This window comes from Pseudomonas sp. GM48 (assembly GCF_000282335.1).
Taxonomy (GTDB): domain Bacteria; phylum Pseudomonadota; class Gammaproteobacteria; order Pseudomonadales; family Pseudomonadaceae; genus Aquipseudomonas.
Map to the genome: position 1 here is coordinate 1 of NZ_AKJM01000041.1, position 57671 is coordinate 57671.

General features: G+C 60.1%; 41 protein-coding genes and 1 pseudogene (1 of these 42 running past the window's edge). 10 read left to right on the top strand and 32 right to left on the bottom strand.

From position 1 onward, the window contains the following. The coding region (locus tag PMI28_RS22100) for a bifunctional diguanylate cyclase/phosphodiesterase (protein ID WP_007983852.1) at positions 1-1807 on the top strand (1807 nt) is incomplete at its 5' end. Positions 1808-2011: 204 nt separating this feature from the next. Next, positions 2012-2758, top strand: a complete 747-nt coding sequence (locus PMI28_RS22095) for an SDR family oxidoreductase (protein ID WP_007983854.1) — start codon at positions 2012-2014, stop codon at positions 2756-2758. 149 nt (positions 2759-2907) lie between these two features. Here PMI28_RS22095 and mapR read toward each other — a convergent pair whose 3' ends face one another. Both mapR and ccoG read right to left on the bottom strand, forming a co-directional pair. Next, complete coding sequence (gene mapR, locus PMI28_RS22090; protein WP_007983856.1) at positions 2908-4317, bottom strand: GntR family transcriptional regulator MpaR; 1410 nt, start codon at positions 4315-4317, stop codon at positions 2908-2910. A gap of 200 nt (positions 4318-4517) precedes the next feature. Further along, a complete protein-coding gene (gene ccoG, locus PMI28_RS22085; protein WP_007983858.1) occupies positions 4518-5930 on the bottom strand; it encodes a cytochrome c oxidase accessory protein CcoG in 1413 nt (470 codons plus the stop codon). A 476-nt stretch (positions 5931-6406) separates the two neighbouring features. On the opposite strand from ccoG, the gene PMI28_RS22080 reads away from it, so the two are divergent. The 3 genes from PMI28_RS22080 to glgB all read left to right on the top strand — a co-directional run bounded on the left by PMI28_RS22080 (position 6407) and on the right by glgB (position 14162). Beyond that, entirely contained in the window at positions 6407-8404 is a 1998-nt protein-coding gene (locus tag PMI28_RS22080) for an alpha-1,4-glucan--maltose-1-phosphate maltosyltransferase (RefSeq protein ID WP_007983860.1), read from the top strand. Between the two features lie 182 nt (positions 8405-8586). Continuing rightward, positions 8587-11928, top strand: coding sequence for a maltose alpha-D-glucosyltransferase (treS, locus tag PMI28_RS22075; protein WP_007983862.1), 3342 nt, complete (start codon positions 8587-8589; stop codon positions 11926-11928). A 2-nt stretch (positions 11929-11930) separates the two neighbouring features. Then, positions 11931-14162 (top strand): 1,4-alpha-glucan branching protein GlgB, encoded by a 2232-nt coding sequence (glgB, locus tag PMI28_RS22070; protein WP_007983863.1) that lies wholly within the window; start codon positions 11931-11933, stop codon positions 14160-14162. A gap of 108 nt (positions 14163-14270) precedes the next feature. Here the strand turns inward: glgB and PMI28_RS0128350 are convergent, their stop codons facing one another. The 10 genes from PMI28_RS0128350 to glgA all read right to left on the bottom strand — a co-directional run bounded on the left by PMI28_RS0128350 (position 14271) and on the right by glgA (position 31809). Then, positions 14271-17120 (bottom strand): RHS repeat domain-containing protein, encoded by a 2850-nt coding sequence (locus PMI28_RS0128350; RefSeq protein ID WP_007983865.1) that lies wholly within the window; start codon positions 17118-17120, stop codon positions 14271-14273. An 81-nt stretch (positions 17121-17201) separates the two neighbouring features. After that, on the bottom strand, positions 17202-18269 hold the full coding sequence (locus PMI28_RS22065; protein WP_007983867.1) for an autotransporter domain-containing protein: 1068 nt from the start codon (positions 18267-18269) through the stop codon (positions 17202-17204). 553 nt (positions 18270-18822) lie between these two features. Next, positions 18823-19587, bottom strand: a complete 765-nt coding sequence (locus PMI28_RS22060; protein ID WP_050548684.1) for an endonuclease/exonuclease/phosphatase family protein — start codon at positions 19585-19587, stop codon at positions 18823-18825. 296 nt (positions 19588-19883) lie between these two features. After that, positions 19884-20642 carry a PIG-L deacetylase family protein gene (locus PMI28_RS22055; RefSeq protein ID WP_007983871.1) on the bottom strand — a complete coding sequence of 253 codons (759 nt, stop codon included), beginning with the start codon at positions 20640-20642 and terminating at the stop codon, positions 19884-19886. A gap of 214 nt (positions 20643-20856) precedes the next feature. Then, a complete protein-coding gene (gene glgX, locus PMI28_RS22050; RefSeq protein WP_007983873.1) occupies positions 20857-23019 on the bottom strand; it encodes a glycogen debranching protein GlgX in 2163 nt (720 codons plus the stop codon). A 173-nt stretch (positions 23020-23192) separates the two neighbouring features. Next, complete coding sequence (locus tag PMI28_RS22045; protein WP_007983875.1) at positions 23193-23528, bottom strand: DUF2934 domain-containing protein; 336 nt, start codon at positions 23526-23528, stop codon at positions 23193-23195. A gap of 21 nt (positions 23529-23549) precedes the next feature. Further along, positions 23550-26345, bottom strand: coding sequence for a malto-oligosyltrehalose synthase (locus PMI28_RS22040; RefSeq protein WP_007983876.1), 2796 nt, complete (start codon positions 26343-26345; stop codon positions 23550-23552). Then, positions 26342-28420 carry a 4-alpha-glucanotransferase gene (gene malQ / locus PMI28_RS22035; protein ID WP_007983877.1) on the bottom strand — a complete coding sequence of 693 codons (2079 nt, stop codon included), beginning with the start codon at positions 28418-28420 and terminating at the stop codon, positions 26342-26344. Before malQ ends, PMI28_RS22040 begins: the two co-directional genes overlap by 4 nt. After that, the gene (treZ, locus tag PMI28_RS22030) at positions 28417-30213 is read right to left on the bottom strand and encodes a malto-oligosyltrehalose trehalohydrolase (protein WP_007983878.1); all 1797 of its coding nucleotides are present in this window, start codon (positions 30211-30213) and stop codon (positions 28417-28419) included. The genes malQ and treZ overlap by 4 nt, the downstream gene beginning before the upstream one ends. Before the next feature lie 12 nt (positions 30214-30225). After that, entirely contained in the window at positions 30226-31809 is a 1584-nt protein-coding gene (glgA, locus tag PMI28_RS22025; protein ID WP_007983879.1) for a glycogen synthase GlgA, read from the bottom strand. Between the two features lie 560 nt (positions 31810-32369). On the opposite strand from glgA, the gene PMI28_RS22020 reads away from it, so the two are divergent. Together PMI28_RS22020 and nudC are read left to right on the top strand one after the other, a co-directional pair. Then, a complete protein-coding gene (locus PMI28_RS22020; RefSeq protein WP_007983880.1) occupies positions 32370-33182 on the top strand; it encodes a crotonase/enoyl-CoA hydratase family protein in 813 nt (270 codons plus the stop codon). Positions 33183-33188: 6 nt separating this feature from the next. Beyond that, a complete protein-coding gene (gene nudC / locus PMI28_RS22015) occupies positions 33189-34019 on the top strand; it encodes an NAD(+) diphosphatase (RefSeq protein ID WP_007983881.1) in 831 nt (276 codons plus the stop codon). Here nudC and PMI28_RS22010 read toward each other — a convergent pair. The 3 genes from PMI28_RS22010 to PMI28_RS22000 all read right to left on the bottom strand — a co-directional run bounded on the left by PMI28_RS22010 (position 33987) and on the right by PMI28_RS22000 (position 36047). Next, positions 33987-34766 carry a TSUP family transporter gene (locus PMI28_RS22010; protein ID WP_007983883.1) on the bottom strand — a complete coding sequence of 260 codons (780 nt, stop codon included), beginning with the start codon at positions 34764-34766 and terminating at the stop codon, positions 33987-33989. The genes nudC and PMI28_RS22010 overlap by 33 nt on opposite strands. Positions 34767-34950: 184 nt before the next feature. Continuing rightward, complete coding sequence (locus PMI28_RS22005) at positions 34951-35427, bottom strand: nuclear transport factor 2 family protein (RefSeq protein ID WP_007983885.1); 477 nt, start codon at positions 35425-35427, stop codon at positions 34951-34953. 56 nt (positions 35428-35483) lie between these two features. Further along, the gene (locus PMI28_RS22000) at positions 35484-36047 is read right to left on the bottom strand and encodes a TetR/AcrR family transcriptional regulator (protein ID WP_033063146.1); all 564 of its coding nucleotides are present in this window, start codon (positions 36045-36047) and stop codon (positions 35484-35486) included. Positions 36048-36264: 217 nt separating this feature from the next. On the opposite strand from PMI28_RS22000, the gene pssA reads away from it, so the two are divergent. Then, positions 36265-37608, top strand: coding sequence for a CDP-diacylglycerol--serine O-phosphatidyltransferase (gene pssA, locus PMI28_RS21995; RefSeq protein WP_007983889.1), 1344 nt, complete (start codon positions 36265-36267; stop codon positions 37606-37608). Between the two features lie 259 nt (positions 37609-37867). Next, the gene (locus PMI28_RS21990) at positions 37868-38884 is read left to right on the top strand and encodes an AraC family transcriptional regulator (RefSeq protein WP_007983890.1); all 1017 of its coding nucleotides are present in this window, start codon (positions 37868-37870) and stop codon (positions 38882-38884) included. Positions 38885-38886: 2 nt separating this feature from the next. On the opposite strand, the gene PMI28_RS21985 is transcribed toward PMI28_RS21990, so the two are convergent. The 16 genes and pseudogenes from PMI28_RS21985 to arnB form a co-directional block, all read right to left on the bottom strand. Next, positions 38887-39432, bottom strand: coding sequence for a GNAT family N-acetyltransferase (locus PMI28_RS21985; protein ID WP_007983892.1), 546 nt, complete (start codon positions 39430-39432; stop codon positions 38887-38889). A gap of 27 nt (positions 39433-39459) precedes the next feature. Next, positions 39460-39930: an LEA type 2 family protein gene (locus tag PMI28_RS21980; RefSeq protein ID WP_007983894.1), complete on the bottom strand. Its 471-nt coding sequence runs from the start codon at positions 39928-39930 to the stop codon at positions 39460-39462. A gap of 58 nt (positions 39931-39988) precedes the next feature. Continuing rightward, entirely contained in the window at positions 39989-41461 is a 1473-nt protein-coding gene (locus PMI28_RS21975) for a nucleobase:cation symporter-2 family protein (protein WP_007983896.1), read from the bottom strand. A gap of 97 nt (positions 41462-41558) precedes the next feature. Beyond that, positions 41559-42266 carry an HPP family protein gene (locus PMI28_RS21970; protein ID WP_007983899.1) on the bottom strand — a complete coding sequence of 236 codons (708 nt, stop codon included), beginning with the start codon at positions 42264-42266 and terminating at the stop codon, positions 41559-41561. A gap of 160 nt (positions 42267-42426) precedes the next feature. Further along, positions 42427-43605: an MFS transporter gene (locus PMI28_RS21965; protein ID WP_007983901.1), complete on the bottom strand. Its 1179-nt coding sequence runs from the start codon at positions 43603-43605 to the stop codon at positions 42427-42429. 381 nt (positions 43606-43986) lie between these two features. Continuing rightward, positions 43987-44709 (bottom strand): DUF4225 domain-containing protein, encoded by a 723-nt coding sequence (locus tag PMI28_RS21960; protein WP_007983902.1) that lies wholly within the window; start codon positions 44707-44709, stop codon positions 43987-43989. Next, positions 44706-44870 (bottom strand): annotated as a pseudogene (locus tag PMI28_RS21955) (type VI secretion system tube protein Hcp); the annotation flags it as partial. The gene PMI28_RS21960 and the pseudogene PMI28_RS21955, both read right to left, overlap by 4 nt. A 150-nt stretch (positions 44871-45020) precedes the next feature. After that, a complete protein-coding gene (locus PMI28_RS21950) occupies positions 45021-46607 on the bottom strand; it encodes an ArnT family glycosyltransferase (RefSeq protein WP_007983904.1) in 1587 nt (528 codons plus the stop codon). Between the two features lie 5 nt (positions 46608-46612). After that, positions 46613-47992 carry a UDP-glucose dehydrogenase family protein gene (locus PMI28_RS21945; RefSeq protein ID WP_007983905.1) on the bottom strand — a complete coding sequence of 460 codons (1380 nt, stop codon included), beginning with the start codon at positions 47990-47992 and terminating at the stop codon, positions 46613-46615. Beyond that, entirely contained in the window at positions 47989-48390 is a 402-nt protein-coding gene (gene arnF / locus PMI28_RS21940; RefSeq protein ID WP_007983906.1) for a 4-amino-4-deoxy-L-arabinose-phosphoundecaprenol flippase subunit ArnF, read from the bottom strand. The genes PMI28_RS21945 and arnF overlap by 4 nt, the downstream gene beginning before the upstream one ends. Continuing rightward, positions 48387-48731, bottom strand: coding sequence for a 4-amino-4-deoxy-L-arabinose-phosphoundecaprenol flippase subunit ArnE (arnE, locus tag PMI28_RS21935; RefSeq protein ID WP_007983907.1), 345 nt, complete (start codon positions 48729-48731; stop codon positions 48387-48389). The genes arnF and arnE overlap by 4 nt, the downstream gene beginning before the upstream one ends. Next, positions 48728-50377: a lipid IV(A) 4-amino-4-deoxy-L-arabinosyltransferase gene (gene arnT / locus PMI28_RS21930; protein ID WP_007983908.1), complete on the bottom strand. Its 1650-nt coding sequence runs from the start codon at positions 50375-50377 to the stop codon at positions 48728-48730. The genes arnE and arnT overlap by 4 nt, the downstream gene beginning before the upstream one ends. Then, the gene (gene arnD, locus PMI28_RS21925; protein ID WP_007983909.1) at positions 50374-51258 is read right to left on the bottom strand and encodes a 4-deoxy-4-formamido-L-arabinose-phosphoundecaprenol deformylase; all 885 of its coding nucleotides are present in this window, start codon (positions 51256-51258) and stop codon (positions 50374-50376) included. Before arnD ends, arnT begins: the two co-directional genes overlap by 4 nt. Beyond that, on the bottom strand, positions 51258-53249 hold the full coding sequence (arnA, locus tag PMI28_RS21920; protein ID WP_007983910.1) for a bifunctional UDP-4-amino-4-deoxy-L-arabinose formyltransferase/UDP-glucuronic acid oxidase ArnA: 1992 nt from the start codon (positions 53247-53249) through the stop codon (positions 51258-51260). The genes arnD and arnA overlap by 1 nt, the downstream gene beginning before the upstream one ends. Continuing rightward, positions 53246-54265, bottom strand: coding sequence for an undecaprenyl-phosphate 4-deoxy-4-formamido-L-arabinose transferase (gene arnC / locus PMI28_RS21915; protein ID WP_007983911.1), 1020 nt, complete (start codon positions 54263-54265; stop codon positions 53246-53248). The genes arnA and arnC overlap by 4 nt, the downstream gene beginning before the upstream one ends. Continuing rightward, positions 54262-55410: a UDP-4-amino-4-deoxy-L-arabinose aminotransferase gene (arnB, locus tag PMI28_RS21910; protein WP_007983913.1), complete on the bottom strand. Its 1149-nt coding sequence runs from the start codon at positions 55408-55410 to the stop codon at positions 54262-54264. Before arnB ends, arnC begins: the two co-directional genes overlap by 4 nt. 389 nt (positions 55411-55799) lie before the next feature. On the opposite strand from arnB, the gene PMI28_RS21905 reads away from it, so the two are divergent. After that, entirely contained in the window at positions 55800-56738 is a 939-nt protein-coding gene (locus PMI28_RS21905; RefSeq protein ID WP_007983915.1) for a site-specific integrase, read from the top strand. A gap of 4 nt (positions 56739-56742) precedes the next feature. Here the strand turns inward: PMI28_RS21905 and PMI28_RS21900 are convergent, their stop codons facing one another. Next, positions 56743-57671, bottom strand: partial view of an ABC transporter ATP-binding protein gene (locus PMI28_RS21900; RefSeq protein WP_007983916.1) — the 3' portion only. Its footprint extends 142 nt past the window's final position; only the last 929 of its 1071 coding nucleotides appear in the window; its start codon lies off the right edge, out of view — the gene reads right to left on this strand; it ends in the stop codon at positions 56743-56745.

The following is a 57671-nucleotide window of genomic DNA, read 5'->3' on the forward strand; positions in this document are numbered from 1 at the left end:
CGCGCTGTGGCTGGTCAGCCAGCCGCAATTGCCGGCCTGGCAGCTGGCCTTTGGCGCGCTGGTCATGGGCGCCGGCATCAGCGCGATGCACTACACCGGTATGGCTGCCATGCGCATGCAACCGGGTATCGACTACGACCCGACGCTGTTCGGTACTTCGCTGGTCATTGCTGTCGGTGCTTCGGGCGCGGCATTGTGGATCGCTTTCCGTTTGCGCCAACACACACCTTATGTCCGCCTGATCCGTGGCGGTGCCGCTGTGATCATGGGCATCGCCATCGTCGGCATGCACTACACCGCAATGGCCGCCGCACGCTTTGCCGATGGCAGCTTTTGCGGCGCAGCGGTCGATGGGTTGAGCGGCAAGGGCCTGGACAACCTGGTGCTGATTACCACGTTGGCGGTGCTGAGCATCGCCTTGCTGACCTCGATCCTCGATGCACGCCTGGAGGCGCGCACCGCGAGCCTGGCCCTGTCTCTGACCGAGGCCAACCGTGAACTGACCCAACTGGCCCTGCACGACACCCTCACCGGGCTGCCGAACCGGATGTTACTCGCCGATCGAATCGATCAGGCTATGTCGCGGGTCTGCGAAGAGGGTGGTTGCTTTGCCCTGATGTTCATTGATCTGGACGGCTTCAAGCCGGTCAACGATGCCTTTGGCCACCACATGGGTGATCTGTTGTTGCGCGAAGTGGCCTTGCGCCTGCGCGAAGAATTGCGCAGCCAGGACACCCTGGCGCGGATCGGCGGTGACGAGTTCGTGTTGCTGGTGCAGTTGAACGATCAGATCGACGCCTTGAACCTCGCGGCCCGTCAGGTCGAGTTGATCGCGGGTGCGTTTCGGGTTGCCGAACATGATTTGCATATTTCTGCCAGCGTCGGCATCGCGCTCTACCCGGGAAACGGGCAGTCTGCCCATGAATTGCTGATGAACGCCGACGCGGCGATGTATCACGCCAAGGGCGCGGGCAAAAACGGCTACAGCTTTTTCGATGCCTCGATGAACAGCAACGCCCGCAAACAGCTGCAATTGCTGCAGGACCTGCGCAATGCCGTGGAACATCAGGAATTCAGCCTGTATTACCAGCCCAAGTTCGATGCCGCCAATGGTCGCCCGGTAGGCGCCGAGGCCTTGTTGCGCTGGGAGCACCCGACCCAAGGGATGCTGTTGCCGGACAAATTCATCGAACTGGCGGAAAAAACCGGGTTGATCATTCCGATCGGCGAGTGGGTGCTCAACGAAGCCTGCCGCCAGATGCGCGAGTGGTACGTGCAGGGCTACACCGATTGGCGCATCGCAGTGAACCTTTCGGCCATCCAGTTCTGTCATTCCGGGTTGGTCCAGAGCGTCGCCAAGGCCTTGGCGGCTCATCACCTGCCGGCCAACAGCCTGACCCTGGAAATCACGGAAACCACCGCCATGAGCGATGCCGATGCGAGCATGAGGGTGCTTCAGGAGCTGTCGGACATGGGCGTCGACCTGTCCATCGATGATTTTGGCACTGGCTATTCGAGTCTGATGTACCTCAAGCGCTTGCCGGCGAACGAGCTGAAGATCGACCGCGGTTTTGTCCGGGACCTGGAGCGTGACAGCGATGACGCCGCCATCGTATCGGCCATCGTCGCCCTCGGCCAGGCGCTGGGGTTGCGCATCGTTGCCGAGGGTGTCGAGACGGGTGTACAGCAGGACTTCCTGACACAACTCGGTTGCGATTCGTTGCAGGGTTACCTGCTGGGGCATCCGCTGCCGGCCGAAGGTTTCATGATGGAAATTCATCGCGGCGAGCAATTGGTCGCCAGTTGACCTGTGGCGAGGGAGCTTGCTCCCGCTGGGTCGCAAAGCGGCCCCCGCTTTTCAGCCTACAGCGCCAACTGAAATCCCGACTGCTTCGCAGCTGAACGGGAGCAAGCTCCCTCGCCACAAAGCGCTGCCGAATTCATGCAAAAACCATCATTGGCGGTTATTCTTGGCCCCGACCGCTTTAGCTTTGATTGGGGGAAAGCTCGCATGGACAAAGTCATCGTCATCACCGGCGGCAGCCGCGGCATTGGAGCCGCCACCGCTCTGTTGGCCGCCGCGCAGGGCTATCGGATCTGCATCAACTACCAGGCTGACGATAAGGCCGCACTCAGCGTGCTGGAACAAGTCCGTGCGCTCGGTGCGCAAGCCATTGCGGTACGGGCCGACGTCAGCATCGAAGACGAAGTCATCGCGCTGTTCAATCGGGTAGACAGTGAACTGGGGCGGGTCACCGCGCTGGTGAACAACGCCGGCACCGTCGGGCAAAAGTCCCGGGTCGACGAAATGTCCGAATTCCGTATTCTCAAAATCATGAAAACCAACGTCCTGGCGCCGATCCTCTGCGCCAAGCACGCGATCCTGCGCATGTCGCCCAAGCACGGCGGGCAGGGCGGCAGTATCGTCAACGTGTCCTCGGTGGCAGCACGCTTGGGCGCGCCCAACGAGTACGTCGACTACGCCGCCTCCAAAGGCGCGCTCGACACCTTCACCATCGGCCTGTCCAAGGAAGTGGCGGGCGAGGGGATTCGCGTCAACGCCGTGCGTCCCGGCTACATCTACACCGATTTCCATGCCCTGAGCGGCGATCCGGATCGGGTCAGCAAGCTTGAATCGGCAATTCCGATGGCCCGCGGTGGGCGGCCGGATGAAGTTGCAGAGGCGATTGTCTGGTTGTTGTCGGACAAGGCTTCTTATGCGACGGGGACTTTCGTCGATCTTGGCGGTGGGCGTTGATCTGAGGTTTGCGTTGTCAGTGCTGGCCTCTTCGCGGGCAAGCCCGCTCCCACAGGGTTTCCTGGTGTACGCAAAGTCTGTTTACACCGGAAATACCTGGTGGGAGCGGGCTTGCTCGCGAAGGCGATAGTGCAGGCAATATCTAACCCTTAAAACGACCGCACAATCCGCCCCAACGTCTCCATCGCCTGCTCCGCAGCCTCGTCCCACGGGCTCCCGTAATTCAACCGAATACAATTCCTGAACCGCTGCGCCGGTGAAAAAATCGGCCCCGGCGCAATACTGATGCCCTGCGCCAACGCCATCTGAAACAACTTCAATGAATCCATCTGCTCTGGCAATTCCAGCCACAAAAAGTACCCGCCTGCCGGTTGGCTGACCCGCGTCTGTGCCGGGAAATACCGGGCGATGGCGGCGAGCATGGCGCTTTGCTGGTCTTCCAGCGCGTGGCGCAATTTGCGCAGATGGCGGTCGTAGCCCCCGTGTTGCAGGTAATCGGCGATGGCTGCCTGGGCCGGCATCGACGCGCACAGCGAGGTCATGAGTTTCAGCCGTTCGATTTTTTGCGCATAGCGACCGGCAGCCACCCAGCCGATGCGGTAGCCGGGAGCGAGGCTTTTGGCGAACGAGCCGCAGTGCATCACCAGGCCTTCGGTATCGAATGCCTTGGCCGGTTTCGGTGCTTGTTGACCGTAATACAGTTCGGCGTAGACATCGTCTTCGATCAGCGGTACCTGATGGCGGCGCAATAATTCCACAAGCTGCTGTTTCTTTGCCTCGGGCATGGTTGCGCCCATGGGGTTCTGGAAGCTGGTCATGCACCAGCAGGCCTTGATCGGGTGGCGTTCCAGGGTTTGCGCCAGTACGCCAAGGTCGATGCCATCGCGCGGATGCACGGGGATTTCCACGGCTTTGAGCTTCAGGCGTTCGAGCACTTGCAGGCAGGCGTAGAACGCCGGGGCTTCGATGGCCACCAGATCGCCCGGTTCAGTGACTGCTTGCAGGCACAGGTTCAGCGCTTCCAGGGCGCCGTTGGTGATCAGCAGTTCTTCCATCGGAAGCATCAGCCCGCCGACCATGTAGCGCAGGGCGATTTGCCGGCGCAACTGCGGGTTGCCGGGTGACATGTCGGTGACGACCATGCGCGGGTCCATCTCACGGGTGGCGCTGGCCAGGGAACGGGACAAACGTTGCAGGGGAAACAGCGTTGGGCTGGGGAACGCCGAGCCGAAGGGCACGGTGTTCGGGTCTTTGATCGAGTCGAGCACCGAGAACACCAGTTCGCTGACATCGACTTCGGTGGACTCGTTGACCTGATGGCTGATTTCCGGCTCGGAAAACGGCCGTGGTGCATGGGCGTTGACGAAGTAGCCGGAGCGCGGACGGGCGCGGATCAGTCCACGACGTTCCAGCAGATAGTAGGCCTGGAACACTGTCGACGGGCTGACCCCGTAGGTCTGGCTGGCGTAGCGCACCGACGGCACACGCTGGCCCGGGCCGAGGACGCCGGAGCGGATCAGTTCTGCGATGTCGTCGGCGAATTTTTCGTAGCGTTTCATCGGTATCCCGTCATGGAACTCATTCGATCAGATTTTGTGGCGAGGGGGCTTGCCTGTGGCGAGGGAGCTTGCTCCCGCTGGACTGCGCAGCAGTCCCATTTTGGGGCCGCTTCGCGACCCAACGGGAGCAAGCTCCCTCGCCACGGTGGATTGCGTTGCCAAAACAGGAGCGCATTTCACAAGGACCGCAGTCTAAGGGATCAGCGATTCATCGGCGCAACAAACCGGCTCTTCGCCACGCTATAGACGCCAGGCTCATCGCTGTCGACCACCTTGAAACTGATGCTCTGCGAACTGCTGGCCGGACGTTCCGTGAGCATCGCCACCGACACCGGCACATCGATAATCTCGCCCGGCGCCAGGCTCAACACGGCCTTGCCCTGCAACTCGAAATCATCGGCATCGACCAGGCTCAATTGATAGTCCTGACGCTGCTGGGTCTTGTTGATGACCTTCAGACTGTAGATGTTTTCGATCTGCCCCTGGCTGTTCTCGCGGAACAGGCCCCGGTCCTTGCTGACGTCGAGCGACACCATCGGCCGTTCCACCAGGGCCACTACCAGCGCGGCGATCATCACCAGCAATACGGCGGTGTAACCGATCAGGCGTGGGCGCAGCAGGTGAGTCTTGCCTCCTTGCAATTGGTGTTCAGAGGTGTAGCTGATCAGTCCCCGGGCGTAGCCCATTTTGTCCATGATCGAGTCGCAGGCGTCGATGCACGCGGCGCAACCGATGCATTCCATCTGCAAGCCATCGCGGATGTCGATGCCGGTCGGGCAGACCTGTACGCAGAGCTGGCAATCGATGCAATCGCCCAGGCCGACTTCGGCGGGTTTGACTTCGCGTTTGCGCGGGCCACGGTTTTCGCCCCGGGCCACGTCGTAGGAAATGGTCAGGGTGTCTTTATCGAACATCACGCTCTGGAACCGCGCATAGGGGCACATGTGCATGCACACCGCTTCACGCAGCCAACCGGCATTGATGTACGTGGCACCGGTAAAAAACAGCACCCAGAACAGGCTGACGCCGCTCATTTGCAAGGTCAGCAGCTCTTCGGCCAACGGCCGGATCGGCGTGAAGTAGCCGACGAAGGTCAGGCCGGTCAGCAGGCTGATGGCCAGCCACAAGGTGTGCTTGGCCGCGCGCCGCATCAGTTTGTTCAGGCCCCATGGCGCGGCTTGCAATTTGATCCGCTGGTTGCGTTCACCTTCGGTGATCTTTTCGCACCACATGAAGATCCAGGTCCACGAACTTTGCGGGCAGGTGTAGCCGCACCAGACCCGGCCCGCGAACACGGTGATCGCAAACAGGCCGAACGCGGCAATGATCAACAGTGCCGAGAGCAGGATGAAGTCCTGCGGCCAGAAGGTCGCGCCGAAGATATGGAACTTGCTCTCGGAAAGATCCCAGAGCACCGCCTGGCGGCCGCCCCAGTTTAGCCACACGGTGCCGAAAAACAACAAAAACAGAAAACCCGCGCCGCTGATCCGCAGGTTGCGGAACAACCCGGTGAAGCTGCGGGTGTGGATCAGGTTGTCGCTGGACTTGGCCTTCGTCTTTAAACGCGAAGGTTCGAATGTTTCAACGGTTCGGACGGGGATTCTCTCGCTCATGGTCTTTCGCTCATCAGCCTCCATCAGGCATGAGCACTATGAGCGGCAATCTGTTTGCATAACAGACTCAGGTATTGCATTAAAAAGCGGATCAGATGGCGCTGTTCGCACAGCGTGCGACAAGTTGAAGCACCCGCCGTAGTTACGCACAAACACCTATCCGGAACAGCTATGGCGGAGGTTGATCAATGTCAGTCAAATCACCGAATCACTGTCGGTGCCTTCAAGTGTCGGCGTCACGGCCGGGAATCTATTGTTCATTGTTCAAGCTTACGGTGGCACATGGCGTGAGTCGTGCTTAAGTAGGTGGACTGGTTGGTTGACCGTTGCGCGAAGGACTTGATTCCTGAAATTGCTGATGAAACTTTCCCGACCGCTGTCGCTCGGAACCTAAGTGAATGTATCCCGGGGCGGATGACCCGGCGGGATGGCGACCAGACACAAGTGCGTCCATGGGGCGTTAGGAGAGAGGCTCGATGACGGCTGATAAACCGACTGAGTTGAGCTACAACCCGCATATGCCGCTGTCGCAGGCGTTGTTGCTGCCGCGTATCGTCATAGAAAACTGCATGCCGACCCTCGAAGGCGGACAGTTCGCGGTCAAGGCCGTGGTGGGGCAGGACGTGGTGGTGACGGCCAAGGTCTTCGCCGACGGGCATGACAAACTGGCGGTGCGAGTGCGCTGGCGGGCCGAAGACGAGGACGTCTGGCAAAACGCTGTCATGAACGATCTGGGCAATAACGGCTGGCAGGGGCAGTTCCGTGTCGACAGCCAGGGCCGTTATCGGTTCTGTATCGAAGCCTGGATCGATCAGTTCGCCAGTTTTCGCTACGAGCTGGAAAAAAAGCATATGGCTGCCGTGCCCGTCAGCCTGGAATTGCAGGAAGGCCGGATTCATGTCCAGCAGGCCGCTGAACGCAGCGAAGGGCCACTCAGCGAGCAACTGGCGGCCTTGCACCATGAACTGTCAGGACTGCTGGAAACCGAGCAGATTGCACTGTTTCTGCACCAGCGTAGCGCCGACCTCATGGCCCGCGTCGATCATCGCGCCTACCTGAGCCTGAGCCCGGAGTATCCGGTGGATGTGGAGCGTGAGCTGGCGCAGTTCGCCAGTTGGTATGAATTGTTTCCGCGTTCGATCACCGACAGTCCCGAACGGCATGGCACCTTCAATGACGTGCATTCACGGCTGGCGATGATCCAGGACATGGGGTTCGACGTGTTGTATTTCCCGCCGATCCACCCGATCGGGCGCAGCTACCGCAAAGGCCCGAACAATTCCCTGACGGCGGGTCCTGATGATCCGGGCAGCCCCTATGCGATTGGTAGCAAGGAGGGCGGGCACGAGGCGATTCACTCGCAGTTGGGTACCCGCGAAGACTTCCGCCGACTGGTCGCGGCCGCTGCTGCCCATGGCCTGGAAATCGCCCTGGATTTTGCCATCCAGTGTTCCCAGGACCATCCGTGGCTCAAGCAGCACCCCGGCTGGTTCAACTGGCGGCCGGACGGCACGATCAAATACGCCGAGAACCCGCCGAAGAAATACCAGGACATCGTCAACGTCGACTTCTATACCCCCGAGGCGATTCCGAGCCTGTGGCTGGAACTGCGTGACATCGTGGTGGGCTGGGTCGAGGAGGGCGTGAAGATTTTTCGCGTCGATAACCCGCACACCAAGCCGTTGCCGTTCTGGCAATGGCTGATCGCCGATGTACGGGCGTTGTACCCCGAAGTGATCTTCCTCGCCGAAGCCTTTACCACCCCGGCAATGATGGCGCGCCTGGGCAAGGTCGGTTACTCCCAGAGCTACACCTATTTCACCTGGCGCAACACCAAGGCCGAACTGGCGAGTTATTTCACCGAACTCAACGAATCGCCATGGCGCGAATGCTACCGGCCGAATTTTTTCGTCAATACGCCGGACATCAACCCGGCGTTCCTCCATGACTCCGGGCGTCCCGGGTTTCTCATCCGCGCCGTGCTGGCAACCATGGGCTCGGGCCTGTGGGGCATGTACTCGGGTTTCGAGTTGTGCGAGTCGGCGCCGGTGCCGGGCAAGGAGGAATACCTCGATTCCGAGAAGTATGAGATCCGCCCGCGGGATTTCAACGCGCCGGGCAACATCATTGCCGAAATCGCCCAGCTCAACCGCATTCGCCGGCAGAACCCGGCGTTACACACGCATCTGGGCCTGAAGGTCTACAACGCCTGGAACGACAACATCCTCTACTTTGGCAAACGCAGCGTTGATGGCAGCAACTTCATTCTGGTGGCGGTCAGCCTCGATCCGCACAACGTGCAGGAAGCAAACTTCGAGTTGCCGTTGTGGGAAATGGGCTTGCCCGACAATGCCAGCACCCAGGGCGAAGACTTGATGAATGGCCATCGCTGGACGTGGCACGGCAAGCAGCAATTCATGCGGATCGACCCGGCATACCAGCCGTTCGGGATCTGGCGCATTACCGCCTCTTGAGAACACCACAACCTCTGTGGCGAGGGAGCTTGCTCCCGTTGGGTTGCGCAGCGACCCCGTACATTTTCAGCTACACCGCGTTCGACCGGATTGCGACTGCTGCGCAGTCGAGCGGGAGCAAGCTCCCTCGCCACAGAAAAATCCCGTCCTGTGGCCAAAGTTGAATTCACCAGGAGTTTCACATGGCGAAGAAACCCAAGGCAGCCACGTTCATCAACGACCCGCTCTGGTACAAGGACGCGGTGATCTATCAAGTTCACGTCAAATCGTATTTCGACTCCAACAACGACGGGATTGGCGACTTTCCCGGCCTCATCGCCAAGCTCGATTACATCGCCGACCTGGGCGTCAACACCATCTGGCTGTTGCCGTTCTATCCCTCGCCACGGCGCGATGATGGCTATGACATCGCCGAGTACCGCGGCGTACACAGCGACTACGGCACCATGGCCGATGCCAGGCGCTTCATTGCCGAGGCGCATAAACGCGGCCTGCGGGTGATCACCGAACTGGTCATCAACCACACCTCCGACCAGCACCCGTGGTTCCAGCGTGCGCGCAAGGCCAAGCCCGGTTCGGCGGCGCGGGACTTTTACGTATGGTCGGACGACGACCAAAAGTACGATGGCACCCGCATCATTTTCCTCGACACCGAAAAGTCCAACTGGACCTGGGACCCGGTCGCCGGCCAGTACTTCTGGCACCGCTTCTACTCCCACCAGCCGGACCTGAACTTCGATAACCCGCAAGTGATGAAAGCGGTGCTTTCGGTCATGCGGTACTGGCTCGACATGGGCATCGACGGCTTGCGCCTGGACGCGATTCCCTACCTGATCGAACGTGACGGCACCAACAACGAAAACCTGCCGGAAACCCACGACGTCCTGAAAAAGATCCGCGCCGAAATCGACGCCAATTACCCCGATCGCATGCTGCTGGCCGAGGCCAATCAATGGCCGGAGGACACACAGTTGTACTTCGGCGACATCGATAACAAAGGCTTGAACGGCGACGAATGCCACATGGCCTTTCACTTCCCGTTGATGCCGCGCATGTACATGGCCCTGGCCCAGGAAGATCGCTTCCCGATCACCGACATTCTGCGCCAGACCCCGGATATCCCAGCCAACTGCCAGTGGGCGATTTTCCTGCGCAACCACGATGAGCTGACCCTGGAAATGGTCACCGACAAGGAGCGCGATTACCTGTGGAATTATTACGCCGCCGACCGTCGGGCGCGGATCAACCTGGGGATTCGCCGGCGTCTGGCGCCGCTGGTGGAGCGTGATCGACGCCGGGTCGAATTGCTCAACAGCCTGTTGTTGTCGATGCCCGGCACGCCGACCCTGTATTACGGCGATGAGATTGGCATGGGCGACAACATCTACCTCGGCGACCGCGACGGCGTGCGCACGCCGATGCAATGGTCGATCGACCGCAACGGCGGCTTCTCCCGTGCCGACCCGGCCAGCCTGGTGCTGCCGCCAATCATGGACCCGCAATACGGTTATCTGTCGGTCAACGTCGAAACCCAGGCTGGCGACCCGCATTCGCTGTTGAACTGGACCCGGCGCATGCTCGCCGTGCGCAAGCAATCCAAGGCCTTCGGGCGCGGTACGTTGAAAATGCTGTCGCCCAGTAACCGGCGGATTCTGGCCTACACCCGTGAATACACCGGGGTGGACGGTAAACACGAAGTCATTCTGTGCGTGGCCAACGTGTCGCGCAGTGCCCAGGCCGCCGAGCTCGATTTGTCGGCCTACGTCGGCATGGTGCCGGTGGAAATGCTCGGGGGGAACGCGTTCCCGCCCATCGGCCAGTTGAATTTCCTCCTGACGCTGGCGCCTTATGGCTTCTATTGGTTCGGCCTCGCCGCCGAAAACCAGATGCCGAGCTGGCACGTGGAGCCTGCGCAGAGCCTGCCGGACTTCACCACGCTGGTGCTGAAAAAGCGCATGGAAGAACTGCTCGAAGCGCCGTCGCGGACCACGCTGGAGCAAAACATCCTGCCGAACTGGTTGCAGAACCGCCGCTGGTTCGCCGGCAAGGACGCCGCCATCGAGCAAGTCGAACTGGCCTATGGCGTGCGGTTCGGCGATCCGCAGCATCCGGTACTGTTCAGTGAGATCAATGTCATCAGCGGTGGCCAGAGCAGCCGCTACCAGTTGCCGTTCGGCTTTATCTCCGAGGACCAGGTCGGTATGCCGTTGCCGCAGCAATTGGCGCTGGCACGGGTACGGCGTGGGCGTCAGGTTGGTTTGATCACCGATGCCTTCAGTCTGGAAAGCTTTGTGCATGCAGTTTTGCAAGGCTTACAGGATGGCAGCGTCCTGGCCTCCAGCGATGGCGAGATTCGCTTCGAGCCCACCGCCGAGCTGGAAAAACTCGGCCTGAACGCTGAGTCCCCGGTGCGCTACCTCTTCGCCGAACAGTCCAACAGCTCGGTGGTGATCGGCAACAGCCTGGTGCTGAAGCTGATCCGCAAGGTGGCCTCAGGGGTGCATCCGGAGCTGGAAATGAGCGCGTTCCTGACCGCTGCCGGCTTCGGCAATATTTCGCCATTGCTGGGGGCCGTGGTGCGTCGGGATGCAGCGGGTGAAGACAACCTGCTGATGATCGCCCAAGGTTATCTGAGCAATCAGGGCGACGCCTGGGAGTGGACCCGGAACAACCTCGAACGGGCGCTGCGCGATGAGCTGGCCGACGCGGTGTCCGAGCAGGAACAGCATTACAACGCGCTCGGCGAATTGAAAGATTTCGCCGCTATGCTGGGCCGGCGACTGGGGGAAATGCATCAGGTGCTGGCAGCGCCGGGCGCCAACCCGGACTTTTTGCCGCAGGTCACCACGCAGCAGGAGGCACTGGCCTCGGCCAAGGATATTGCAGCGCAAATCGAGCAGGCGCTGAACTTGCTCAAGCAGCATAAAAATCAACTGAACCCGGCGGACCAGACCTTGGTCGGCCGTTTACTGGACAATAAAAAAGCCATTCTCAGTCATGTGCAATTGTTGGGAAAAAAGACCGCGGGCGGCTTGCGCATTCGTGTGCACGGCGACTTGCATCTGGGGCAAGTGCTGGTGATCAAGGGCGATGCCTACCTGATCGACTTCGAAGGTGAACCGGCGCGGCCGTTGCATGAACGACGGGGCAAACACAGCCCGTACAAGGATGTCAGCGGTGTGCTGCGTTCCTTCGATTATGCAGCGGCGATGGCGATCAACGTGCAGAACGTCGATAACACCGCGGCGGCCGATGCTGCCCGTTTGCGGGTGACCGATCGCTACTTGAGCGAGGCGCGACAAGCATTTGTCGACGCTTATCGGCTGGCGGCAGCTAGTCTTGCCCATGCATGGCAAGATCCCGAAGGCGAGGATGCCGCGCTGGCGTTGTTCGGTCTGGAGAAGGCGGCGTATGAAGTAGCCTATGAGGCGGAAAATCGCCCGACCTGGTTGCCCGTGCCGTTGCACGGTTTATATGGATTATTAAGTGGGCTTAAACCCTTTTCCGATCTTGGTGGAGAGTAGTCATGAGTGTCTCGAACAAGGAACAGGGTCATCACAAAGAAGCGCTGCTACCCAGCGCGCGGGATATCGATGCATTGGTGCGCGCCGAGCATATCGATCCGTTTGCGATTCTCGGCCCTCACGCCGATGGCGCTGGCGGGCAGTTCATTCGCGCTTATTTGCCCGGTGCCCTGAGTGTGCAGGTGCTGGCCAGGGTGTCTGGCGAAGAGCTCGGGCATCTTGAAGCCACTGCGACGCCGGGGTTGTTTGTCGGGCATTTCGACCATGCGCAGGCGTACCTGTTGCGCACCCGTTGGGCCGGCGGCGAGCAAACGGCCGAAGACCCCTACAGCTTCGGCCCGTTGCTGGGCGAAATGGACTTGTACCTGTTTGCCGAAGGCAATCACCGCGACCTCAGTGCGTGCCTGGGTGCTCAGCTCAAGACCGTGGATGGCGTCGACGGCGTGCGTTTTGCCGTATGGGCGCCGAATGCCCGGCGGGTGTCGGTGGTGGGTGATTTCAACGTCTGGGACGGGCGCCGCCATCCAATGCGCCTGCGTCATCCCACCGGTGTCTGGGAGTTGTTCATCCCGCGCCTGCAAGCAGGCGACGCCTACAAATACGAGATTCTCGGCGCCCACGGCATTCTGCCGCTGAAAGCCGACCCGGTAGCGCTGGCCACCAGCCTTCCGCCGGACACCGCGTCGAAAGTCGCTTCGCCACTGAAGGTCGACTGGCAGGACCAGGACTGGATGCTGTCCCGTGGCGAACGCCAGCGCCCGACCGCCGCGCTGTCGATCTACGAGTTGCACGCCGGCTCATGGCAATGCGAACTCGATGACCTCGGTGAAGTGGCCCGGCAATACACCTGGCCCGAATTGGCCGAGCGACTGATTCCGTACGTGAAGGAGCTGGGCTTCACCCACATCGAACTGATGCCGATCATGGAGCACCCATTCGGCGGTTCGTGGGGTTATCAGTTGCTGTCGCAATTCGCCCCGAGTGCGCGTTATGGCACTCCGGACGAGTTCGCCGCGTTCGTCAACGCCTGCCACCAGGCTGAAATCGGGGTGATCCTCGACTGGGTGCCGGCGCATTTTCCGACCGATGTCCATGGCCTGGCCCAGTTCGACGGCACGGCGTTGTACGAGTACGGCAACCCGCAAGAAGGCTTCCACCAGGATTGGGACACGCTGATCTACAACCTCGGCCGCACCGAAGTTCACGGCTACATGCTGGCGTCGGCGCTGCACTGGCTCAAGCATTTCCACGTCGACGGCCTGCGGGTCGATGCAGTGGCCTCGATGCTGTACCGCGACTACTCGCGCAAGGCCGGCGAATGGGTACCGAACCGCCATGGCGGGCGGGAGAACCTGGAGGCTATCGACTTCCTGCGCCACCTCAACGACGTCGTGGCTCTGGAAGCGCCGGGCGCACTGGTGATCGCCGAAGAGTCCACCGCATGGCCGGGCGTCAGCCAGGGCACGCAACAGGGCGGCTTGGGCTTTGCCTACAAATGGAACATGGGCTGGATGCACGATTCGCTGCATTACATCCAGCAAGACCCGGTCTACCGCGCCCATCACCACAACGAGCTGAGTTTCGGCCTGGTGTATGCCTGGTCCGAACGTTTCATCCTGCCGATCTCCCACGACGAAGTGGTGCACGGCAAACATTCGCTGATCGACAAAATGCCCGGCGACCGCTGGCAAAAATTCGCCAACCTGCGGGCCTACTTGAGTTTCATGTGGGCGCACCCGGGCAAGAAACTATTGTTCATGGGCTGCGAGTTCGGCCAGTGGCGCGAGTGGAATCACGACCAGCAACTGGACTGGTACTTGTTGCAGTACCCCGAACACAAAGGCGTGCAGAAACTGGTGGGCGACCTCAATCGCTTGTACCGCGAAGAGCCGGCACTGCACGAGCAGGACGATGTGCCGCAGGGTTTCCAATGGTTGATCGGCGACGACGCGATCAATAGCGTCTATGCGTGGCTGCGCTGGAGCAAGGACGGCAAGCCGGTGCTGGTGGTGGCCAACTTCACGCCGGTGCCGCGCGAGGCTTATCGCATCGGGGTGCCGTTTGCCGGGCAGTGGAGCGAGGTGCTCAACAGCGACTCGTCTATCTATGCCGGTTCCAACTACGGCAACAGTGGCGGGGTGGCTGCCGAGGAAACGCCGAGCCATGGGCAGGCGTTGTCGTTGGTGTTGAATTTGCCGCCGTTGGCGGTGTTGATGTTGCGGCCGGAGGGGTAGCTGACTTCCATTTTATTCGATAACCCTGACAGGTCGACGCTCATATAAGTACAGTCTGTCAGGGATGGTTAGTTATAAATTTTATTTGTTTCTGATGCGCAATAATAACTAAATCCATTTCGCACTGAGCGTTGCCTCGAACTTTCTTTGAGTAATTTCAATGTGGTGTAGCCCCCGGTAGTCCTTAGAAATGCTGTTAACGACAAATTGAGTCATTGGCTTGAATAAACCCTCCGTTTCGGGGGTGTGATCTACTTTGAATGCGTTGCTTGTCGTTTTTATAAGTACTGGGTCCGTTAGCTGTGAGGTGCTAGGAACATGAAATTTGTCTGTGAATTTGCTTGCGGTTTTTTTATCTGGAGTAAAAGCCATAAATATGCTGGTTTGTAGTATGTCACCTACTTTAATGCTATCTGGATTTTGCAATTTAGTTCCGCGGTAGAGCTCACCTGCCATTTTCGGGCCAAGTGATGCTGCCAACAGGTTAATTGTTTTTTTAGAGTCTGTGGCGTGGAGCTCTAGTAGTTCTATCGCCGGGTCGTACGCTCTCTGCTTTCTGGCAAGGGGCAGCTTAACTGTTCCGAAGTCGCCATCATTGTTTTTGAGCTCTGAATAGACTGCCGTTCTGGTTTCGGGGAGCGATCTTTTTATTATGTCAGAGGGATTGTTCTCGTAGTGGTTGCGGCTATGTCCCTTGAAGTAAAGGGCGCCCGCATTTGTTCCCCAAATGAGTTGTATTCCCTCTTTTTCACCTTCTGTTAAAGGTCTGTCATAGGCTTCTGGTTGTCCTATGAGGCCGAGGCGAGCTCTGAAGTAATCAATATATTTTTCAGGTTGTACTTTTTGGAGTCCTAGGTACTCGGTGGCTGTGCTGATTAAGTCTGTTTCAGGAAGTTTGTTCTTGTATTTAATAAGCTTTCTCTCAATGTAGTCTATTTCGTCCTGCGTTAACTCCTTTCCTGTATTCCCATTCAGATCACCAAAGTTAATGGGTCTATTCCTGACCATCGCAAATAAATTCATCCCATCCACATATCCCGCCGGATCCGGATTAATCCACCGCTGCAACCACGGCGCGTAATACCTGAATCCATAGTAATAAAGCCCCGTCGCATCCCGCTCTTTGCCCGAATAACGCACAGTCTTGTATTTGGCCTCAGTGGCCGAACGTGCCGCGAAACAAGCCGTGCCGCCAAACGGGTAATACCATTCCTGGCTGATCAGGTTGGCGTTTTGGTCCAGTTCCAGCGTGCCGGATTGCAGGTGGTCGTTGAGGCTGTAACGCACCTGATCGTTGGCGATGTCATCCGGTTTTTGGGCCACCCAATGCAGCACTTGCACGCTATTGCTGCCGGCGCTGGCGTTGATCACATGAAGGATTTCCCCAGTGCCGCCGTGACTGCGGATTTCCACGCCGGGCAGGTAGCGCACTTCGCTGATCAGTGTGCGGGCGTTGGTCTGGTTTGCGCGAATTTTGCGCACGCGTTGGCCGCCGCCGTCGTAGAGATAGCGTTCGTAGTCATCCTCCGCGCTTGCACGCACCACCGGGCGCACGACGGTCAGTTGATTGCGCAAGTCCCACTCCAGCGTTTGGCCGATCTGCAATTCACGCAAGTTGCCATTGGCATCGAAACCGGCGGCCAGTTCGGCTTCAGTCGGCGGCCGGCCGTTGCGCTCGGGCAGGCAGCGGTTGCTGTATTGGGCGCGAGTCAAAGTGCGGCCGTGGGCCTGGGCGCCGACGTGCGCCAGGTTCAGCAGATTGCCGCCGGCGTCGTAGTGGTAGGTCTGGGTGTAGTTGGCGATCTGGTTGGGGTCGAGGGGCAGGGGTTGCAGGTCGGGCAGGGCGGGGCCGCCGTGGCCGGTTTTGGCCTCCCAACCCGTGGCTTCGATCAGTTGATCGAGGGTGTCGTAACGGTAGGTCTTGATCGGTTCGATGCGCTGGTTGTTGAAGTAGCGGATCGCTTGGGCGGTGTCTTCGAGGCTTAGCACGTTGCCGGTGGCGTCGTAGCTGTAGCGCAAGTCTTGAAGGGGCGTGCCATCGGCTTTGTGTGCGATCAAGCCAATGAGGCGGCCGTCCGCGAGGTCGTAGCGGTGGCGGGTGATGACGCCGTTGCCGGCAGTTTCCGTTTCGATCTGGCCAGCGGCGTTGTAGTGCAGATCGCTGACCAGCGTCATCTCGTCCTCACCGACCAAGGTCAACCGAGTGTTTTTCAGTTCGCCGGCCACGGTGTAGGCAAAGCGCTGGCGGTTACCCAGCGCATCCGTTTGCCGGAGCAACTCGGCGCTGGGTGCGTAGGCCTGCGAGTTGGTGGCGCCGTCGCCGGGTTCAAGCATTGCATCGCGGGCGGTTTCACTCACCGGCCAATCTGGCGCATCGGCAACGCGCAAAAAGTGCCGGGTCTGTTGCAGCACCGCGCCACCGATTCCCAGCTCCTTCAAGTGCAGCGTGCCAGCCGGATCGTCATGCCGAACCAATTGACCGCATAGGTTGTGGGCAACTGCGTCGTCATCAACCCCGGCATAGGTCAAGCGCTCAAGCACCAGTTCAGTGCCATCGCCACCACGTTCGCGCACGGCCACCGGGCGCAACAGCGTATCGAACCCGGTTGACGAATGACTGCCACGCCCGTCCCACCGTTCAACGATTTGCCCGCCTGCGCCTGGCAATGCCACCCGCCACCCGGCGTCGACACTGTCACTCTGCAACGGCACAGCGGACAGGCTGAACACCTGACTCATATTCGCCGGCACCGCCCCATCGCTCTGCGCCAAGGCAAACAGATACGGATCACGACTGGCCACCGGCCGGCCGTTGGCATCGAACCGTTGATGCGTCACCCGCACCTCAACCGGATCGGTCGCCAGTCGCCGGTGGAACTGCACCGCCCGGAGCGCCAGACCCCGTGGGTCCATGACCGCAAGGGTCGGGGTGCCGCCATGCACATAATCCACAGGCATCGGTGAGGGCCTTGACCAGGGGTATCTGCCCTCACAATGCAACACCACCAGCGCCTTGGATACTGTAAGAAATACCAGTTTTCACCAGCGCATCCGCACACCCAGGCTGCCAATCAAACCGTTCAGATCGTTGTCGTCCACGTCGCTGCTGTAGTCGGCGCTGACGTACAGGCTTACGGACGGGGTGATTCTGGCGACGAGACCCAGACCCAGTTCCACGGTAGATGAACTACGGCTGCTGCTGATCTTGTCCACCTGATCGAGCGTCACAGTGTTGCCGCTGTACACCGTGCGCCACAAGTTGGTCCGCACGTAGGGCTCGACCGGCAAGCCGTTGATGTCGTAACTGCCTTTCAAGTGCGCACCGACCCGGCCACTCCACGAGTTCAGGTCAGTGGAAGACGCGTTGCCTGATCCGGCATACGGGGTGTCCAGGGTGATGCGCTGATTGATCAACTGCGCCTGGGGTTCAATCACCCAGTTTTCGCCCAGGCCGATGGGGAAGCCACCTTCCACCGACAGTGTCATCGCGCTGCCCTCGGTGGCTCTTCGGGTCCCTTGCGCGTTGCGGCTGAAGCCGCTGACCCGGCCACCACTGGCGGTCAGGTCGACGTGCCAGCCTTGCGGCCCGGTCAGGCTCCAATAAGCGCCGAGACTTTGCCCCTGGAGCTTGAGTGTGTCGCTACCGGGATTGGACATTGCCGGGGTGATCTGCGCGCCGTTGTTGTTGAGCTGGAACTGACTCGCGCCGCCCACCAGGCCGACCCTGTGCGTATGGCCACTGGCGCTTTGCAGGGTCAGGATCGCCGGGCCTTTGAGTTCGTTGGTGCCGGGGACGGCCAGCCCCGGGGACAGGTAATCGGTTTGTGCCTGGCGAGAGGGCTGGTCGTAGAGTTGGTCCCAGGCCGTAGGGGCGGCGTCTTCGGTGGTCAGGCTGGAACTGCGTAGATCGGGGTGAGCGCTGAATTGATCGGGATAGGTTATTGCGATGGTAGACAAACCGGGCGTCGGGATGTCCTGGCGATACCATGGGGCTGTGTCTTGTTCGGCAGTGGCAGCTTGCACTTCGATGGAGGAACACAGCAGGAGTGAACTCGACACCGTGCAAAAAATGACTTTGATCTCTTGTGGGGTGAGTGAAATTTTCATGGAGGTCTGCCTTGTAGTCGCATGCGCAATCTCGCTCTGGCGTCTCTCCTACCCCGAATGAGGGGCGACCGAATGGATTAGGACCTGTCATGGACTGCCCGTTTTTACGGGAGCCCGCGGCTGGTCCTGGTGGTAATTCCGGGGGTAGTAACGTGAAGTCAAGAAGACCGAAACGGTCGAGTCAAGAGAATCGCCGATCAGTGGTAATGGTTTAAGTGACTGATTTATGAGGTATCTCTAAGTTCTTGTTTGTTCGAAAAATCGTCAAAAAAACCTCGGCTCAGAGCGCTTTTCAACCCTCACCACTTCACCTGAACCCCCACGTTACCGAATGTTCCCCGTTGTTGGTTGCTGTCGATATTGCTGGTGTAGTCGACACCGGCACCCTCCCGATACCGTGGTCGGCGGACGACGTTCGTTGTCGGGTTTAGATCTGATCGACATGGTCAAAGGTGACCGTATCGGTACCGGTGAAGGTGTGCCAGATGTTGGTCCGCAAGTGAGTCTCCAGCTACCGGCCACTGCAGGGCAGTTCGCACTGAATGGCCGTGATTCAGAGATGCACTTCCACCGCCAGCGGCAAATGGTCAGAAAGGTGCGTCCACGGCTTGTTCCCGAGTATTTGCGGCTCATGGCTGCTGGCGTTGCGCAGGTAGACGCGGTCCAGGCGCAACAAGGGAAACCGTGCGGGGTAGGTTTTGGCCGGCCGGCCATGGTGGCGTTCGAAGGCTTCGTGCAAGTCATCGCGGCGGGCAAGGGCGGCGTTGCCCTGCATTTGCCAGTCGTTGAAGTCGCCGGCAATGATCACCGGCGCCTGGTCAGGCAGGGACTCGAGGAGTTGGCAGAGCAACTGCAATTGCAGCTGACGATGACTTTCCAGCAGGCTGAAGTGAACGCAGATGGCATGCACTTCGCTATGCCCCGGTACGTCCAGCACGCAGTGCAGCAAACCGCGGCGCTCCGGACCGGTAATGGAAACATCCAGGTTTCGGTACTCGCGGATCGGGTATTTCGACAGCAGGGCATTGCCATGATGACCGGCGGGATAGACAGCATTGCGCCCATAGGCGAAGTCGCTCCACATGCTGTCGGCAAGGAATTCATATTGCGAGGTTTGTGGCCAATCGTTGTAGCGCGAGGAGTGGCGCTCGTGCTCGCCGACCACTTCTTGCAGAAACACCAGGTCTGCCGAGGTACTGCGCACCGCTTCACGCAATTCGGGGAGGATGAAGCGCCGGTTGAGTGCGGTGAATCCCTTGTGGGTGTTGACCGTCAGCACTCGAAGCCGATGGATGGCCGGGGGTGTGTTCAATGGCATTGATTCGGCTGTCTGCCGTGTTGAATGACTGGCCACATGCGCTCCTCTGATTCAGGGCTGCCTATGTATGCGACTGACGCATGGACGGGCAGTTCAGTTTGCCTTTAACGCCAACGCGCCAAATCTGACGCTCTGCGGCGCACGGAGTTTGTGTTTTCAGCGCCGGCGGCCAATGCCCCCTGTAGGAGCGAGCTTGCTCGCGATAAACCGGAGAACACCGCGGGGCGCCTGCCAACCAGCGTTATCGTTGACGACCATCGCGAGCAAGCTCGCTCCTACAGAAAAGCGCTGTGGGCTTAGACGAAGACGATTTCATAAGGCAAACGGATGCGCTCCAGTAGCGCTCGAGGCAGCAACGGCGCGAGGCCGATGGCCGGTTCGCCATCGAGTTGGCTGGCGTAGGCGTGGGTGGCGTGGCTCTTGCGGGCGACGGTCCAGGTATCTAGGCGCACCTTGCGTGCACGATGCCAGGGAATCAGTTCGCGGTCCCGTGCCGGCCAGTGCCAGGCCCAGAGCGGTACGTCGTTGTAAGTTGCCCCTGCGCTGGCCGCTGCTCTGGCGCTGGCGCGGCCAACGGTGTCGTGGTCGACGTTACCGTCCTCGCGCCAGGTGCTGAACACCACATCGCCGGGGCGCAGGTAGCGAGTGATGAATCGGGTAATCTGTTCTTCGTATTCCACCAGCGCGTTGTCGGTAAACCCGCCACGAATCCACTTCAGGCTGTGCATCGGCAACCCGAGCCGGCGTATGGCTTCGACGCTTTCCTGGGGACGAAATACGCTGAGGCGTTTTTCCGACCACTGCCGAGAGCCCGGATGGCTGGCGCTGCCGTCGGTGATCGAGATCAATTGCAGTGGGTGGCCCAGGTTGCTGAGCAATTGCAGGAGGCCGCCGCAGGTCACGACTTCATCGCCGGGGTGCGGGGCAATGAGCACTGCGCGTGCGCCGGTGGGTACCAGGGTTTGGGTGCTGATGACCGGAATGTTGTCCAGTTGCGGGGCACTGTTCCAGATCTGTGATGGCAGGCTGGCTTCGCTGACGGAAACGGATTTCATGGGTACCACGTCCTTGTTTTGCTTCGCCTTCAGTCGTGCACGGTGCAGGCCCGGCAGACCCGTGAGGGCTCGTTGATAGCAATGTGCGACAAGCCAAACCCGGGATTGCCACGCATCGAGTATTGCTCATGTAAGGCTATTCGTCGCGTCGCGAAGTTATCCAAAATGATTTTTCCGCTCTGCGGTGCTGGCGCCATTAATGCGTGGTGTCTCCTTATTCTTCTTCCTCATGCTGCAACTCGAACAGCAGCAATGAGCGGCCGGTGACCGAGTACTCATGGCCAAACTCCAAGCGTTCCTGGCCGTGGATCGACGGCTGGTTAGTGTCGATCATGCACGTCCAGAAACCGCCGTCAGGCACTTCCGGCAGCCGGAAATTAACGATGTCGTGATGGGCATTGACCACCAGCATCAACGTCGCATCCGCGCCTTTGCGGCGTATACCGGTTTCCTGGGCACGGCCATCGAGCAGCATGCCCAGGCAACGATTGTGCGCATCGTGCCAATGCTCGGTGGTCATTTCCGTGCCATCCGGCGCCAGCCAGGTCACGTCCTTGACGCCGATGTCCTCGTTGTAACTGCCCACCAGGAAGCGTCCACGGCGCAGGACCGGATACGTCAGGCGCAACTTGATCAGGCGTTTGACGAACTTGAGCAGGGCCTTGCCGTCTTCGCTGAGGTTCCAGTTGACCCAGCCGATCTCGCTGTCCTGGCAGTACGCATTGTTGTTGCCGTCCTGGGTGCGGGCGAATTCGTCGCCGGCCACCAACATCGGCGTGCCCTGGGCCAGCAGCAGGGTGGCGAAGAAATTGCGCATCTGCCGATGCCGCAGCGCATTGATTTCGGGATCGTCGGTGGGGCCTTCGGCGCCGTGGTTCCATGACAGGTTGTTGTTGCTGCCGTCCTGATTGTCTTCGTCGTTGGCTTCGTTGTGTTTGTCGTTGTACGACACCAGGTCATTGAGGGTGAAACCGTCGTGGGCGGTGACGAAATTGACCGATGAGTAGGGCCGGCGGCCACGTTGATTGAACATTTCGCCCGAAGCGGTCAGGCGGCCGGCAAAGTCCGCCAGTTGCCCGTCGTCGCCTTTCCAGAACGCACGCACGGTGTCGCGGAATTTGTCGTTCCATTCGACCCACCCCGGCGGAAAGCGCCCGACCTGGTAACCGCCGGGACCGCAGTCCCAGGGTTCGGCAATCAGTTTGACCTGGCGCAGCACCGGGTCCTGACGGCAGGCCACCAGGAAACTGTGGCGTTCGTCGAAGCCGTCGTGATAACGCCCGAGGATGGTCGCCAGGTCGAAGCGAAACCCGTCCACGTGCATCTCCGAGGCCCAGTAGCGCAGGGAGTCGGTGACCATTTGCAGCACGCACGGGTGGCTCAGGTCCAGGGTGTTGCCCGTGCCGGAATCGTTGATATAGAAGCGCTTGTCATCCGCCTTCAGGCGGTAGTAGGACGCGTTGTCGATGCCGCGCATGGACAGGGTCGGGCCTTGTTCGTTGCCCTCGGCGGTGTGGTTGTAGACCACGTCGAGAATCACCTCCAGGTTGGCTTCGTGCAGGTGCGCAACCATTTCCTTGAATTCGGCAATCTTGCCGCTGGCCAGGTAACGCGGATCGGGGGCGAAGAACGCAATGCTGTTGTAGCCCCAGTAATTGGTCATGCCCTTGTGCAGCAAATGCTGGTCGTTGACGAACGCGTGGATTGGCAGCAGTTCCACGGTCGACACGCCGAGCTTGCGGATGTGTTCCACCACATCATCGACCATCAACCCGGCAAAGGTGCCGCGCTGGTTTTCCGGGACGGCAGGGTGACGCATGCTGAAGCCGCGCACGTGGGTTTCATAAATGATCGTCTTGTCCCACGGCACGCTGACACGATGATCGTGGCCCCAGGTGTGTGCCGGGTCGATGACCTTGCACTTGGGCACGAAGGGCGCGCTGTCCCGCTCATCGAAGCTGAGGTCGGCGTCGGGGTGGCCGATGGTGTAGCCGAACAGCGCTTCGGACCATTTCAGCTTGCCGACCAGTTGTTTGGCATAGGGGTCGATCAGCAGTTTGTTGGGGTTGAAGCGATGGCCGTTGGCCGGGTCGTAGGGACCGTACACGCGATAGCCGTAGATCAGCCCCGGATGGGCGTCGGGCAAGTAGCCGTAATAGATCTCGTCGGTGTATTCGGGCAGTTCGATGCGTTCGAGTTCCACCTCGCCGGTGTCGTCGAACAGGCACAGTTCAACCTTGGTGGCGTGGGCGGAAAACAGGGCGAAGTTGACTCCCAGTCCATCCCAGGTGGCGCCCAGCGGGAAGGGCAGGCCTTCGCGGATTCGCGTGGCCTCGGCACGAGGGGCTGGCGCGGCGGCTTTCTTTGGACTGGTCATAAGTGCTCCTGGCTACAAATACTCGCTGATCAGCATTGCAACCTGTGGGAGCGGCGGTGCGACGATTCGACTTGCTCGCGAAGGCGGTGTGTCAGTCGCAATTGATTCGCCTGAGACGACGCCTTCGCGAGCAAGCCCGCTCCCACAGGTTTGTTGTTGGCAGCGCGAATGGGTCAGACCGCTGGCGGTTTTCGCGCCGCCCGGGGCTTTTTCTCGACGGCCTTTTCTCCTGGAGGGATGACTTTCGAAGCCGCCGCCGGTTTGGCTTTGGTCTTTGGCGCAGCGGTCTTGCCGTTGAGTGTCTTGTCCGGGCCAAGTTTTGCGTCGCCGGTTTTCTTCGGGGCTGCCTTGCTGGCGGCGGTCTTTGGGGATTTGCGCGGGGCCAGGGCTTCGGCTTCTGCCAGTTTGCACGCCATCTCCCAGTGGCGGGCCTCCTGACCTTCGGGTTTTCCTTCGGACTCCCAGATCTGATAGGCGAATTCGCGGATGCGTTTATCGTCGGTACTCATCGCAATGCTCCTGAACTGAACTCAAGTGTGGGTTGTTTGAATAATCAGATTGACCGGGAAATCCCCCAGCGCGGCGCAGACCGGCAGTTCCCTGTGTTTTGTGACTGTGATGCCGGAAAAAAGTCCCTGCAGATGCTCGTCAGGGACGGTGAACGGCAATTTGACCCGGGTATCGCCCCACAGCGGCGCGTGGATCTGTGGATTGGCACTGTTTTCCTGCAGTTCGGCACACCGTATCGGCACAATCACGATGGCGCGTTTTCCCCCCCGTTCACGGACAAAACCCAGCACTCGATGGGCCTCGCTGCCCACCACTTCCAAGGCCTGGTAAGTGCCACGCCGAAACAGCTCGGCATGCTCGGCACGCAGGTTCAAGGTGCGCGCAATCAAGGCTTGCTTGATCCGCCCGTCACGCCAGTTCGCCAGCAGGTCAGCTGGATCAACCGGTGGTTGCATCGCCTGCTGGCGGCGGGTGTAATCCACCGGGCGACGGTTGTCCGGATCGACCAGGCTGAAGTCCCAGAAATCGTTGCCCTGATAAAGGTCCGGCACGCCGGGCACGGTCATGCGCAGCAAGGTTTGCGCCAATCCGTTGAGCGCGCCGGGAACGGCAATCGATCGGGCAGCCTTGGCGAGGGCGGTGCGCAACAGCTCACCTTCTGGGCTGAGCAACAGGCGCCGGATGAAATCTTCGGTCGCTTGCTCGTAAGGGTCATTGGGCGCGCTCCAGCTGCTTTGCAGTTTGGCTTCGCGCAGGGCCTTGCGTTGCCACTGCCAGAGGCGTTTGGCGTAATCCTCGAGCGCCGGCGGGTTATCGATATCCAGCTCCAGCGGCCAACTGCCGAGGATCGTTTGATACAGAATCAACTCATCGCCCGCCGACGGCACTTGATCGTCATCGCGCAGTGGCCGGGCGAGGGCGCGCCACAGGCCGATCTGGTCGGCATACCAGGTACTGCGTTCACTCAGTACCGCCAGCCGCGCCCGTGAATCCTCGCCACGCTTGTGGTCGTGGGTGGCGCTGGCCAGCAGGTTGTCCGGGAAGGTTTCGAGGCGCTCGATGCAGGCCTGATGAAAGTCGGCGACCGCTGCGCTGAACTGTTCGGTGTTGAAGCCCACGTCATTGCGCGAGAGCAGGACTGCCGAACGATAGAACGCAGTGTCTTCCACCGCTTTCGCCGCTGCCGGCGAGGTCAGTTGCTGGAAACGTACGCAGGCGTGCTTGAGGCGTTTGCGCTGGCGACCGGCCGGGCGCTGCCGCCAGGGCTCACCGCCGAGCCAGCCGGCCAGGCAGTCGAGCACCGGCCAGTCTGCCTCGCCCAGGGTTTGACGGGCGCCGTCCATGGCCTGCCGGAAAAACACCTCGTCTTGGGCCGAACGGCCAAGGGCGCTGATGTAGGTGCGGTACACCGGGAAGTGCACGATCAGCGCCTGCAAGGCCCGGCGAATGGCGCCGAGGGTCAGGTCGCGGGTCATGAGATTGTCCCGGGCCACTTGCAGCAAGGCTTGGGCGACGCTTTCGAAATCCCCGGCCAGGGAACCGTTGAGGATTTGCTGGCGGGCCAGTTGTGCTTCCCGGGAGAAATCGGCGGGCCGCTCGCTGTGACTCTGCCAGAGTCTGGCCAGTGTCTGCGCGCCCCGTGGGTCGTGTTGCAGCAGTGACAACTGGTTCATGAATTCGTAACCGGTGCTGCCGTCCACCGACCAGTCGCGATGCAGGGTTTCGCGTTCGCCGAGGATCTTCTCGACATAGATGGGCAAGTGGCGGCCCGCTGACAGGCTGTCCACCCGACGGCGCAGTTTGCGGCAGTAGCCCCGCGGGTCGGCGAGGCCGTCGATATGGTCGATGCGCAACCCGTCGATCAGCCCTTGCGCCACCAGTTGGAAGATCTTCGCGTGGGTGGCTTCGAACACCGCCGGGCGCTCGACGCGCAGACCACCGAGTTCATTGATATCAAAGAAGCGTCGCCAGTTGATGTCATCGGCGGCGGTGCGCCAACTGGCGAGGCGATAGCTCTGGCGTTCCAGCAGGTTGTGCAGGCGCCGCAAGCCTTCGCCGGTGTGTGAGTCGTAGTTTTTCAAGTGTTGCTCGATGGCTTGAGCAATGAGCGGATCGCTGACCAGATCGCGCAGTTCTGCTTTCAGCGGCATGGCCAGGCTGTGGGCATCGGTCTGGTAGCTCAAAGTGCTGAAGCGATCGGCAAGGTTCTTGAGTTGTTCGGCCTGTTGCGCATCAAGCGGTGCATCGACCCTGAGCAATTCGCCGTAATCGCTTGGGCAAATGGGAAAGCGGTGTTCGTAGTGCTCGACATGGAACGTGCCGTGCCAGGCATCGAATCGCAAGGGCAGGGTGCCGTCCTGCAACGCGACGCCGTAGTCGCTGCTCAGAAATGGCAGGAGCAACTGGCCTTCCATCAACGGATCGGGGGAGTGCCACTGGATATCGAAAAACTCGCCATAGGGGCTCAGGCGCCCCCACTCCAACAAATCCAGCCACCAGGGATTATCACTGCCGCCGACCGCCATGTGGTTGGAGACGATGTCGAGGATCAAGCCCATGTTCTGCCCGTGCAAGGCGCTGACCAGACTGCGCAGCGCCGCCTCACCACCCAGTTCCGGGTTGACCCTGGTCGGGTCCACCACGTCATAGCCATGCATCGACCCGGCGCGGGCGCGCAACAGCGGGGAGGCATAGACATGGCTGATGCCGAGGCGGGCGAAATACGGCACCAGTGGCACCGCATCTTCCAGCGTGAAGCCTTTATGAAATTGCAGCCGCAAAGTGGCGCGCAGCGGGCGGGTCAGCACTTGAGTCATCGATCACGCTCGGCCGCCTGCAGTCGTGCACAGGCGAGCAGTTCCAGACGTCGTGCCGCATCCGGTCCATCGAGCAGGGCTTCGCTGTAACCGGGCAAGCGCCGCGACCAGTTGGGGTGGGTATCGATCGTGCCGGGCAGATTGGCCTGTTGTTCCACGCCAAGCGCATCTTCCAGCGGCAGCAGCACCAGTGGCGCCCGGGTATGACCGAGAAAACGCACGCTGGCATCGAGCACCTGGTCGGTTTCGTGGGACTCTTCGCGAAAGTTTTGCGGGTCCTGGCTCAACGCCCGGCGCAGGCCTTCGCGCTCACGTTCACGGTGCTGGCGCCATTCGATTTCAGCGCTGGCATCGACCAGGCCGAGCCGGGCGTTCCAGTCGATATCGCGGCCATGCCACCAGCCGTTGAGGGTGGGCAGGTCATGGGTGCTGGTGGTCGCCAGGGCGTTGTCCGGCCAGTCAAGGATGGGTTTGAAGTGCGTGTTGTCCTGTTCGAACAGCAGTACCCGCATGCCGAGTATCGAACGGGCGATGAGTTTTTCCCGCAGGCCGTCCGGCACGGTGCCGAGGTCTTCGCCGAGGACGATAGCTTGATGGCGATGGGATTCCAGGGTCAACAGACGCAGCAGATCGTCCACCGGGTAATACAGATAAGCACCGTCGGCCGGTGGCGAGCCGTTGGGGATCACCCACAAACGCTGCAAGCCCATGACGTGATCGATGCGCAAGCCACCGGAGTGGGCGAAATTCGCCCGCAGCATTTCGATGAAGGCCCGGAAGCCATTGCGCACCAGGCCTTCAGGGGAGAACGCGGAAATCCCCCAGCCCTGGCCACTGCGGTTGAGAATGTCCGGTGGCGCACCGACGGTGAGTGAGGCAAGCAGTTCGTCCTGCCGGCTCCAGGCCTGGCTGCCGCCGCCATCGGCGCCGACGGCCAGGTCGGCGATCAGGCCGATACTCATGCCGCTGGCGCGGGCGGCGGTTTGCGCGCGCTCCAGGCAGCGGGTGATCAGCCACTGACAGAAGGCGAAGAAGCCGATGCGTTCGGCATTCTCTTCGGCAAATGCCGCCAGTTCGGCGCTGCGCGGGTTGCGCCAGGGTTCGGGCCACTGCCGCCAGTCGAGGTGTTCACCGCGGGCGGCGCGAGCCTCCTGGATGGCTTCGAAGCGGCAGTGGTTTTCCAGTGCTTCACCAGCGGCGTGACGAAAACTGCTGAAGTCTTCGTGCAACGGGTGTTCGCCGTGGACGAAACCCTCGTACAGCGATTGCAACAACCGATGCTTGGCTTCGGCGGCGGCCGGCCAGTCAATCAACGGACGCTCTTCCAACTCCTTGAGTTCTTTTGCCAGTCCGGTTGCATCAATGGCGGTACGCAGTGCGCGTTCGCCGAGAATGGTGCCGGGGGCGCAGTAAAGGCTGTTGAGAAACAAGCGGCTGGACGGCGAATACGGACTGTAGCGCCGGGTGTCACTGGAAAACATCGCATGCAGCGGGCTGATCGCCAGCGCCTCGGCACCACGCTCACCGGCCACCCGGGCGAGGTCTTCCAGTGCCTGGGTGTCACCAAATCCGCCATCGCCGGGGCGGCGCAATCCATACAACTGCACGCTCAGGCCCCAGGCGCGCGGGATCGGATTATCCACGGCATCGGCCACGCTGTAGCAACGGGCCGGGGCCACTGCCAGGGTGAAGGTTTGTCCGTCGATGTTGACCTGTTGATAGCCGACCGGTATCAGCCCCGGCAACGCGGCGTTGGCGTCCAGTTTCAGGTCGAGCCGCGAACCGTCTTCGAGGTGGATGTCGCAAGGGGTTTCAGGCTCGAAGTAACGTGACAGATCCAGGCCCACTCCCACATCGGCGGTGATCAAAGGCGGCAAGCGGTGCGTTTGTTGCGCCGCCTGCAATTCCAGCAGGCTGGCGTCGATTTCCTGGGCACTGCCGGCCGGGTGACCAAGGCCGGTCAGCACATTGCGCAACACTGAAGGCGGGACTTTTTGCGGGCGACCGTTGGCGTCGATCCAGTCGACCGCGAGGCCGGCACGGCTGGCCAGGATTTCCAGTTGCGCATCACTCATGGACGCTCTCCATACGAGGTAGCAAGGGGGGCTGCGGCGGCGAGGCTGACGAGCGCGCAATACGGGGCAAGGGTGCCTTGGGCCAGCAGGTCGGTGCTCTGTGGCGGGTATTCGAACAACTGCGCGGCACCGGACTGTGAGGTGTGGACTACGGGCCTGTCGCTGAGGTTCAGGTCAATGCGCAGTTGGCTGCCATCGCCCAAACGCCAGGCTGCGCTGACCGCGCCTTCGCCCAGTACGTCGCTGCCCAGTGCCTGGGCGCCCGGCAGGCGCGGGATGATGTGCCGGTGACGAATCTGCAACAGTCGGCAATACAGGTCGTGCATCTCGCAATGGCCGGTCGATGGCAGGACGGGGCGGGACGCTGCAAACGTCTGCGGGTCATTCGGGTCCGGAATGTGTTCGCGCAGGTTAGGGTCCGCAAACGTGCTGAACGCAGCGAACTCATTGCGCCGGCCGTCGCGTACCCGCTTCGCCAGTTCACCATGATGGCTGGTGAAAAACAGGAAGGGTTGTTCGACGGCAAACTCGTCGCCCATGAACAGCAGCGGAATCATCGGCGACAACAGCAGTAACACCGTGGCGGCCCGCAGCGCTTGCGGATGGGCGAGTTGATGCAGGCGTTCGCCGAAGGCCCGGTTGCCGATCTGATCATGATTCTGCAAAAACAGGATGAATGCGCCGGGCGGCAAATGCCCGCTGGGTTCACCGCGCACTACACCATGGCGGTTGAGATGGCCCTGGAACGCGAAACCCTGGCTCAGGCAGCGCGCCAGTTGTTCGGTGGGGCTTTGCGCGTAGTCGGCGTAATAGGCTTCGGTTTCGCCTGTCAGCAATACATGCAAGGCGTTGTGGCCGTCGTCATTCCATTGCCCGTCGTAACCCTGTTCGAGCAGGCTGGCCTGGTTGTGTTCGTTCTCCACCATCAGCCAGACATGCCGCGCCGGTCCTGTCTGCTGGCGTACCCGTCGTGCCAGTTCCTGGAGGAAATCCGGGTCTTCGATGGCGTGCACCGCGTCCAGGCGTAAACCGTCGAAGCGGTATTCCAGCAGCCACATCAAGGCGTTTTCGATGAAGAAATCCCGTACTTCGCGGCGCCGGAAGTCGATGGCGGCGCCCCACGGGGTGTGTTGGTCTTCGCGGAAGAAACCCTTGGCATAACGATGCAGGTAATTGCCATCCGGACCGAAGTGGTTGTAGACCACGTCGAGAATCACCGCCAGGCCGTGGCCGTGGGCGGTGTCGATCAAGTGCTTGAGCTGCTCGGGTGAGCCGTATGAAGCCTGGGGTGCGTAGGGCAGGACGCCGTCATAACCCCAATTACGCTCACCGGGAAACTGCGCGATGGGCATCAGTTCGATCGCGGTGACGCCCAGTTCGACCAGCCGCGCCAGGTGCGTCTCGACGGCACTGAAGCCGCCGAGCGCACCGACGTGCAACTCGTAGATCACCGCCTCGTTCCACGGCCGTCCCAGCCATGTACTGTGTTGCCACGTATAGGCCAGCGGATCGACCACCACACTGTGCCGGTCGATATCGCCGGCCTGAGCGCGGGAGGCAGGGTCGGGCACCTCCAGCTCACCATCGATGCTGTAGCGGTAACGCGTGCCTGCCGGGCAGCGGGTGTTGCTCACGAACCAGCCGTCGGCCTGGGGCAGCAACGGCAAGGACTGTCCATTTTCCAGTTCGACACTGACGTAAAACGCATCTGGCGCCCACAACGCGAATCGCGTGTGCTCGGCATCCAGCATGATTGCGCCGTGGGGCCAGGTCTCAAGGGTCCGTAACGGCATCTTGCAAGCCTCTTACTGTTTGTGCGATTTCCCCAGCGCTTTCGCCACAAGCTGTTCGTAGAGTTCGGCGTAGGGTTCGACCGCCTTGCACCAGTTGAACGGCGCTGCCATGGCCCGGCAGCGCATGGCATGCAGCAGGTCGGGGAAGGCGAACACCTTGAAGGCACGGCTCAGGGCTTCCTGGTAGCTCTGCACGGTGGATTCATCGAACAGGAAACCGGTCACGCCGTTTTCGATGGTGTCGGCCAGGCCACCGGTATTGCGCGCCACCGGCAACGAACCGAAGCGCTGGGCGTACATCTGGCTCAGGCCGCACGGCTCGTAACGCGAAGGCATCAGCAGGAAATCGCTGCCAGCGAACATGCGCCGGGCGTCGGTTTCGTTGAAGCCGATGCGCACGCCGATTTGCCCCGGGAAACGCAAAGCCAGTTCGCGCATTGACTGTTCTTCTTCCGGTTCGCCACGACCGATGATCGCAATCTGGCCGCCGGATTTGACGATGTACTCGGAGACCGCTTCGGTGAGGTCCAGGCCTTTCTGGTAGACCAGACGCGAAACCACGGCGAACAGCGGTCCTTCGGAATCTTGCAGGCCGAACAGCTCCCGGACATGGGCGGCGTTCACGGCCTTGCCATCCCAGTCGCCGATTTCGAACGGGCAGAACAGGTGCGGGTCGGTCGCCGCATCCCAGCTTTCATCGATGCCGTTGGGAATTCCGCTGAGCAGGCCTTGCTGGGTCTTGGCGGCGAGAAAACCGTCGAGGCCGCAGCCGAAGTCCGGGGTGGTGATTTCCTGGGCGTAGGTCGCACTGACCGTGGTGATGTGGCTCGAGTAGGCCATGCCGGCCTTGAGGAACGACATCTTGCCGTAGAACTCCATGCCTTCCTGTTGCAGCGCGTGATGGGGAATGCCCAGTTCGGGGCACGAGCCCAGGCTGATCACGCCTTGATAGGCCAGGTTGTGAATGGTGAATAGCGTCGGCGTGCGCTGCCCACGCCAGTGCATGTAGGCCGGGGCCAGGCCAGCCGGCCAGTCGTGGGCGTGCACCAGATCCGGGCACCAGTGGATTTGCGCGAGGTTGGCAGCAATATCGGCAGCTGCCAGGCCGAGGCGGGCGAAACGGATATGGTTGTCCGGCCAGTCGCGGCCGTTGTTGGCGCCGTAGGGCGAACCTTCGCGCTCGTAGAGTTCGGGGCAGATCAACACGTAAATGACCAGACCGTCGGGCATGTCCATGCGCCCGATCTTGCACGGTGGCAACGCGGCATGACCGCCGAGCTCACCGATGATATGAATGGGGTTCTCGCTGTGCAGTACCTGCGGGTAACCCGGGATCAGCACCCGCACATCGTGCAGATGGGCCATGGCCCGTGGCAGCGCCGCGGAAACGTCGCCCAGGCCACCGGTTTTCACCAGATCGGCAATTTCCGAGGTGACGAACAACACTTTTTTACGGTTCGGATTCTGCTTGGCTACCGGGGCCGGCGTCCTGGTGCCAGGAACGCTGACGGGTTGGGTGTTTGCGGCAGTTACGGCGCTCGACTCGCCGATCTGATGAGCACGCTCTCCCTGTATTTCCAAAGCCGTACTGATCATATGAATCTCCCGTGTTGTTGATCTAATTCTTAGGTCTGGCAAACGGTGTTTCACGGCCAATTCCCGTGGCCGGGCGCAAACGCGCTACGCATCATTGAGCAAGCGCTGCCCAATGCGTCGAAGCAAAAGGGGTGAATGAGCCATTGCAAAGATTGCACCAGTCGCAACGCACCTTCTTTTCAGATGACCGATCGGGATTGGAAAAAGTTTCGACTATTTTTCCACTTTGTGACCGATCGGTTTCGTCTTGAGAAAATGAGTCTAGGCCAGAACTTAGAGCGGTAAAGGCCAGATGGCAAAATTGTTCGACAATCGGTTTGTAGCGGTACGGACGTGCCTGTTCGAGGTGCAAACTCCCCGACGAAGTGCAGGTTTTTTTGCGTTTTTGCCTCAAAAAGTCACTGGGCAGTCACATAAATGTGCGACGCGTTTTGCGGGCTTTGCACTGTTGTGGTGCGCGCTTGGCAAGTCCCGCATTTGGCCGAACCACTGCCTTACAGCCCACCTTGGTGCCTTGTTATAGTTCGGGTCTCATTTTTGCCCGCAAAAGGATCACTGGCATGTCTCAGTACAGCGCGTTCAACGTCGAACTGGTCGATAAAATCGCCCATGTGCAGATCAACCGTCCGGAGAAGATCAACTCGATGAACGCTGCGTTCTGGAGCGAGATCGTCGAGATCTTCCAGTGGATCGACGACACCGATGAAGTGCGCGTGGTGGTCCTCAGCGGGGCAGGCAAGCATTTTTCCTCGGGTATCGACCTGATGATGCTGGCCGGTGTGGCCAATGAATTGGGCAAGGACGTGGGGCGCAATGCGCGCCTGTTGCGGCGCAAGATCCTTAGCCTGCAAGCGTCGTTCAACGCGGTCGATAACTGCCGCAAACCGGTGCTTGCGGCCATTCAGGGTTACTGCCTGGGTGGCGCCATCGACCTGATTGCCGCGTGCGACATGCGTTATGCCGCCGGGGACGCACAATTTTCGATCAAGGAAATCGACATCGGCATGGCCGCCGACGTCGGCACATTGCAACGCTTGCCGCGGATCATCGGTGACGGCATGCTGCGCGAACTGGCTTACACTGGTCGCACGTTCGGTGCCGACGAAGCGCAGGGCATGGGCCTGGTCAATCGCGTCTACAGCGACAACGCCAGCCTGCTTGACGGCGTCATGGGCATTGCCCGTGAAATCGCCAGCAAGTCGCCGATCGCCGTCACCGGCACCAAAGAGATGATCAGTTACATGCGTGACCATCGCATCGATGACGGCCTTGAATACGTCGCTACCTGGAACGCCGCCATGCTGCAATCCACCGATCTGCGCGTGGCCATGGCCGCCCATATGAGCAAACAGAAACCCGAATTTCTGGATTGATTAACCATGATTCCTCGCTGGACCACCGCAGTACTGGACACCGACCAACCCGGAGGCTGGGCCGTTGCGCGCAGCCCCGAAGGCTTTCTGTTCGATGACAATGGCGCTCTTTTTCCGCGCGAATGGTTAAAGCGTCAGGACCTGTCGATCCTCGCTGAGCATGGCATCGGTCATCTGGATGGCGAGCCGGTCTACCTCCTGGAACTGCGCAATCACAGCGAAGTGCCGGGTTGCAACTGGAAAGGCCTGCGGGCGTTCATGCTGGAAGGCGATCACACGGTCTACAAGGTACTCGGTTACGCCGCACAGATCGGCACCTGGGCCCGCGAACACCGCTTTTGTGGCAATTGCGGGCAGGTGACCCATCAGGTGGTGCGTGAACGGGCGATGTACTGCGAACCCTGTGACTTGCGCTATTACCCGCGAATCTCACCGAGCATGATCGTGCTGGTGACTCGCGGCGATGAGATTCTGCTGGGGCGTTCGCCGCGCTTCGTGCCGGGTGTCTATAGCACCCTGGCCGGGTTTGCCGAGCCGGGTGAATCGGCCGAGGACTGCCTGATTCGCGAGGTCCGTGAAGAGGTGAGCATCGAGGTCAGGAACATCCAGTACCTGGGCAGCCAGTGCTGGCCGTTCCCGCATTCGATGATGCTCGGTTTTCATGCCGAATACGCCGGTGGCGAGATCGTCTGCCAGGAGGACGAGATCGAAGACGCCCAGTGGTTCAACGTTCGCGACCTGCCGCCGTTGCCGGCGTCACGCTCGATTGCCCGTTACCTGATCGACGTCTATGTGGCGCGGCGTTTAGGCCACGCTGAACCAGTGCTGCCAGGCTAGGCGCACGGTCAGGCCCAACACCACGGTGATGAACACCGGACGAATGAATTTCGCACCGCCGCTGATGGCGGTGCGGGCGCCGAAGAAGGCGCCGACCATCAACGATGAGCCCATGCACAGACCGATGATCCAGTCCACCTGACCGGAAAAGATGAAGATCGACAGCGCCGCTGCGTTACTGACGAAGTTCATGCTGCGCGCCACACCGCTGGCCTTCACCAGGTCGATGGGGTAGAGCAGCAGGCTGCTCACGGTCCAGAACGCGCCCGTACCGGGACCGGCCACGCCGTCATAGAAGCCGAGGCTGAAGCCTTGGGTCGACTGCCACTTTTTCTTGATCGGTGCGTTGCTGTCCAGCGGCGCTTTCGGCGTGCCGCCAAACAAAAGATAAACGCCGCAGGCGAAGACGATCACCGGCAGCATTTTGTTCAGCCATTCCGCCGGCAGGTAATGCGCGACCACGGCGCCGGTCAGCGCGCCGACCAGGGTGCCGACGATGGCATGCACCCATTGCGCGGGATGGAACAGTTTGCGTCGGTAGAAGGTGAAGCTGGCGACGGCCGAGCCGAAGGTCGAACTGAGTTTGTTGGTGCCCAGCACCAGGTGCGGCGGCAGGCCGGCCGTGAGCAAGGCGGGGGTGGTCAACAGACCACCGCCACCGGCAATGGCGTCGATGAAGCCGGCAACAAAAGCGACAAGGGCCAGGATGGCCAGGGTGGAGAGGTCAACGCTGAGTTCGAAAGGCATGGGATCGGCTTATTCGGCGGGTGAAGAAAGAGGCTGCGGGGAAGGGCAGCATCTTAACCACCTGCACAACACAAAACCAATGTGGGAGCGGGCTTGCTCGCGAAGGGGCCGTCAGATCCAGCATAAATGCTGGCTGACACACCGCTTTCGCGAGCAAGCCCACTCCCACATTTTGGATCAGTGTTTACAGGCCAAGATCCGACAGGCTCGGATGATCGTCTGGCCGACGCCCCAACGGCCAGTGGAACTTGCGCTCGCTTTCCTTGATCGGCATGTCATTGATGCAAGCGAAGCGGCGGGCCATCAGGCCGTCCTCGTTGAACTCCCAGTTTTCGTTGCCGTAGGAGCGGAACCAGTTGCCCGAGTCGTCGTGCCATTCATAGGCATAACGCACGGCGATACGGTTGTCGGTGAATGCCCAGAGTTCCTTGATCAGCCGATAATCCAGCTCCTTGGCCCATTTGCGGGTCAGGAAACCTTTGGCTTCTTCGCGGTTGTGGGCGAACTCGGCGCGATTGCGCCATTGGGTGTCCAGGGTGTAGGCCAGGGACACGCGCTCCGGGTCGCGGGAGTTCCAGCCGTCTTCAGCCAGGCGAACTTTCTCGATGGCCGATTCACGGGTGAAAGGGGGCAATGGCGGACGAATTTCGGCATTAGACATTTAAAGTCTCCGTATCAAGTTGATGTTCAAACATATTGTCGAGCTTGATTGAGTTGCTACAGGTCCAATAACTTTCGCGCCATGCATTGCGCATTATCGGCGGCACTGTGATCACCCGTTACAAGCGCCACGGTAATGGCACCATCGATCAGGATCAGCAGCTGTCTGGCCAGCATCTGCGGATCCTCGGCACCATGTTCGGTACACAGCTCGCACACGTAGTCGAGCAGTTTCTGTTTATGTTCTTTGGCAACCAGGCGCACCGGGTCTTGCGGGTCGCCGGTTTCGCCACTGGTGTTGATGAAGGCGCAGCCGCGGAAGCCTTCGGAGGCGAACCACGTTTGAAGTACGGTAAACAGGTTGAGCAGCCGCGCGGCCGGGGTTTGTGCCTGGTTGACTTCGGTTCGGTACCAATGCATCCAGCGCTGGTCCCGCCGTTGCAGGGCGGCCACCACCAGGTCGTCCTTGTTGGCGAAGTAGCGGTAAATGCTTTTTCTGGAGACACCGGCGGTTTTCACCAGGAGATCCATGCCAGTGGCGGCAATGCCACTTTTGTAGATCAACTTTTCGGTGACATCCAGAATAATGTCGCGTGTGTCATTGCTAGTGATTTCGTTCATGTGGCTAACAGTAGAATGATCGTTCTCCTTGGTCAATCGATATTTTTGTAGTGCCTGATAAATGGTCTTCGCGAGCAAGCCCGCTCCCACATTTGAATTACGTTCCCCTGTGGGAGCGGGCTTGCTCGCGAAGAGGGCATTACAGACAGTAACAAGACCCAAAGCTATCGATGGTGTAAGCTCTCAACCTCTTCGGATTCGACCCATTGCGAGCCCTATGCCGTTGCTTTTCAAACGCTCCCTGCTGCCCAAGCTGCGCAGTTTTCCGCTGACGCCCGATGCCGTCAGCATCCTCTCCGGCGCTGCCGAATTCCGTCGTTGCCTGCTGGAGAAAATCGCCAGCGCGACCCGGCGCATTTACATCGTTGCGCTGTACCTGCAACAGGATGAAGCCGGCCAGGAAATTCTCGATGCCTTGCACGCGGCCAAACTGGCGCGTCCGGAACTGGACGTGGTGGTGGTCGTCGACTGGCTGCGCGCCCAGCGCGGGTTGATCGGTGCCGGCAAGCAGGCGGGCAACTCCGCCTGGTATCAGGAAATGACCCGCACCCATGAAAGTGTTGTGCCGGTCTACGGCGTCCCGGTGCAAACCCGCGAACTGTTCGGTGTGTTGCACCTTAAAGGCTTCGTGATCGATGACTGCGTGATCTACAGCGGCGCGAGCCTGAACAACGTCTATCTGCACAAGTTCGACAAGTACCGCTACGACCGCTATCACCTGCTGCACAATCGCGAACTGGCCGATTCGATGCAGCACCTGGTGCAGCACGGTCTGCTGCCCTCCAAAGCGGTGCACCGCCTCGACCTGCCGAACCTGCCGACGACCCGCAGCCTGCGCAACGACATCGGTGACCTGCGCAGCCGCCTCAAGCACGCGGCGTACGACACCACGCGGGGCACCACCGACAGGACCGGTTTGTCCGTCAGCCCGCTGCTCGGCGTCGGCAAGAACAATCCGCTGAACCGGGTGATCTGCGAACTGATCGCCAGCGCCCAGCAGCAACTGACCATTTGCACACCGTATTTCAACCTGCCGCTGGCGATCATCCGCGAGATCAACCGCGCGCTGGCCCGTGGGGTGAAGATCGACATCGTGGTCGGCGACAAGACCGCCAACGACTTCTACATTCCGCCGAGCGAACCATTCCGGGTCATATCGGCGCTGCCATACCTGTACGAAATCAGCTTGCGCCGGTTTGCCAAGCGTCATCAGCGCCACATCGACAGCGGGCAGTTGAACCTGCACCTGTGGCGTGATGGCGACAACACCTATCACCTCAAGGGCATGTGGATCGACCGGCGCTATACCTTGCTGACCGGCAACAACCTCAATCCGCGGGCGTTTCGACTCGATCTGGAAAACGCCTTGTTGATCGATGATCCCCATGGCGAACTGCTGGAGCCGCGTGGCAAAGAGCTGGCGGAGATCTTCCAGCACACCCGGCGAATCGAGCACTTCCAGAACCTGGAAACCCTCGCCGAATATCCGGTGGGCGTCGCCAAGTTCCTCAAGCGCGTGAGCCGTGTGCGGATCGAGCGGTTGCTCTACCGCATCCTCTGAAAAAGATCGCAGCCTGCGGCGACTGACGCCTTCGCGGGCAAGCCCGCTCCCACAGGGATCTTTGTCGTACACAAACTCTGTGTTCGCTGAATAACCTGTGGGAGCGGGCTTGCTCGCGAAGGCGTTTTCACTTTCAGTACATCAACGACAGGCACACTGCTTTCGCGAGCAAGCCCGCTCCCACAAGGGATCTGCGTTGAGGTAGCGGTTTCAGCTAATATGCCCCCCACTCGAACAAGAACAGGGCTTGCCGCGATCCATGTCGGAAAAAGACACCATCTCCATTCAACTGGTGCGTGAAGCACTGTTGCAAAGCTGCGCGCCGGGAATCGCCACGCAAGAGGTGTTGAACAAGGTTGGCATCGACCCACAGCTGTTGGGCAACACCGACGCCCGCGTGCCGGCCACTGCTTATGCGCGTCTGTGGCGCTTGCTGGCATGGCGCGGGGATGACGAGTTTTTTGGCATGGACCCACGCAAGCTCAAATCCGGCAGCTTTGCGTTTCTGTGCCGCAGCGCCATGCTCCAGCCCAACGTGGCGGCGGGACTGACCAGTGGCCTGGCGTTTCTGTCGTTGATCCTCGAACACTTGCCGGCGCAGTTGGTGCGCCAGCAAAGCCTGGCGGAAATTGTCCTGCTGGAAGACGACAAAGACCCGCGCCGGGCCTTCACCTATTTCACCTACTGGATGATCGTCCACGGCGTTGCCTGCTGGCTGGCAGGGCGACGGATTCCGATCCTGGCCATCGAACTGCGCTGTTCGAAACCGGATTTCTGCGATGACTATCAGGTGATGTTTTCCGAGAACCTGCGCTTTGACCGCCCGCGCACACGGATGATTTTCTCCGCCGATTGCCTGGACCTGCCCATCAAGCGCAGCCCTGAAGAACTCAAGCGATTCCTGGCCCATGCGCCGGCGAACATCCTGGTCAAATACCGCGATCCGCAGAGCCTGGCCAGTCGGATCAAATATGATCTACGTCACCTGCCGGCAGAACACTGGCCGGAAACCGAAGCCCTGGCGCAAGGTCTGTGCATGTCGGCTTCAACCTTGCGCCGCCGTCTGGCCGAAGAAGGGCAAACCTATCAAGGTCTCAAGGACAGCGTGCGCAAGGAACTGGCGATTGTCTGGCTGGCCGAGCCGGCGATCGGCTTCAGCGAAATCGCCACGCGGCTTGGGTTCGCGGACGTCAGTTCGTTCTACAAGGCATTTCGCAAGTGGTCCGGTTCCAATCCGGGGCACTACCGCAGCCTGATTCTCAATGACACCGAGTAGGTTCAGCGACGCAATGACCATTCTTCGCGAGTGATTTCCCAGACTTCCAACGGGAAGTTTCCGCTGACAAAGCTGCCTTCGTCCGTGCGAATCAAGCGCATTCCCGTGCGTTCGGAGAGTCTGCGTGAGCCGATGTTAGGTAGCGCTTTTGGCACCCGCAGCACGATGCGCCCCAGCGTGTTGAACCAGTACTCGGTGACTGCAGCGCTGGCTTCTGTCATCAATCCCTGACCCTGCCATTTCGGGCCGAGCCAGAAACCGCGATTGTTGTCCTGTTCGCTCATCAGGCTGATGTTACCGATCAACTGCTCCGGGGCCGATTTCAGGCGGATCGACCAGTGCCATTCCTCGCCACGGGCGATGGCTGGCAAGGCGTTGTCGCGCAGGTACGTCAATGCACCGTCGGCCGGATAAGGCCAAGGCACCAAGGCGTTGAGGTAGCGCACCACTTCCCAGTGCGGGAAATGTTGCTGGATTGCATCGGCGTCCGCCAGTTCCAGCGGGCGCAGGATCAGGCGCTCGGTGTAGAGCGTGGGGGTGTCGTCCATGGGGGTGTAGCTCCTTGAGTCAGGCGGTTAACGTTTGCCAGTGGTCGATCCAGGCAAGTTGAGCGTGCCACTGTCCACGAAGCGCATCGTGTTGAACACGCCACCCGAGAGTTTGCCGTGCAGGATATAAGGCATGTTGTTGAGCCTTTTCATTTGGCTGATGCCATAGGTCTGGCGGATCACCGAAAACGCCGAAACGCTGACCGGCACGCTCACGACGGTGTCGGAAAAACGCCCGATCGAGCCACCCTCATCGCTGACGCCGGAAGCGAATGGCTGGCCGTTGATGTCCAGGTCCAGCGCGATGCCGTTGTAGGTGATGGTGGTGTCATTGGGGTTCTGCACGCGGATTTTCACAGCAAAACGCACTTCCATACCCTCGCCTTGAAGGGGCTCGATACCCACGACGTTGATTTTCACCGGGTCCATATAGGGCAGCGAGGAACAGGCGCCCAGGCAGAGCAGGAGGGAAATCAGGACCGCGTGGACGCTGTGCATGGACGTGCTCTCATCTGGAAAAAGGCTGAACCGCCAGCGGCTCAGCCCTGGAGCCCGTCTAGCGGTTTGATTGTGCGACCACCGCAGCCTTTGCGGGTTCATTCCTGGTAGTCACATCGGGGTTCTGCATCACCTGAAGCACGGAGGCCTCTGGATCGAATTCATCCTCTTCCAGTTCGATGAATTCCTCGGGCAGGAAGATATTAAGAACGATAGCGCACAGCGCGCCGACGGTGATGGGCGATTCGAAAATGTTGTGCAGGGCCTTGGGCAGTTCACGCAAGACTTCCGGCACGGCGGCCACACCCAGGCCCATGCCGACGGAAATCGCCACGATCAGCATGTTTCGCCGATGCAGGCCGGCCTCGGCCAGAATCTTGATCCCGGCCACGGCGACGGTGCCGAACATCACCAGTTCCGCGCCGCCCAGTACCGGTTTAGGCATCAGTTGCAGTACCGCGCCGATCATCGGGAACAGGCCCAGCACCACCAGCAATCCTGCAATGAAAAACGCCACGTAGCGACTGGCCACGCCCGTGAGCTGGATGACCCCGTTGTTCTGGGCGAAGGTCACCATCGGCATGCTATTGAACACTGCGGCCATGGCCGAGTTGAGGCCATCGGCGAGCAGGCCGGACTTGATCCGGCGAATGTACACCGGGCCTTTGACCGGTTGCCGGGAGATCATCGAGTTGGCTGTGAGGTCACCGGCGGCTTCCAGCGGCGACACCAGGAAAATCACCGCGACCGGAATGAACGCCACCCAATCGAAAGAGAACCCGTACTTGAACGGTACCGGTACGCTCATCAGCGGGACTTCGGGCAGGCTGTTGAAGTCGACCTGCCCCATGAGCCATGCCACCACGTAACCCAGGGTCAGGCCGATGACAATCGCCCCCAGGCGCAGAAACGGCACGTCCACCCGGTTCAACACCACGATGGTTCCCAACACCAGCGCAGCGAGGGCCAGGTGACTGGCAGCACCCAGGTCCGGGGCGCCGAAGCCTCCGGCGATGTCGGTCATGGCGACCTTGATCAGCGACAAGCCCATCAGCGTGATAATCGTGCCGGTCACCACTGGAGTGATCAGCATGCGCAGTTTGCCAATGAACTGGCTCAACACCACTTCAATGAACGCGGCAAAAAAGCACACACCGAAGATGGTCGAGAGAATCTCATCGGTGCCGCCGCCCCGGGCCTTGACCATGAAGCCGGCACTGAGAATCACACTGATGAACGAGAAACTGGTGCCTTGCAGGCACAGCAGGCCGGAGCCTACCGGGCCAAAGCGCCGCGCCTGCACGAAGGTGCCCAGGCCGGAGACGAACAGCGCCATGCTGATCAGATAAGGAATTTCGCTTTGCAGGCCCAGGGCGCTGCCCATGATCAGCGTCGGGGTGATGATGCCGACGAAACTCGCCAACACGTGTTGCAGGGCGGCGAAGACGGTGGCGGTCAGGTGCGGCCGGTCATCGAGGCCGTAAATCAGGTCGCTGTGGCGTGGAGCGGGGGCTTTTTCGGAGGCGGTCATGGTGGTTTGCGTGCCAGAAGGCGGGCCGGGTCAGAAAATGGAGGCGCAGGATGCCAGAACCGCCCGGCCACGGCAAAAGAACCTCCAAAACAGCGACTTACAGTCGTGGGGCGAACACTTCGCCCACGCTGCGGCGTTTGGCGTGTAGTTGGCTGGCCTGGATCAACTGTTCGAGGTCCTCGGGCGTGACGTCATAGAACGCTTCCATCTCGGCCAACGCCAGTTTCAGGTCTTCGGCGGTGATGGCCTGGCGGTCGACCGGCGGGTGATCGGCAGGAATCCTGGCCACCGGTTCGCTGGCACGCTTGGGGTAGCGAACACGGGTCAGGTTGTTATAGGCCAGGGCACAGAGCAGCATCGTTGCAGCGCTGAGCATCACCGGCCCAATGGCTTTCCAGTCCATCGCAATGGTCGCCGGATCGGCTAATACCAGGGTTAGGGCCAATGCACCGGCCGGTGGATGCAGGCACCGCAGCCAGCACATCAGGATCAACGTCATGCCGGCGGCGAGGCAAGCGCTACCGAGGGTTCGGCCCAGCACATGGGCCACCAGCAACGCAATCACCCCGGCACTCAAGTAGCCGCCCAGAATCGACCAGGGTTGGGCGAGCGCGCCCGAAGACACGGCAAACAACAGCACCGCCGACGCCCCCAGCGGGCCGATCAGGTGCTGCGCTACCTCGCTGCCGAATACCTGGCTACAGAGCCACACGCTCATCAGTGTCCCCAAGGCCATGCCGATGGCTGCGCGGCTCCATTCGGTGGGGCGGGTATTGATGGCAGCGGGCAACCAGCGAGCAAGCATTCTGAGAAAAACTCCGGCAGGAAAAAACCAGGCAAAAAAAGGGCTTAGCTGGGAAACCCAGAAAGCCCTTGAAGGTGTTCCAACTGTTGGGGGAGGAACAGGCACAGTGTGCCGTTCAATCAAGGCACTGACAAATTCATATTAATGAGCTTTCAGTGCATTAATTTTGCTTTAAATTACCCCGTCTGCCGCTTAGGTAGCACAGCAAACCGCCCAGCGCAGCCAGTGCACTCAAGGCATAAAACATCGTCGGTGCCGGGGTGTGCATCAACATGAAGCCGCAAATCACCGGGCTCAATGCGCCGCCCAGCGCCGCAAGGTTTTGTGCGCCGTAGTAGCTGCCGCGCAGTTCTTCCGGAGCCAGGGTGTCGACGAAGAGAAACTCGGCCGGGTAAATAATGATTTCACCGAGGGTGAAGATAAACATCGCCACGCACCAGCTCACCAGACTGTCCGCCAGGCTGAAGCCGATCAGCCCGAGGATGAACAGGCCGGTGCCGGCAACAATCCATTGGCGCAGTTGCTCGCGTTTGAGAAAACGCCCGATCTGGTACTGCAACAAGATCACACTGATGGCGTTGCACGCGAGCAAGGCGGCCATGATTTCCATGGTGTGTTGCGGACTACTGGTCACCAGCAGGTACTGCGACAGGTAAAACGTAAATCGCCCGTGCACCACCGTGCTGAGCAGGCAGCCAGCGGTGAACAGGATCAGGGTGCGGTCGTTTTTCAAGGTGATCAGGGTTTTCAGAAAACTCTGCGGCTGACCGGCGGGCGGAGCATTGGCCGGCTCCCTGGGAATGCCGGTCATCAAGAAAATACTGAAAAAGGCGATGGCCGCTGCAACCAGGAACGGCGCGCTGGCAAAGGCACCGGCAATCAGCACACCGAGCATCGGCCCGACAGCGTAGCCAATGTTGGTCAGCGTATAACTCAGGGAAAACGCCTTGGCGCGCTGCCCCACCGGAAGGTTGTCGCTGAGAATCGCTTTCGAACCGATCAGGAACAGCGATGAGGCGGTTTCGGTGACGATCAAGGTGATCGTGGTCAGGTAGAGGTTTTCGGCAAAGGTCAGCAACACCAGGCCGATCGCGCTGGACGCCATCGAGAGAACAAGCAATCGGCGTTTTTCGAAGCGATCGATGATGTAGCCGCCATACAGGGAGAGCAGGGTGGCGACGAACACGGCGATGCCGAGCAGTAGCCCAACGTCCTGTTGGTTGAGGCCAAGCTTGTCGCTGACGAACAGTGTAAGCAACGGGCTGGTGATGGCGCGGCTGACGACGATGGTCAGCGAGCAGATCAGCAGGCGGCGGATGAGGGGGGAGTAAGCGGCCACAGTGGAGGGAATGTCCTTATTCGATGGGTGACGTGGGCGCTACTGTAGCAGGTGATGCAGCCTGCGTTCTGTCTGCGCATTCGCGATATTTGAACGCAAGCTCCAGTTCGTTATTTTCTACACGATCAATAGAGTGATCAATTTATTAATGTATTGTCAGTTGCGTTTTTTATCCTTTTTTCTGGAATATTCCCTCTAGTCTTTTGGGGAGAGCGATCAGAAAATAAACTGAAATACCCGTGAAGCAAATAATGACCGCTGCCTGAAAGATGCCTGGATCAATCTCTATAAAATAACTAATTGCCAGTGAAATCCACATTGTGTGGAAGCCAGCGCAAGCAATCAGGAATAGCCGAACTCTAATGAGGAAAAACAGTTTTTTCATGGCGTCGTTGCTTTCCATTGTTCATGCAAGTTATCTATCGTCATTGCATCAGCGCTTCTCTCCAGCAGAAACGCTGGGGTGGATGAGTTTCTATATGCGCGCACATAGTCAGCTTTGACGTGCCTAAACAAGCGCCAGGAATCGGGCTTTAAAACCATTCGCCCAGCTCCATATACAGACAGGCTCAAGTCGAAAGCGCCATACGCCATGTTTCCGGCGTGTTCGGAGCGATTAAGTGATTTGGCTAAACCTTGGTACCCTTTCCTGAGTGGACCCTCTGTATCGCTACGTTCTTCCAGGATATTGCGGCTGTTTTCATACACATTGTTAGCGCCATGGAGCATCATCGGGACGCCAGCCGCAATGCAAAGAGTGCCAGCAGATAAGTAACAAATCCCTCCCCCTGTTGCAATTTGTAGTGCCCCAGCGATTACTCCAATGCCTTTTTGAGTGACCGCCCAGGATTGACTGAGCAAACTGCTCTGTTCGTTTTTTATCTCTTTCAAACCTTGCTCAGGGCTTTTATTGCCCTGGGCCACGCTATTGACGATGCCTCTCGCGTAATACGCAACTTCTCGATTGAATTGCAATCGCAGAGTACTGTCTTTGATGTGTCGAGCGGCTAAGGTGCCTGCTTGATTGCTCAAGTTACCTGCCGCCTTGCAAACAGCCCAATAATCGCAACTGCTTTGCTCGGGAATATCTTTTAATAGTCTCATTCGTTGTTTATCCATGAAGCGTACCCACTCGTTCCGGCCAAATGGTGTCTCCATGTAATTTCACGGTAACGAATGGCAACGTGTTCTTGAGGTTCTACATCGTTCTGAATGACGACGTGGGGCATGTCGAGGGTCAAGTCGGCAATCACTCCGCCCTGGATTTTGCCGGTGATGGTCATGTAGCCGTGATTGGCCATAAAAGTGCCACTCCTTTTTTCGGAGTGGAACCTTATAAAAAGTGTGTCAGAGGAGATGTAGGGCGTTTCTGAGTATTGAGTAGGACGAAAATGGTTTTGTGACGGCTTACTGCATTACGGCACGTAGTGCAGCAACACGAAATCATTCTTGTCGAACCGTCCGCTCAAGACGGGCGGCAATGCACCGATAGCCGTGCCTTGCAGTGTCTTGTAAACGTTCAGGTCCATCATCAGCCACACCGGGCCTTTGAGGTTTTCCAGTTCCTGGGGTGAATCGGTGAACACCGGGTGCAGGTCCTGTTTGATGTTGACCATGAACTTGATGGCCTTGGCGTCTTTGCCCATTGCGTGCATCACCAGCGGCGCAGGGGCTTCTTGCATGAGATCGACAGTGGAGCGGCTAAAGGTCCGGGTGTCGTAGAGCTGGTGCTGAATGGGTTCGAATTGCAGGATGTAGAACGACCAAAGTGCCAGGACCGCGCACATAGCCAATGCTTGCGCTCGCCAGCGGGGATGCTTGAGCGCTGCCAGGGCGATCACTTGCAGCAAGCCGAGAATGATGAATAACGAAGTGAGGTGCGCCACTTCCTCGGGAAATTTTCGCCGGACTACCAGCAATGCCACGATCAGCAGGCCCGGGATCAATAACCACAGCCCCTGCATCAACCCGCGCAGCCAACCAAACAATCGACCCTGTGTGGCGTAGAACGGATACGCCGCCACAATGGCCGCCATGGGCAGCATCGGCAGCAGGTAGCGGGCCTTTTTGGCCTGGGGGACGGAAAGCCCGATCATCACAATCAACCCGGCCGCTACGCAGTACTGCAACAGGCGCAATGCCGGCCCGGCTTCCCGCGGACCCGATAACGCAACGGCCCCAAGCGCCAGCACTGCCAAGGGCCACGCCAGCGCGTAGTTACCCAGCGAACTGGTGAAGTAATACAACAAATCGTTGGAACCCTCGGTGCCGTCCATGCGCCCCATGAACTGCATGCGAATCACGTCCTGCAAGAAGGCCAGGCCGCCACTGATATCCGCCAGCCACAGCAACAGCCCGATGCACACCGCCAGCAACAACGCTGCCAGTAATCCGAAGATGATCAGCCGTCGCCATTGGCGACCGACCAGAAAATAGCTGCAGAGCATTCCGGTGGGAATGACCAGGCCGATGGGCCCACGAATCCAGAAGCCCAGTATCAGCAAGGCAAAGACCAGGCCCCAGCGGCGCGGCGCCGCGAAGTGATCGGTGGCATAGCCCAGGTAGAACACGCTGAACGCGACGGCCGCGAGCATCAGGTCGAGGGAAACGGCGCGGGTTTCAGTGATGAAGGTGTTGGTCAACAGCATCAAGGCGATGCTCAGCAGCGCCCAACGCGTGGAATAGGGCGCCAGCAGGCGGTACATCAACGTGACGATGACCGCTGCGGCGATGGCGCTGGGCAGCCATGCGGTCAGGCTGGTGACCTGGCCGAACGGCAGCGAAAGCAGCCAGATGAATATCGTTGAAAGTCCCGAATAGTCTGCGTAAGGCTGGTCATAGGTCGTCGGAAAAAACGACGGCCCATTGCGCAGCATCTCCTGGGCGAACAGCACGAAGCGCGAATCGAAACCGATGGCCGCCTGCTGGTACATCCCGGCGCAGAACAACAACAGCGCCAACAGACCCAGCGCGAGGGACTGTTGGCGGATGTGAGGGATCATGATCTTTAAGCGACCACAGCGTCGGTTGACCATTGCTGGTAAGGAATCGGCAATTTGCGCGATTCGCCACGGCCGATCGGGAAGTAGGTGAAACCGATGCGTGCCAGACGGTCTGCGTCGTACAGGTTGCGGCCGTCGAAGATTACCGGTGCGTTGAGCCGCTGTTGGATCAGCTCGAAGTCCGGAGCCTTGAACTGTTGCCATTCGGTGCAGATGATCAGCGCGTCGGCACCGGACAAGACCGACTCGGGCGTACCCATGAGCATCAGTTTCGATTCATCGGGATACAGCTTCTGGGTTTCCTGCATGGCTTCCGGATCGAACGCACGGACATTCGCCCCGGCGGCCCACAACGATTCCAGCAACACCCGGCTCGGTGCGTCACGCATGTCGTCGGTGTTTGGCTTGAACGCCAGGCCCCACACGGCAAAGGTCCTGCCACGCAAGTCGCCCTTGTAGAACGCATTGATGCGCTCGAACAGCTTGTGTTTCTGCCGCTCGTTGATGGCTTCCACCGCTTGCAACAGGTCGCTGGAGCAATGGGCCTCCTCGGCACTGTGGATCAGGGCGCGCATGTCCTTGGGGAAGCAAGAGCCGCCGTAGCCGCAGCCGGGGTAGATGAAGTGGTAGCCGATACGCGAGTCGGCGCCGATGCCCAGGCGTACCGATTCGATGTCGGCTCCCAGGTGTTCGGCCAGCTCGGCGATCTGGTTGATGAAGCTGATCTTGGTCGCCAGCATGCAGTTGGCGGCGTACTTGGTCAGCTCGGCGCTGCGCAGGTCCATGAACATGATGCGCTCATGGTTGCGGTTGAAGGGCGAGTAAAGGTCACGCATCACCTCACGCACTTCATCGCGTTCACAGCCGACGACGATACGGTCCGGGCGTCGGCAGTCGGCCACGGCCGAGCCTTCTTTCAAAAACTCCGGGTTGGAGACGATATCGAACTGCAATACGCGGCCAGCGTTGAGCAGGCATTTGTCGATGTGCGCGCGCAAGGCGTCGCCGGTGCCGACCGGGACGGTGGATTTCTCCACCAGGATCGCCGGTTGTTCGCGATGCCGTGCCACTGCTTCGCCCACCGACATCACGTAGCGCAAGTCTGCCGAGCCATCGTCTCGCGACGGAGTACCGACTGCGATGAACAGCACCTCTCCGTGCTGGACCGCGAATTTTTCGTCGCTGGTGAACTGCAACCGCTTGGCGTCAAGACCTTCGCGTACGAGGCTGGCCAGCCCCGGTTCGAAAATACTCACGTGGCCCTGTTTGAGCAGTTCGACTTTTTTCTCGTCAACGTCCATGCAGACCACGTCGTGGCCGACTTCCGCCAACACCGCTGCCTGCACCAGGCCAACATAACCGCTACCAAATACACTGATTTTCATGGAGCACTCCTTAATTCGGGCGCACGAGCAGGTCGAGAATTGATGGTAATGACGCCGAGGATGACCAATGCCACGCCAAGGCTTTTTGTAAGGCTGAACGCTTCGTTGAACAGTGGCAGGCTGGCGGCCAGCAGGTACACCAGCGCGTAGCTGATGCTCAGCAACGAGTAGGCTCGGCCCAGGGGCAGGTCCCGCAGGGCGGCGAGCCAGCAGAGCATCGACAACGCGTAGGCGAAGATGGCAACGAGCACCACGGCAACGGCTGTCAGGTCAATAGGATCGGTGAGCCATTGTTCGGGTCGTGGCAGGTGACTCATGCTCCAGCGCATGCCCAATTGGGCGGCGCTGACCAACAGCACGCTGCCCAGTGCGAAGGTGATACCGCGACTCGGGTTCATGCGTGCTGCCCCAGCAGAGCCACGCCGCCGATCACCAGCGCCACGCCTAGCCAGTGGCGGCGGTCGATGGTTTCGTGGAACACGAAACGCGCAACGAGGGTGATCAGCACGAAGTTCAGGCTCAGCATCGGATAGGCAATCCCGACTTCCAGGCGTTGCAGCACCAGCAACCACACCAGCAGGCCCAGCCCCAAAGAGGCCAGGGCCAGCCACAGCCAGGGCGAACGCAGTTTGTCCATCCACCCGGAAGGTTTGCCACGCCAGCTTTCTACCGCATATTTCTGGGCGATCTGGCCGAGGCAGGTCAGCAGGCAGGCGACCAGTAGCAATAGCAGGCTCATAGTGTCGCCTGAGGGATAATCAAAATCACCAGATTGCCTTGTTCGTACCGCTTGCCCTCTTTGGGCAACTGTTCAAGTTCGCGCAGCTCTTCTTCGCCCTTGACCCGCATGACCACACCGACCGAGCCTTGCTGGCGAGCGTCGTGCATCCATTGTTGCACCTGATCGGGGTCGACGCGCTGCTTAAGCGAATCAGGATAGGCAAGGCCGTATTTCAATTCGCCTATCGTGTTGAAAAAAGCCACTTCGGGACGTTTCAACCGCCAGGACAACGCCGACGCGGCACCCAGATCGTTGCTCAACAGCTTGGCGCTTTGGCCGAGCTCCTGGGCGTGATCGAGGATGAACTGGTCGGGCGTTTTGTTGGCGACCACCGAGTTGGGCAGCCCTGCTGGCAGTACGCCGATGAACAGCAGGCTGCCGAAAGCCGGGGCAGCCCAGCATTGCAGCGGGCGGAAGGCTTGCAGCAGGTTGGCCATGATCCAGCCGATCAAACCGATGAACACCAACACCAGGTTGTGCAGTTCATGATCGTAAATCGGTTTTTTCAATTGCAGATAAACCAGGGCCAGCAGGGTAACGACACCCAGGACCAGGTTCAGCAGGCCATTGATGCCCAGGACGCGGCCTTGTTCCAGTTTCAAGCGGTCAGCCAGTGCATGGCCGAGCAACAGGGCCAGTGGCAGCAGGCACGGCAGAATGTAGGACGGCAGTTTGCCTTTGCTCAGGCTGAAGAAGATCAGCGGCATCCACAGCCACAGCATTAGGAACGCAATATTGGCCTGGCCTCGGGTCTGCCATGCCTGTTTCAGCGCTGGCGGCAGCAACGCCACCCACGGCAGGCTGAACGCTACCAGCAGCGGTAAGTAGTACCACCACGGCGCGTTATGCTGTGCGTCCTCGCCGGCGAAGCGACGGATGTGCTCGTGCCAGAAGAAGAACCGCCAGTAATCGGGCTCCTGGGCATGCACCGCCAGGACCCATGGCAGGCTGACGGCAATGGCCACGACCACCGCCACCGGGCCGTAGGCCAACAGTTGACCCAAGCGCTTTTGCCAGATCATCCAGGGCAGGGCGATCAGCACCGGCAACAGCCAGGCCAGAAAGCCCTTGGTCATGAAACCCATGCCGCAGGCCAGGCCCAGCACTACCCACGCCACCAGGCGTTGGCCACGACCGGCGCTGTCCAGCGCAAACCACAAGGCTACCAGGCTCAGGTTGACCCAGAACGTGAATTGCGGATCGAGGTTGGCGTAACCCGCTTGACCGGCGATGACCGTGAAGCTCATGTACAGGATGGCGCAGGCAAAACTCTTGCGTTCATCGTTCCACATCCGGCGGGCGATCAGGTAGCACAGCAGCACGCTCAGGCCGGTGCTCAGTGCCGAGGCGAAGCGCACCCCGAAGAGGTTCTGGCCGAACAGCGCCTGACCGATGGCAATCATCCAGTAGCCGGCCGCCGGTTTTTCGAAGTAGCGTACGTCCATGAAATGTGGCGACACCCAGTTACCGCTCAGAAGCATGCTCTGGCCGATCTGGGCGTAGCGGGTTTCGTCAGGAATCCATAAGCCATGACTGCCCAGCGGCAGCAGGTACGCCAGCGCCACCATGGCCAGCAATAACGGCACAGCCCAGCGTCTGCTCATGCGCCTTGCACTCCCAGCCAGCCTTCGCGACCTTCGAGCGCACCGCGTACCACACGGCCGATCGGCAAACTGTCAGGGGTTTCGGGCAGCAAGTCGCCCAAGGGTTGAAAACGGATGTCACGCTGATGCGCATCGCTCAGCAGTTGACGGAAATCATTGGCCATCAGAATCCCTTCTACCTCGGCATGAATCGTATAGACGTTGAGTTTTTCCGGATTGAACCGGTCGAGTATGAAGGCGTTGAAGTCTTTGGCGGCAACGGTCGGGCCGACCACTTCGTCGAACGTCGGCAGGTCCACCGGGATTTGCGGTGCGCCCAGGCGACCACCGGTCAATTGCGGCTGGAACAGGTTCTGGCCGCGACAATCGCTGTTATAGCGAAAGCCGAAACCCTGCTTGGCTTCGATCACACGCTCGTCGGCACGCCAGCCGGCAGACGCCGAGCAGGTGATCTTGTCCCCGAGAATGTCGCTGAGCGTGTCCACGCCACGGCGTATCTGTTCGACCAGTTGTGCGTCACTCCAGCGCCCGGCATTGGCTTGCCAGCCGTGGTGATCCCAGGCGTGCAGGCCGACTTCATGCCCGGCATCCCGGGCCTGACGCATCAAGTGCCCGAGGTCGCGGCCGATCGGTTTTCCGGGCCATGCAGTGCCGGCCAGCAGAATGTCCCAGCCATACAGGCCGGCTGCGTTGGAACGGAGCATTTTCCAGAGAAACTGTGGACGGATGAGGCGCCACAAGTGGCGCCCCATGTTGTCCGGCCCGACACTGAAGAAGAACGTCGCCTTGACCTGAGCTTCATCAAGGATTTCCAGTAGCCGTGGCACCCCTTCACGGGTGCCCCGGTAGGTGTCGACATCAATCCGCAGTCCCGCCTGCATCAGCGCTTGTCCGCGATTTCGAGCATGGCCTCGCGCAGGAAGAAGTCCAGCGTGTTGCCGATGGTTTCGCTCATCTCCACGGTCGGCGTCCAGTCCAGCAGGCGCTTGGCGTTGGCGATGCTCGGCTTGCGATGGGACACGTCCTGGTAACCGGTGCCGTAGAACGCCTTGCTCTCGATATCGCGGAAGCCGGCGAACGGAGGGAAGTTGGCGCGCAGCGGGTGAGCTTCGAACTGGCGCAGCAGCTCTTCGCCCAGTTGACGGATGCTGGCTTCGTTCTCCGGGTTGCCGATGTTGATGATCTGGCCGTTGCAGACATCATTGTCGTTGTCGATGATCCGTGCCAGAGCTTCCACGCCGTCGGCGATGTCGGTGAAGCAGCGTTTTTGCTCGCCACCGTCGAACAGGCGAATCGGCGTGCCTTCCACCAGGTTCAGGATCAGCTGGGTAATGGCGCGGGAGCTGCCGATACGGGCCGAATCCAGGCGGTCCAGACGTGGGCCCATCCAGTTGAACGGACGGAACAGGGTGAAGTTCAGGCCCTTCTGGCCGTAAGCCCAGATGACGCGGTCGAGCAATTGCTTGGAGACCGAGTAGATCCAGCGCTGCTTGTTGATCGGGCCGACTACCAGGTTGGAGCTGTCTTCGTCGAAGTTAGGGTCCTGGCACATGCCATAGACTTCCGAGGTCGACGGGAAGATCACACGCTTGTTGTATTTGACGCAGTAGCGAACCAGTTTCAGGTTCTCTTCGAAGTCCAGTTCGAATACGCGCAGCGGGTTACGGGTGTATTCGATTGGCGTCGCGATGGCCACCAGCGGCAGCACCACGTCGCACTTCTTGATGTGGTACTCGATCCACTCGGAGTGAATGCTGATGTCGCCTTCGACGAAGTGGAAGTTCGGGTGGCTGCGCAGGCGCTCGATGGCGTCCGAACCGATATCCAGGCCGTAGACTTCGTAGCGGTCGTCACGCAACAGGCGCTCGGACAAGTGGTTACCGATGAAACCGTTGACGCCGAGGATCAGCACGCGGGTACGACGCGGGGCACGACCGGATTCGGCACCGCGCAGCACGGAACCGTCCACCAGGCCCAGTTCGTTGGCCAGTTGCGGACCACTCAGGTACAGACCGTTGTCGTTGCGCTGGCCGGCGTTGATGATCAGCGAGTCTTCACCGCAGGCGATGCGCAGCGGGTCGACGCTGATGACGCGGCCCGGAGCCAGGCCTTCGTTGCCCTTGGCGACTTCGGCGCTCCAGACAATCAGCTTGTGCTCGCCCACCGCGCAGAAGGCGCCCGGGTACGGTTGGGTCACGGCGCGGACCAGGTTGAACAGTTCTTCGGCCGGTTTGGCCCAGACCAGTTTGCCGTCGGCCGGGGTACGACGGCCGAATACGGTGGCTTTGGATTCGTCTTGCGCAGTTTCGCTGACTTTGCCTTGCAGCAGCGCCGGCAGGGTGTCGCGCAGCAGGTCAGAGGCTGCCGCACGCAGTTTGCCGTGCAGGCTCAGTGCCGTGTCGCTGCGCTCGATCGCGACCTTTTGCTGGGCAACGATGGCGCCCGCATCGGCACGCTTGACCATGCGGTGCAGGGTCACGCCGGTTTCCGTTTCGCCGTTGACCAGCACCCAATTGGCCGGTGCGCGACCACGGTAGCGTGGCAGCAGGGAACCGTGCAGGTTGAACGCGCCTTTGCGCGCCGTGGCCAGCAGCGGTTCGCTCAGCAGGTTGCGATAGTAGAAGGAGAAAATGTAGTCGGGATCGAGCTTGGCGATACGTTCGATCCACAACGGATGGTTGGCATCTTCCGGTGCGTGCACGGCAATGCCGTGGCGGGCGCACAGCTGCGCTACGGAGCCGTAGAACGCGTTCTCCTTCGGATCGTCGGCGTGAGTGAACACCGCAGCGATCTCAAAACCGGAGGAGAGCAGGGATTCGATGCCGGCACAGCCAATATCGTGATAGGCGAAGACAACAGCTTTTGCACTCATGAAGGAACCTGATCTGAAGAAGTGGAAGTAAGGCCGTCGACGGTGACAACGGAAGCAGGGGAGGCTGGCTGGCTACGCAGCACCTTTTCAATGAAGAAGCGCGGTCGTGCGCGCACGTCGCTGTACATGCGGCCCAGGTATTCACCCAACAGGCCCATGCCGATGAATTGACCACCGGTGAAGACGAACAGCACGGCGAACAGTACGAAGGTACCGCCACCGGCCCAGCCGGCGCCGAACACCAGGCGCAACAGGACCAGCGCGATGGCGAACAGCATGCCCAGGGCCGCCATGCCGACACCGACGATGCTCAGCAGTCGCAGAGGCGTGGTGGTCATGCAGGTGACCAGGTCGAACATCAGGTTAATCAGGCGCATCGGGCTGTACTTGGAATCGCCGTGTTCACGCTCGGCGTGGGTCACGAGGATTTCCGTGGTATGGCGGGCAAAGCTGTTGGCCAGGATCGGAATGAAAGTGCTGCGTTCACGGCAGGCGAGCATGGCGTCGACGATGGTGCGTCGGTAGGCGCGCAGCATGCAGCCGTAGTCGCTCATGGCCACGCCGGTGGAGCGTTGCACGGCGAGGTTGATCAGCTTCGATGGCCAGCGGCGCAAGGCCGAGTCCTGGCGGTTGTTGCGTACCGTCGCGACGACGTCATAGCCGAGCTCGGCCTGGGCCACCAGCCGCGGGATTTCTTCGGGCGGGTTTTGCAGGTCGGCATCGAGGGTGATGACGACATCGCCCTTGCACTGTTCGAAACCGGCCATGATCGCCGCATGCTGGCCGTAGTTGCGGTTGAGGATGACCGCCACCACCGGGCTGCCTTCGCGGGAGGCGGCGTCTTCGAGGATCTGCGCGGAGTCATCGCGACTGCCGTCGTCGACCAGCACGATTTCGTAGGCTTGGTGCAGCTGCTGGCAGGCTGCTTCGGTGCGACGAAGCAACTCCGGCAGGCTGTCCTGTTCGTTGTAGACCGGAATGACGATCGACACGAAGTTGATTGGGTAAGGTCTCAAAGGCTTCTGTCCATGCAGTTTTCAATGGCACCGACGACGCGCTCGACATCGTCGATGGTCATGTCGGGGAACAACGGGATCGAACACAACCGCGCCGAATTCCATTCGGTGTTGGGCAGGTACAAGTTGGGGAAGCGTTGTCGGTAGAAAGTATGCAGGTGTGTTGCAATGAAGTGAATGCCGGTGCCGACATTCTGTTCCTGGAGGGCTTTCATGAACGCTTCGCGATCCAGCCCGCAACGTTCGGCGTCGATGCGCAGGATGAACAGGTGCCAGGCGTGCTTTTGCGAATAGGTTGGAACTGCCAGCGGTTGCACCGGCAAGCCTTCCAGGCGTTGCAAGTAGGTCTGGGCCAGTTGAGTGCGCTTGGCGTTGATCTCGTCCAGGCGTTCCAGTTGCACCAGCGCGATGGCCGCGTTGATGTCGGCTAGGTTGTACTTGAAGCCGGGCTCAATCACTTGGGCCTGGGGCTTGCGGCCGTGGGTCAGGCGGTCGTAGGCATCAACCCCCAGCCCGTGAAACTTGAGCATGCGCACCCGGGACGCCAGGGCTTCATCGTCGCTGACGAACATGGCGCCCTCGGCGCAGGTCATGTTCTTGATCGCGTGGAACGAAAAGATCGCCGTGCCTTTGGAGCCGACGTGACGACCTTTGTAGAGAGTGCCAGCCGCGTGGGCGGCGTCTTCGATCACGGCAATACCGTGTTTGTCGGCCAGCGCATAGAGCGGATCAAGATCGAATGCCGCACCGGCGTAATGCACCGGGATGATGGCTTTGGTGCGCGGCGTGATCGCGGCTTCGATAGCGGCCACATCGGTCATCAGTGTGTCGCGGTCGACGTCGACGAACACCGGCGTGGCACCCAACAGGGTGATCATGTTGGCGGTGGAAACCCAGGTCTGCGATGGTGTAATGACTTCATCGCCGGGACCGACGCCCAACGCCAGCAGGGTGATATGCATTCCGCCGGTGGCCGAGGACAGTGCCACGGCATGCCGGCACCCGACGTAGTTGGCGAAGTGTTCTTCCAGTGCCTGGTTCTTCGGCCCGGTAGTGATCCACCCGGAACGCAATACTTGCTCTACGGCAGCGATTTCTTCGTCGCCGATACTGGGGCGGGAAAAAGGGAGAAACGCCTGACTCATGGGCACCTCAGGGGCTGAAAACGTAAATAGCCTTTGAGGCTAAAAGGGATCCAAAAATCAGCGTAGACGCTAAATCAGAATTTGCATCAAATCAACTAGTTACTGAACGGAGGTGAAAACTGCATCGGTTGACTTTTTCCGCCATGGGCGGCAGCTTGGGCTCCCATCCGGGCTGCGCCGACTTTATGGAAGGTTATGCCCGATTTTGTGAAAGGAACATGAAAAAACGGTTGGGGAATCGTTTATCTGAAAGCTATTAAGCCGCTGTTCAGACTTCCAGCGTTTATGGCGTTTTTTAGGAAAGTCCTACAGCGGTAATGTCTTTTACATGATCGTTATTTCACTTCTTAGTTGTTTCATTGAACTGTTTTCATTCAAGGCCGTTTCGTTTGATTGACTTACCTGCAACTGATTCACGCACACCCCGCACCAATCCGCTGACCCTGTATCTGGCGCGGCTGGCGCCGTCCAGCCAACTGACCATGCGTTATGTGCTGCAGGATGCCGCCGATCGCCTGGGCTTCGAAGACCACGACATCGAGGAAATACCCTGGCACAACCTGCAGCCCGAGGACGTGATCGCGCTGGTGGCGACTTTGCGTTCGGACGGCTATGCGCCCAACACGTCTTCGCTCTATGTCAACGCGGTGCGCGGGGTGATGAACGAAGCGTGGCGCATGAGCCTGATCTCTCAGGAACATCTGCTGAAGATGCGTTCGGTGAAGGGCATTGCCGGTACGCGGCTGTCCCAGGGGCGCAATCTCAGGCGGACGCTGATCCAGGAACTGATGGCGGTCTGCGCGGCTGATCCGCGGCCGCAAGGCCTGCGGGATGCAGCGATCATCGGGATTCTGTATGGCTCGGGGATGCGCAAATCCGAATCGGTGAACCTGGAGCTGAGCCAGGTCGATTTCACCGAGCGCAGTCTTCGGGTGACCGCCAAGGGCAACAAACAATTGATCAAGTACGCCCCGGCCTGGGCGTTCGCCAAACTTGAGGCATGGCTTGAACTGCGTCGTTCGTTGCTCAAGGAAGGCGAGTCGGACGACCCGTTTCTGTTCAACCGCATCCGCCGTGGCAGCCACATCACCCGTGAGCGCATCACCAAGCACGCGATCTACTACATCGCCCGGCAGCGGGGCGCGCAGGTCGGGGTGAAAATCATGCCCCACGACTTCCGGCGTTCATTCATTACCCGGGTAATCGAGGAGCATGACTTGTCGATTGCGCAGAAGCTGGCGCACCACAGCAATATCCAGACCACGGCCAACTACGATGTGCGCGATGACAACGAGCGGCGTCGGGCGGTGGATCGGTTCGATCTGTGAACGATTACATCTCGCTCAGCACATGGGCATGGCCGATGGTCGAGACCTGAACCGAGCTGCCGGCGGGTGGTGCATACATGCCTGAACTGCGCACCAGTAGTGATCGGCCCGGTTGCTCGCTGCGGGTTATTGACTGGAGTTCCACCGTCAGCGTGCAGGTGTTGCCGCTGAAATCCCGGTCGGTGACCACGGCCCGGCACCCGCTGGCTTCCAGATCAGTGGGGAGGATGCTGGCCAGTTGCAGCTGTTCGGGGCGCAGCATGATCTGCGCCGACTTGTTGTTGCGGTGGTTGTTGACCGGGATACGCCCCAGGTCGCAATGGGCCCAGCCGGCCTCGATGCGTGCGGGCATGACCACGGCATCCCCCAGAAACAGGGCGGTTTGTTCGTCTTCAGGATAGCGGTAAAGGTCCAGCGGATGCCCTGACTGGACCAGCCGGCCATGGCGCATCACCGCCAACTGGTCGGCGAACGACAAGGCTTCACTCTGGTCATGGGTGACCAGGATGGTGGTGACGCCCGCGTCCTCCAGCAGCCGCGCAACCATCTTGCGCATCGCGGCGCGCAATCCGGTGTCGAGTGCCGAGAACGGCTCGTCCAGCAGCATCAGCCGTGGCTGTTGCGCCAGGGCGCGGGCCAGGGCCACACGCTGTTGCTGGCCACCGGACAATTCATGAGGCCAGCGCTCGGCCATCTTCGCGTCCAGCGCCACGCTGTCCATCAGTTCGGCGACTCGCTGTTGTTTTTCATTGCCCTTGGTGGACAAACCGAAGCCGATGTTCGCCGCCACGGTCATGTGCGGGAACAGCGCACCGTCCTGCGGCACGTAGCCGATCAGGCGTTGATGGGCCGGCACTTCGTGGGTGCCGTCGACCAGGGTCTGGCCATTGAGCGAAAGACGCCCGGAATCGGGGAATTCGAACCCGGCAATCA

What these genes read in the sequence shown, in the direction of transcription:
- PMI28_RS22095 (WP_007983854.1), top strand. Translation starts at nt 2,012, where the DNA reads ATGGACAAAGTCATCGTCATCACCGGCGGCAGCCGCGGCATTGGAGCC.
- mapR (WP_007983856.1), bottom strand. Translation starts at nt 4,317, where the DNA reads ATGAAACGCTACGAAAAATTCGCCGACGACATCGCAGAACTGATCCGC.
- ccoG (WP_007983858.1), bottom strand. Translation starts at nt 5,930, where the DNA reads ATGAGCGAGAGAATCCCCGTCCGAACCGTTGAAACATTCGAACCTTCG.
- PMI28_RS22080 (WP_007983860.1), top strand. Translation starts at nt 6,407, where the DNA reads ATGACGGCTGATAAACCGACTGAGTTGAGCTACAACCCGCATATGCCG.
- treS (WP_007983862.1), top strand. Translation starts at nt 8,587, where the DNA reads ATGGCGAAGAAACCCAAGGCAGCCACGTTCATCAACGACCCGCTCTGG.
- glgB (WP_007983863.1), top strand. Translation starts at nt 11,931, where the DNA reads ATGAGTGTCTCGAACAAGGAACAGGGTCATCACAAAGAAGCGCTGCTA.
- PMI28_RS0128350 (WP_007983865.1), bottom strand. Translation starts at nt 17,120, where the DNA reads ATGCCTGTGGATTATGTGCATGGCGGCACCCCGACCCTTGCGGTCATG.
- PMI28_RS22065 (WP_007983867.1), bottom strand. Translation starts at nt 18,269, where the DNA reads ATGAAAATTTCACTCACCCCACAAGAGATCAAAGTCATTTTTTGCACG.
- PMI28_RS22060 (WP_050548684.1), bottom strand. Translation starts at nt 19,587, where the DNA reads ATGCCATTGAACACACCCCCGGCCATCCATCGGCTTCGAGTGCTGACG.
- PMI28_RS22055 (WP_007983871.1), bottom strand. Translation starts at nt 20,642, where the DNA reads ATGAAATCCGTTTCCGTCAGCGAAGCCAGCCTGCCATCACAGATCTGG.
- glgX (WP_007983873.1), bottom strand. Translation starts at nt 23,019, where the DNA reads ATGACCAGTCCAAAGAAAGCCGCCGCGCCAGCCCCTCGTGCCGAGGCC.
- PMI28_RS22045 (WP_007983875.1), bottom strand. Translation starts at nt 23,528, where the DNA reads ATGAGTACCGACGATAAACGCATCCGCGAATTCGCCTATCAGATCTGG.
- PMI28_RS22040 (WP_007983876.1), bottom strand. Translation starts at nt 26,345, where the DNA reads ATGACTCAAGTGCTGACCCGCCCGCTGCGCGCCACTTTGCGGCTGCAA.
- malQ (WP_007983877.1), bottom strand. Translation starts at nt 28,420, where the DNA reads ATGAGTGATGCGCAACTGGAAATCCTGGCCAGCCGTGCCGGCCTCGCG.
- treZ (WP_007983878.1), bottom strand. Translation starts at nt 30,213, where the DNA reads ATGCCGTTACGGACCCTTGAGACCTGGCCCCACGGCGCAATCATGCTG.
- glgA (WP_007983879.1), bottom strand. Translation starts at nt 31,809, where the DNA reads ATGATCAGTACGGCTTTGGAAATACAGGGAGAGCGTGCTCATCAGATC.
- PMI28_RS22020 (WP_007983880.1), top strand. Translation starts at nt 32,370, where the DNA reads ATGTCTCAGTACAGCGCGTTCAACGTCGAACTGGTCGATAAAATCGCC.
- nudC (WP_007983881.1), top strand. Translation starts at nt 33,189, where the DNA reads ATGATTCCTCGCTGGACCACCGCAGTACTGGACACCGACCAACCCGGA.
- PMI28_RS22010 (WP_007983883.1), bottom strand. Translation starts at nt 34,766, where the DNA reads ATGCCTTTCGAACTCAGCGTTGACCTCTCCACCCTGGCCATCCTGGCC.
- PMI28_RS22005 (WP_007983885.1), bottom strand. Translation starts at nt 35,427, where the DNA reads ATGTCTAATGCCGAAATTCGTCCGCCATTGCCCCCTTTCACCCGTGAA.
- PMI28_RS22000 (WP_033063146.1), bottom strand. Translation starts at nt 36,047, where the DNA reads ATGAACGAAATCACTAGCAATGACACACGCGACATTATTCTGGATGTC.
- pssA (WP_007983889.1), top strand. Translation starts at nt 36,265, where the DNA reads ATGCCGTTGCTTTTCAAACGCTCCCTGCTGCCCAAGCTGCGCAGTTTT.
- PMI28_RS21990 (WP_007983890.1), top strand. Translation starts at nt 37,868, where the DNA reads ATGTCGGAAAAAGACACCATCTCCATTCAACTGGTGCGTGAAGCACTG.
- PMI28_RS21985 (WP_007983892.1), bottom strand. Translation starts at nt 39,432, where the DNA reads ATGGACGACACCCCCACGCTCTACACCGAGCGCCTGATCCTGCGCCCG.
- PMI28_RS21980 (WP_007983894.1), bottom strand. Translation starts at nt 39,930, where the DNA reads ATGCACAGCGTCCACGCGGTCCTGATTTCCCTCCTGCTCTGCCTGGGC.
- PMI28_RS21975 (WP_007983896.1), bottom strand. Translation starts at nt 41,461, where the DNA reads ATGACCGCCTCCGAAAAAGCCCCCGCTCCACGCCACAGCGACCTGATT.
- PMI28_RS21970 (WP_007983899.1), bottom strand. Translation starts at nt 42,266, where the DNA reads ATGCTTGCTCGCTGGTTGCCCGCTGCCATCAATACCCGCCCCACCGAA.
- PMI28_RS21960 (WP_007983902.1), bottom strand. Translation starts at nt 44,709, where the DNA reads ATGAGACTATTAAAAGATATTCCCGAGCAAAGCAGTTGCGATTATTGG.
- PMI28_RS21950 (WP_007983904.1), bottom strand. Translation starts at nt 46,607, where the DNA reads ATGATCCCTCACATCCGCCAACAGTCCCTCGCGCTGGGTCTGTTGGCG.
- PMI28_RS21945 (WP_007983905.1), bottom strand. Translation starts at nt 47,992, where the DNA reads ATGAAAATCAGTGTATTTGGTAGCGGTTATGTTGGCCTGGTGCAGGCA.
- arnF (WP_007983906.1), bottom strand. Translation starts at nt 48,390, where the DNA reads ATGAACCCGAGTCGCGGTATCACCTTCGCACTGGGCAGCGTGCTGTTG.
- arnE (WP_007983907.1), bottom strand. Translation starts at nt 48,731, where the DNA reads ATGAGCCTGCTATTGCTACTGGTCGCCTGCCTGCTGACCTGCCTCGGC.
- arnT (WP_007983908.1), bottom strand. Translation starts at nt 50,377, where the DNA reads ATGAGCAGACGCTGGGCTGTGCCGTTATTGCTGGCCATGGTGGCGCTG.
- arnD (WP_007983909.1), bottom strand. Translation starts at nt 51,258, where the DNA reads ATGCAGGCGGGACTGCGGATTGATGTCGACACCTACCGGGGCACCCGT.
- arnA (WP_007983910.1), bottom strand. Translation starts at nt 53,249, where the DNA reads ATGAGTGCAAAAGCTGTTGTCTTCGCCTATCACGATATTGGCTGTGCC.
- arnB (WP_007983913.1), bottom strand. Translation starts at nt 55,410, where the DNA reads ATGAGTCAGGCGTTTCTCCCTTTTTCCCGCCCCAGTATCGGCGACGAA.